Consider the following 49,768-nt stretch of genomic DNA (forward strand, 5'->3'; position numbering starts at 1 on the left):
ACCGCCTACGACCCAGACCACCACAGAGCCCTCCAACAGCTGATCAGACAAGATCAACTTGCGGCGGCTTGACACAGAGCAACTCACGCCTTCACCTCCGGGCTCGCGCCCACGCCGGCGCGTGCCGCGGCGTCCTTGAACGCCATCCACGGCAGCAGCGCGCACTTGACCCGGGCGGGATAGCGGGCGACGCCCGCGAAGGCCACCCCGTCACCGAGTACGTCCTCGTCCGGCGTGACCTGGCCACGTCCGGACATCAACTCGACGAACGCCTCGTGCACCTCGAATGCTTCCCCGGTGCCCCGACCGCGCAGCAACTCGTGCAGGACGCTCGCCGACGCCTGGCTGATCGAGCAGCCCATGCCGTCGTACGAGATGTCGTGCAGCACGTTGCCGTCGGTGGCCACCCGGACGGTGACCTCGTCGCCGCAGGTCGGGTTGACGTGGTGCGCCTCGGCGACCTGGTCGCCCGGGTCGTCGGCGTCACGCAGGCCCCGCCCGTGCGGGTGCTTGTAGTGATCCAGGATGATCTCCTGGTAGAGCTGGTCGAGCTGCACCATCAGTCGAACACCTTCCGTACCTGCTCCAGACCGCCCACCAGGGCGTCGATCTCCCCGGTGGTGGTGTAGAGGTAGAACGACGCCCGGGTCATCGCCGGGACGCCGAACCGGCTGCAGACCGGCTTCGCGCAGTGGTGGCCCACCCGCACCTGCACGCCCAGCGAGTCGAGCACCTGGCCCACGTCGTGCGGGTGTACGTCACCGAGGGCGAACGAGATCGTGCCGCCCCGGCCGACCGGAACGGTCGGGCCGAAGATCCGCAGGTCGGGCACCGAACCGAGGGCGTCCAGCGCGTACGCCGTCAGCTCCTTCTCGTGCCACTGGATCGCCGGCATGCCGATGCCGGTGAGGTAGTCGACCGCCGCGCCGAGCGCGACCGCCTCGGCGATCGGCGGGGTGCCGGCCTCGAATCGGGCCGGCGGCGCGGCGAACGTCGACCGGGCCATGGTCACCGTCTCGATCATCGAACCGCCGCCCATCACCGGCGGCATGGCCGCCAGCAGCTCACCGCGGCCCCAGAGCACGCCGATGCCGGTCGGGCCGAGCATCTTGTGCCCGGTGAACACGATGTAGTCGGCGTCCAGGTCGACCACGTCGATGGGCAGGTGCGGCACCGACTGCGAGCAGTCCAGCAGCAGCAGCGCGCCCACCTCGCGGACCCGCGCGGCGATGCGGGACGTGGCGTTGACGGTGCCGAGGATGTTCGACATGTGCACCAGCGAGACGATCTTCGTCCGTTCGGTGACCAGATCCTCCAGGCCCGACTCGTCCAGCCGACCCTGATCGGTGACCGGGAACCAGCGCAGGGTCGCGCCGGTGCGCTCGCAGAGCAGCTGCCACGGGACGATGTTCGAGTGGTGCTCCATCTCGGAGATCACCACCTCGTCGCCCGGGCCGAGCCGGAACCGGGGGTCGGCGTCCGGACGCAGCGAAGCGTTCGAGAAGGCGTACGCCACGACGTTGATCGCCTCGGTGGAGTTCTTGGTGAACACCACCTCGTCGGTGCTCGGCGCGTTGATGAACGCGGCGATCTTGGCCCGCGCACCCTCGTACGCCTCGGTGGCCTCGGTGCCCAGGGTGTGCACCGAGCGCGACACGTTGGCGTTGTGCCGCGCGTAGTGCTCGTCGAGCACGTCGAGCACATGGCGCGGCTTGTGCGAGGTGTTGGCGCTGTCGAGGTAGACCAGCGGGTGCCCGTTGATCTCCCGATCGAGGATCGGGAAGTCGGCGCGCACCCGGGCCACGTCGAAACGTGGCACGTCGTCGTACTGCGGCATCCCCTCGGGGATCGCGATGCTGGTCATCTCGACAGCGCCTCTCTCGCTCAGGCCTTGGCCGTGCCGGCTCCGGCGGCGTACCGCTCGTAGCCCTCGGCCTCGAGCTTGTCGGCCAACTCCGGGCCGCCCTGCTCGACGATCCGACCGGCGACGAAGACGTGCACGAAATCCGGCTTGATGTAGCGCAGGATCCGCGTGTAGTGGGTGATCAGCAGCACGCCGGTGTCGCCGGTGTCGCGGACCCGGTTGACGCCCTCGCTGACCACCCGCAGCGCGTCCACGTCGAGACCCGAGTCGGTCTCGTCGAGGATCGCGATCTTCGGCTTGAGCAGCTCCAGCTGGACGATCTCGTGCCGCTTCTTCTCACCACCGGAGAAGCCCTCGTTGACGTTGCGCTGGGCGAACGCCGCGTCCATCTGGAGGCGCTCCATCGCGCCACGCAGCTCGCCGCCCCAGGTGCGCAGCTTCGGCGCCTCGCCGTCGATGGCGGTCTTCGCGGTCCGCAGGAAGTTCGCCACCGAGACGCCGGGCACCTCGACCGGGTACTGCATGGCCAGGAAGAGGCCGGCGCGGGCGCGCTCGTCGACGGTCATGGCCAGCACGTCCTCGCCGTCGAGGGTGACCGTGCCGCCGGTGATCTCGTACTTGGGGTGGCCGGCGATAGAGTACGCCAGGGTGGACTTGCCGGAGCCGTTCGGACCCATGATCGCGTGGGTCTCACCGGACTTCACGGTCAGGTCGACACCGGCCAGGATCGGCTTGAGCTCACCCTCGGGCAGCTTGACCGACACCTTCAGGTCGCGGATCTCCAGGGTGCTCATTATCGGGTCACTCCATTACTCGGCGTCAGGCTCAGGTAGATGTCACCGTCGCGGACTTCGACGGGGTAGACGGGTACGGGTTCGGTGGCCGGCAGGCCGGTCGGCGCGCCGGTGCGCAGGTCGAAGCGCGAGCCGTGCAGCCAGCACTCCAGCGTGCAGCCGTCGACCTCACCCTCGGAGAGGGCGACCGCGGCGTGCGAGCACTCGTCGTACGCGGCGTAGAACTGGCCGTCCTCGGCGTGCACCAGGGCGATCGGCGTGCCGTCGACGTCCGCTCTGATGGCGGTGCCCTTCGGCACGTCCTCGGTGGAGCAGATCCGGACCATCAGGCGCCGGCCTTGCTGAGTCGGGCCTCGATCGCGTCGCCCAGGCGCTCGCGCAGCGACTCCACCGGGATCTTGTTGATCACCTCGGCGAAGAACCCGCGGACCACCAGGCGGCGGGCCTCACCCTCCGGGATACCCCGGGCCATCAGGTAGAACAACTGCTCGTCGTCGAAGCGGCCGGTCGCGCTGGCATGGCCGGCGCCGGCGATCTCGCCGGTCTCGATCTCCAGATTGGGTACGGAGTCCGCGCGCGCGCCGTCGGTGAGCAGCAGGTTCCGGTTGATCTCGTACGTGTCGGTGCCGGTCGCCTCGGCCCGGATCAGCACGTCGCCGACCCAGACGGTGTGCGCGTCCGCGCCCTGCAGGGCGCCCCGGTAGCCGACGTAGCTGCGGCAGTCCGGCACGGAGTGGTCGACCAACTGCCGGTGCTCGAGGTGCTGGCCGCCGTCGGCGAAGTAGACCCCGTACAGCTCGGCCTCGCCACCGCGGCCCGTGTACTCCACGCTGGTGAACTGGCGCACCAGGTCACCGCCCAGGCTCACCTGCACGTGCGTCACCCGGGCGTCCCGGCCGAGCTTGATCTTGAGGTGCTGCGCCTGCACCGCGTCCGGTGCCCAGTCGGCCACGGTGACCAGGGTCAGCTTGGCCCCGTCGCCCACCGACACCTCGACGTTGTCGGCCAGCGTCGCCGAGCCGACGTGCTCCAGCACCAGCGTCAGCTCCGCGAAGCGGCCCACCTCGACGAAGGTGTGCCCGAAGGCCAGACCCTCGCCGCCGTCGCCGACCACCCGCACGCTCACCGGGGAGCCCACCAGGACATCACTCGCCACCGAGAGCAGCAGCGCCTGCCCGGCGCCGCCGTACGCGAGCGCGCTGACCCGGTCGACAGGGGTGAGCACGCTGCCCACCCGCGGGTCGTCGGTGCCGATGCGCTCGATGGCCACGCCCTCGGGCAGCTCGCCGTACTCGTGCCGGACCGTGCCGGCGCCGGCCTGCGCGTCGCCAGCTAGGCCGCGCAGCCGCTTGAGCGGGGTGAAACGCCACTCCTCCTCCAGGCCGGTGAGGGCCGGGAAGTCGGCGACGTCGTACGAGCGCAGCGCCTGCGACTTGGTGCTGGGCGGCGCGGAAGCCTGGGTAGTCATGTCTTCCTTGGTCTGTCTGTTCCGTGACGACGAGGTTGGGGCGGGGGTGCGGGCGGGCCGAGGTTCCGGCCCGCCCCGCGGGAGCGGCGGCGTCAGCCGACCGCGCCCTCCATCTGGAGCTCGATCAGGCGGTTCAGCTCCAGGGCGTACTCCATCGGGAGTTCCTTGGCGATCGGCTCGATGAAGCCACGCACGATCATGGCCATCGCCTCGTCCTCGCTCAGGCCCCGGCTCATCAGGTAGAAGAGCTGGTCGTCGCTGATCTTGGAAACGGTCGCCTCGTGCCCCATCGACACGTCGTCCTCGCGGATGTCGACGTACGGGTACGTGTCCGAGCGGGAGATGGTGTCGACCAGCAGCGCGTCGCACTTGACCGTGCTGCGGCTGTGGTGCGAGCCCTCCAGCACCTGCACCAGACCCCGGTACGAGGTACGGCCGCCGCCACGGGCGATCGACTTCGACACGATCGTCGAGGAGGTGTGCGGCGCGGCGTGCACCATCTTGGCGCCCGCGTCCTGGTGCTGGCCCTCGCCGGCCATCGCCACCGAGAGCACCTCGCCCTTGGCGTGCTCGCCGGTCATGTACACCGCCGGGTACTTCATGGTCACCTTCGAGCCGATGTTGCCGTCGACCCACTCCATGGTGGCGCCCTCGTGGCAGACGGCGCGCTTGGTGACCAGGTTGTAGACGTTGTTCGACCAGTTCTGGATGGTCGTGTAGCGGCAGCGCGCGTTCTTCTTGACGATGATCTCCACGACCGCGCTGTGCAGCGAGTCGGAGGAGTAGAGCGGCGCGGTGCAGCCCTCGACGTAGTGCACGTACGCGCCCTCGTCGACGATGATCAGCGTCCGCTCGAACTGGCCCATGTTCTCCGTGTTGATCCGGAAGTAGGCCTGCAGCGGGATCTCCACGTGCACGCCCTTCGGCACGTAGATGAACGAGCCGCCGGACCACACAGAGGTGTTCAGGGCGGCGAACTTGTTGTCACCGACCGGGATCACCGTGCCGAAGTACTCCTTGAAGACATCCTCGTGCTCGCGCAGCGCGGTGTCGGTGTCCAGGAAGAGGACGCCCTGCTCCTCAAGGTCCTCACGGATCTTGTGATAGACGACCTCGGACTCGTACTGCGCCGCCACGCCGGCGACCAGCCGCTGCTTCTCCGCCTCCGGGATGCCCAGCCGGTCGTAGGTGTTCTTGATGTCCTCGGGCAGGTCCTCCCAGCTGGTGGCCTGCTTCTCGGTGGACCGCACGAAGTACTTGATGTTGTCGAAGTCGATGCCGGTGAGGTCCGCGCCCCAGGCCGGCATGGGCTTACGGCCGAACAGCCGCAGACCCTTGAGGCGCAGGTCGAGCATCCAGGCCGGCTCGTTCTTCTTGGCCGAGATGTCCCGCACCACCGCCTCGTTGATGCCGCGCTGGGCGACCGCCCCTGCGGCGTCCGGGTCGGACCAGCCGTACTCGTAGCGACCCAGGGCGGCGAGCTGCTCTTCCTGCGTCAGGGGCTGGACGATCTGCTCGGTCATCTATCTGTCCTCACAGTGGTGACGGGATTACCGGATGGAACACGGCCCGGCTGGGCCGGGATGTGCGTCGTGCACACCCCGTCGCCGTGCGCGATGGTGGCCAGGCGCTGTACGTGGGTACCGACCAGACGGGAGATCACCGCGGTCTCGGCCTCGCACAGCTGGGGAAACTCGGCGGCCACGTGCGCCACCGGGCAGTGGTGCTGACAGAGCTGGCCGCCGGAGGCGATCGTGGTCGCGTTGGCAGCGTAACCCTCAGCGGTGAGCGCTCCGGCGAGTGCCTCAGCACGCGCGAGCGGGTCGTCGCCGGCGTCCTCCATGGCCGCGCGACAGCGCGACTCCAGCGCGGACACCTGCTCGGCGGCGAACGCGTCGACCGCGTCCGCTCCGCCGTTGTGGGCGATCCAGCGCAGTGCGGCGGTGGCCATGTTGTCGTAGTGGTGCGTGCCACAGCGGACCCGAGCGGCCTCGGTCAGGACGAACACCTTGGCCGGACGCCCCCGGCCACGGCTGCCCTGCACCGCCTGCTCGCGGGCGACCACGTCACCGTCGGCGAGCATCGCGTCCAGGTGGCGGCGGATCGCCGCCGGACTCAGGCCGAGCGCCAGACCGAGCTGCGCGGCGGTGGTGGCGCCCCGCTCCAGCAGCAACTGGGTGACGCGGTCCCGGGTGGAGGTCTCCGTCGCGGCGCTACCCAGCGCGGACGACGAGGCTCCGACGAGGGTGGACGCGGACGCGCCGACGGCCTGGTCAGCCGTCGGCTGGTGCCCGGAGAGCGCCGCCGCGTTTTTCACAACGCCAACGTTACGTAATTGCCCGGAGGGTGGCAAACCCGGGCCCCGGTGATCCGAACCACCGAGCCGACGAGTCGGACGAACCTCGATCGCTACGGTGCGTAGGATTTGCGCCGTGAACCGAATCGTCCGTCCGGTCTCCGGCACCCTGCTGCGCCGCCTCGCGCTCGCCTCGATCGTTGCGAACGTGGGCATCGTCGTCACCGGCGGGGCGGTCCGGTTGACCGCGTCGGGCCTCGGCTGCCCCACCTGGCCCCGGTGCACCGACGACTCGTACGTCACCACGCCCGAAATGGGTGCCTACGGGGTGATCGAGTTCAGCAACCGGATGCTGACCTTCGCGGTCGGCCTCATCGCGCTGGCCACCGTGCTGGCAGTGCTGGTCCACCGGCCCCGCCGGCCCGGGCTCCTCGCGCTGGCCGTCGCCGTGTTCTTCGGCATCCCCGCCCAGGCGGTGGTCGGCGGCATCACCGTGCTCACCAACCTCAACCCGTGGGTGGTCGGGCTGCACTTCCTCGCCTCGATGGCGGTGATCGCGGCCGCGTACGCCCTCTGGCGGCGCATTGGCGACCCGGACGGCCCGGCGGCCGCCGTGGTGCCCACTCCCCTGCGCACGCTCGCCCGGGTCACCACCGGCGTCACCGTCGCGGTGCTGGTGATCGGCACCTGGGTCACCGGCAGCGGGCCACACGCCGGCGACCACGGCGCGGCCCGCAACGGCCTGGACCCGGAGTCGATCTCCCAGGTCCACGCCGACGGGGTCTTCCTGCTGATCGGCCTGTCGGTGGCGCTCGTCTCCGCGTTCCGCGCGGTGGGCGCGCGACGGGCCACCCGGGCCGCAATCGTCCTGCTGGCGGTGGAGCTGGGCCAGGGACTCATCGGCTTCGTGCAGTACTTCACCCACGTACCGGCACTCCTGGTCGGCGCGCACATGCTCGGCTCGTGCCTGGTGCTGCTGGCCGCCCTCGCGGTCCAGTGGTCCACCCGCGAACGCCACCCGGCCGCCCCGGCACCCCAGACCACCACCGCGACGGAAGCCGAACCCGTCCCCGCCTGACCCACGCGCCCCGGGCATCGTCCCGCTCTTCCCGGGCATCTTCCCGCGCGCCTCGCCCCGCACTCCCGCACACGCGCGCCCCGCGCCCCGCGCCCTGCACTCCCGCGCCCCGCGCCCCCACTCCCGCGCCCCCACTCCCGCGCGCCGCGCCCCCGCCCACAGCCCGCGCCCCCGCTCCCGCGCCCGCACTCCCGCGCCCCGCGCCCCCCACTCCCGCGCCCCCCACTCCTGCGCGCCGCGCCGCCGCGCCCCCCACTCCCGCGCGCCGCGCCGCCGCGCGCCCGCGCCCGCACGCCGCGCCCCCGCCCACGCGCCTTCCGCAAGATCTGCGCAACTTCGAGGATGTTGCTGCTTCCGGGGCGCGGGAGACAGCAACATCCTCGAAGTTGCGCGGATCTTGACGGGGGACGAAGGACGAGCGGACGAGCAGACGAGCGGACGACGTGCGAGGACGGGCGAGCGCCGCGACGGCCCGGCGCGGCCGCTAGGACGCCCCGCACAGCTCATGGTCACGCTCGAACCTGGATGTAGTGGCATCGACCTGTCCGCGATGCCACTACATCCTGGAGATCCTGGATGTAGTGCGATCTTGCGAGCGTCGCCAGCGTTGCGGCAGGGCTGGCAGCGCCGAGGCGAGCCGCTAGCGTCGGGGCCGCCCGCCGGCGCCAACGCAGCGCCGACGTAGCGCCGCCGGCGTCGAGGCAGCACCGAGACAGCGCCGCCGGCGTCGAGGCAGCATCACCACCCACCGGCACTCCCACCCGACATTCGCACCTTCAGGGAGTTGTCGCCGCACCGCGCCACGGCGCAGCAGCCCCACCCCGGATCTTGGCGGGACACGCGGGATGCATCCCCTCCCTGACGGGGTCAGGCCGGGCGGGCCAGGTGGGTGGCGATCGCGGTGGCGAGGCGGTCGGGGGCGCCGTCGGCGTACCCGAGGAAGAGCGACGGCTCGGTGAGTTCCAGTTCGACGAGGACCGGGGCGCCGTCCGGGCCGGGAATCAGGTCGACGCGGGCGTAGAGCAGTTGGCGCGTACCGCCGGGCACCGCGGCGAGGGTCCGGTCCGCGACCGCGAGCTGCTCGATTCCGGCGGTGCGGGCGGTGATCTCCTCGGCCTTGTACAGCTCATCCGGACCGAGGTCGGGGCCGGTCAACATCGGGCCCTTGCGGATGGCGTGGCTGAACGCGAGACCGTCCGGGCCAGCAAGGAAGAGCAGCGCGGTCTCGCCCTCGGTGTCGACGGCGCTCAGGTACGGCTGGACCATGGTCGTCCGGCCGGCGGCCGAGAGGCGGCGTACGTGTGCCTCGGCCAGATCGCGGTGCTCCGGATCGGCCAGGTCGTAGCGGCCGGTGTCCTGGCTGCCCGCGCTGACCGCCGGTTTGATCACGTACTCGCCAATGTCGGCGGGCGGCGACCAGGCCTGGCCCGGCTCGACCCAGGAGGTCGACACCGTGGGTACGTCGGCGGCGCTCAACTCGCCGAGGTATCGCTTGTCGGTGTTCCACCGCACCACGTCGGCGGGGTTGACCAGGGTGGGCACGGTCGCGGCCCAGGCGACGAACTCGTCGCGGCGCAGCGCGTAGTCCCAGGGCGAGCGGAGCACGACCAGGTCGTACGCGGACCAGTCGACGCCCGGGTCGTCCCAGACGGCCGCCTCGGCGGCGATCCCCCGCGCGGTGAGCGGGTCGAGGACGAGGCGGTCGTCGGGGTCGAGGTCGACCAGGCGGGAGCAGGTGACGAGAGCGACCCGGGGTTCCCCCCGGGTCGACTGGTAGTGGTTGGTCAATTCAGCTATCTATCTCAGCGGGCCATCGTGCGCCGGGCCATCGACCGCCAGAGGTCGTTGCTCGGCCGCATCTGGTCCATCAGTTCACGCTCCCAGGCGTTCTCGACGGTGACTCCCGCCGTGGCGCACGCCTCCCGGGCCGTGACGGTATCCTCGGCGAACTGGTCGCCCCACTCACCGTCGGCGCCCACGAGGACGATCCGTGCGCCGCGCTTACCGACGTACTCGATGACGGCCTTCGCGCCGCCGTGCCCGGCGGCGAAGGCCTTGAGACCCGTGACCAGGCCCTGCGGGGCCTGCTCGCCAGAGGTCTGCTCGGCCGTCAGCGTCGTATCGGAACCATCTGCCATGACGCGAAGCCTAAGCAGAGTTCCACTCGCGCGGGCGAGAACCATGAAGCTTTTGTGATGCCAATTACCTACAGGTTTAAGAGAAGCCACGGGCTTCCTGTCCGCTTAAATCCGGACTTTCCCGCTGCAAACGTCACGGCAAACCCGGTCGCAGCTCGCCGAGGTTGAGCCGATCCAACTCATGCCGAAAGTTACTCTGATGTGACATTAACCCGGGACAACTCATCCATGATGATGAATGTGCGCCGGATTGCCGCCGGAAACCACGACGCGTCGACCGCGAGCCGCAGGGTCAGATCAGCGCGTCGAGCGCGACGGCCACGAAGACGATCGTCAGGTACGTCGTGGACCAGTGGAACAGCCGCATCGGCTTGACCGCCTCGCCACGGGTCGCACGGCGGCAGAGCCGGTGCGCCTCGACCAGGAAGATGGCGCCCACCGCGAGGGTCGGCACGCCGTAGATCGCGCTCAGGCCCAGCGGCCAGACCGCGAGGGAGGTCAGCACGGTGAGCCAGGCGAAGATCAGGATCTCGGCGTTCACCCGGCGGGTCGAGGCCACCACGGGCAGCATCGGGATGCCGGCGCGGGCGTAGTCGTCCTTGTACTTCATGGCGAGCGGGTAGAAGTGCGGCATCTGCCAGAAGAAGACCACCGCGAACAGGCCCCAGGCCGCCGGGGCGAGCCCGCCGGTCACCGCCGCCCACCCGATCAGCACCGGAGCGGCCCCGCAGGCGCCACCCCAGAACGTGTTCGTCGGGGTGGAGCGCTTGAGCCAGAGCGTGTAGACGACATCGTAGTAGACGATCGCGGCGAGCGTCAGACCGGCGGCGAGCAGGTTGGTGAACGCCGCCATCAGCACGATCGAGACCGCCGCCAGCACCAGACCGAACACCAGGGCGCTGCGCGGCGACACCGTGTGCGCCGGCAGCGGGCGGCGCTTGGTCCGCCGCATGAGCTGGTCGATGTCCCGGTCGATGTAGCAGTTGAGGACGCTGGCCGCCCCCGCGGCGAGCGAGCCACCGATGAGCACCACGGCCATCAGCCACAGCGGCGGCAGTCCCCCGTCGGCGAGCATCATCGCCGGGATGGTGGTGACCAGCAGCAGCTCGACGATGCGCGGCTTGGTCAGCGCCACGTACGCCGCCAGGATCGCGCGCACGTCCCGCCGCGCCACCGGACCCTCGGCCGCCCGCGCCGGCGACTGCCCGGCGGGGTTGCTCGCGGGGCGCTCGGTGATCATGCTCACGGATTGCCACCTTCCGGCATCGGGACGGGGAGATCGGGTCGGCGGGGCCGCTCGGGGACCGCACACCGACCCACACACTACGCGTTGTCGTTTTGGCTGCCCGGCCGACCCGACAACGGTGCGGGCCGTCACACGACCGGGTTGAACGACTTGGCCCGCAGTCACGTACCGCACACCATGCGAGATCCCCGAGCGGACGTTTAGTCACGCTCGATAGGGTCACCGATGAGGGTTCCGCCCATCTGCCAAGGAGCACAACCATCGTGGCTGCCAACCGACCCGAGCACTCCGAACTCAACTGGTCCGACCTCGATCGCCGGGCCGTCGACACCGTCCGCGTGCTGGCCATGGATGCCGTGGAGAAATCCGGCAACGGCCACCCGGGCACCGCGATGAGCCTCGCGCCCGCGGCCTTCCTTCTCTTCAACCGGGTCATGCGGCACAACCCGGCCGACCCGAACTGGCCCGGCCGGGACCGGTTCGTCCTCTCCGCGGGCCACTCGAGCCTGACGCTGTACATCCAGCTCTTCCTGTCCGGCTACCCGCTGAGCCTGGACGACCTGAAGTCGCTGCGGCAGTGGGGCTCGATGACCCCGGGCCACCCGGAGCACGGGCACACGCCGGGCGTCGAGACCACCACCGGTCCGCTCGGGCAGGGCCTGGGCAACGCGGTCGGCATGGCCATGGCGGCCCGTCGCGAGCGCGGCCTGTTCGACCCGGAGGCCGAGCCGGGCGCGTCGGTCTTCGACCACAACATCTGGTGCATCGTCTCCGACGGCGACATCGAGGAGGGCATCAGCCACGAGGCCAGCGCCCTCGCCGGGCACCAGCAGCTGGGCAGCCTCACGGTGATCTACGACGACAACGAGATCTCGATCGAGGACGACACCCGCATCGCCAAGAGCGAGGACGTCGCGGCCCGCTACGAGGCGTACGGCTGGCACGTGCAGACCGTCGACTGGCGCAGCGGCGACGCCGACCAGGGCGACTACCACGAGAACGTCGAGGCGCTGTACGACGCGCTGCTGGCCGCCAGGGCGGAGACCACCCGCCCCTCCTTCATCGCGCTGCGCACCATCATCGGCTGGCCCGCGCCCAACAAGCAGAACACCGGCAAGATCCACGGCTCGGCGCTCGGCGCCGACGAGGTGAAGGCCACCAAGCGGATCCTCGACTTCGACCCGGAGCAGACCTTCCAGGTCGACGAGGAGGTGCTGGGGCACGCCCGCGCGGTGATGGGTCGTGGCTCCGACGCCGAGCAGGAGTGGACCGCCTCGTTCGACGCCTGGAAGAAGGCCAACCCGGAGCGCACGGCGCTCTACGAGCGGCTCGCCGGCCGGGTGCTGCCCGACGGCTGGACCGACGCGCTGCCGGTCTTCCCCGCCGACGCCAAGGGTGTGGCCACCCGGGCGGCGTCCGGCAAGGTGCTGGAGGCGCTCGCGCCGGTGCTGCCGGAGCTGTGGGGCGGCTCGGCCGACCTGGCGGAGAGCAACAACACCACCATGAAGGGCGAGCCGTCGTTCATCCCGGCGGAGCACGTGACCAAGGACTTCCCGGGCGACGAGTACGGCCGCACGCTGCACTTCGGCATCCGTGAGCACGCCATGGGCGCCATCCTCAACGGCATCGCCCTGCACGGCGGCACCCGCCCGTACGGCGGCACGTTCCTGGTGTTCAGCGACTACATGCGCCCGTCGGTGCGGCTGGCGGCGCTGATGAAGCTGCCGGTGACGTACGTCTGGACGCACGACTCGATCGGTCTGGGCGAGGACGGCCCGACCCACCAGCCGGTGGAGCACCTGACCGCGCTGCGCGCCATTCCGGGCCTGGACGTGGTCCGCCCGGCGGACGCCAACGAGACGGCCTGGGCCTGGCGACTGGCGCTGGAGCACACCGACCGGCCGACCGCGATGGCGCTGAGCCGCCAGCCGCTGCCGACCCTGGACCGGGACGTCCTGGGCGACGTGGCCGGTGTGGCCAAGGGTGGCTACGTGCTGGCCGAGGCGTCCAACGGCAAGCCTCAGGTGATCATCATCGGCACCGGGTCCGAGGTGCAGCTCGCCCTGACCGCCCGGGAGCGGCTGGAGGCCGACGGCACCCCGACCCGGGTCGTCTCGATGCCCTGCCAGGAGTGGTTCTACGAGCAGGACGAGGCGTACCGGGAGTCGGTGCTCCCGCGCGGGGTAAAGGCACGGGTGAGCGTGGAGGCGGGCATCGCGATGTCCTGGCGCGGAGTCGTCGGTGACCTGGGTGAGAGCGTCAGCCTGGAGCACTACGGAGCGAGCGCCCCGCACACCGTGCTCTTCGAGCAGTTCGGGTTCACCCCCGACCGGATCGTGGCGGCGGCGCACGCCTCGCTGGCTCGGGTAGGCGACATCACCGGTTTCACAACCGGCAACTGAGGGAGCGTGGACGGCATGACCGACAAGCTGAATGAGCTCACCGCCGCGGGTGTGGCGGTCTGGCTCGATGATCTTTCCCGGGTGCGTTTGAGCTCCGGAGGGCTGGACCAGCTCCGCCGTGAGAAGCACGTCGCCGGGGTCACCACCAACCCGACGATCTTCGCGAAGGCGTTGAGCGACGCCGACGAGTACAACTGGCAGCTGCGCGACCTGGCCATCCGTGGCGTGGACGTGGAAGAGGCCGTCCGGATGCTCACCACGTACGACGTACGGTGGGCGTGTGACGTGATGCGCCCGTCGTACGACGGCAGTGCCGGCGTGGACGGCCGGGTCTCGATCGAGGTGGACCCGCGCAGCGCGCACGACGCGGACAAGACGGTCGCCGAGGCCAAGGCGCTGTGGTGGCTGGTCGACCGGCCCAACCTCTTCATCAAGATCCCGGCCACCCAGGAGGGCCTGTCGGCGATCACCGACACGCTGGCCGAGGGGATCAGCGTCAACGTGACGCTGATCTTCGGTCTGGACCGCTACTCGGCGGTCATGGAGGCCTTCCTGACCGGTCTGGAGCAGGCCAAGGCGAACGGGCACGACCTGTCGAAGATCGGCTCGGTCGCGTCGTTCTTCGTCTCCCGCGTCGACTCCGAGGTCGACAAGAGGCTGGAGAAGCTCGGCTCGGACCAGGCCAAGGCGCTGCGGGGCAAGGCCGCCGTGGCCAACGCGCAGCTGGCGTACGAGCGCTACACCGAGGTCTTCTCCTCGGACCGCTGGAAGGCGCTCGAGGCCGCCGGGGCGCACCCGCAGCGGCCGCTGTGGGCCTCCACCTCGACGAAGAACCCGGACTACCGGGACGTCATCTACGTCGAGGAGCTGATCGCCGCCGGCACGGTCAACACCATGCCGGAGTCGGTCATCCACGCGTACGCCGATCATGGCGAGACCCGCGGTGACACCGTCACCGGGTCCTACGACGCGGCCCGGAAGGTCTTCACGGACCTGGAGTCGGCCGGGGTGGACATGTCCGACGTGATCGCCACCCTCGAGCGCGAGGGCGTGGAGAAGTTCGAGGCGAGCTGGCAGGAGCTGCTCGACGGCGTCAGCAAGTCGCTGGAGGCGGCCGGCGCCGGTAAGGGCGCTCCGAACAAGGCAGCCAAGGGCAACGCCAAGGCCGCCGAGAAGGCCGGTGGCGCGTGAGCGACCGAATCAGCACGCAGCGAAGCGGAGTGGCGGCATGAGTGACCTTCTCGCAGGGCCGGTGGAGGCCGCTGCCGGGCTCGCCGTGTACGGCGCGGACGCGGTCGACAAGTCCGCGCCCGCCTCGACCCGGGAGGCGCTGGTCAAGGCCGGCGTCCCCGGCCGGCTGGCCGCCAAGGAAACGGGCCTGTGGGGTCCGGACGCCGAGGCCGAGGCGAAGATCCGGCTCGGTTGGGTGGACACCCACCGGCGCAGCCGGGAGCTGCTCGCGCAGCTCGCCGAGCTGAAGGCGGAGCTGGCCGACCTGGACCACGTGGTGCTCGCCGGGATGGGCGGCTCGTCGCTCGCCCCCGAGGTGATCACGCGGACCCTGGGCCGGCCGCTGACCGTGCTGGACACCACCGACCCGGGTCAGGTCCGCGCGGCCCTCGGTGACCGGCTGGAACGCACCGTGGTGGTGGTCGCCAGCAAGTCCGGCTCGACGGTGGAGACCGACAGCCACCGCCGCGCCTACTGGCAGGCGTTCCTGGACGCCGGGATGACCGAGGCGGAGGCCGGCCGGCACTTCGTCATCGTCACCGACCCGGGGTCGCCGTTGGAGACGACCGCGACGGAGATGGGCGCGTTCACCGTGCTCGCCGACCCGAACGTGGGCGGCCGGTACTCGGCGCTGACCGCGTTCGGGCTGGTGCCGTCCGCGCTGGCCGGTGTCGAGGTGTCCGAGCTGATCGACCAGGCCGACGCGTTGGCCGAGTCGCTCGCCTCCGACCGCGACAATCCGGCGCTGGCGCTGGGCGCCGCGCTGGGGGCCGCCGCCACGCTGGCCCGTGACAAGGTCGCCCTGGTGTCCGACGGCACCGGCATCGACGGCCTGGGCGACTGGGCCGAGCAGCTCATCGCCGAGTCGACCGGCAAGGCCGGCGTGGGCATCCTGCCGGTGGTCGTGGAGTCCCCGCAGAGCCCCGGCGCGACCGGTTCCGACGTGCTGACCGTCAGCTACGGCGGCGCGCTGGCCGCCGGTGACGTGCCGGGCGGCGGCGCGGACCCGGACGTGGCCGTCAACGGCCCGCTCGGCGCGCAGTTCCTGGCCTGGGAGTACGCCACCGCGGTGGCCGGCGTGGTGCTCGGCATCGACCCGTTCAACCAGCCGAACGTCACCGAGTCCAAGGAGAACACCAACAAGATCCTCGCCTCGGGCCTGCCGGCGGAGACGCCGTCGTTCACCGAGGGCGCGATCGAGGTGTACGCGCCGCAGGGCGCGCCCGGTGACCTGGCCGGCGTGCTGCGGTGGCTGCTCGACGGGCTGGGCGACGACGGCTACCTCGCCGTCATGGCGTACCTCGACCGGTTCGCCGACGCCGACGCGGCCCGGCTGCGGCCGCTGCTGGCCGGCGCGTCCGGCCGACCCGTCACCTTCGGGTGGGGGCCGCGGTTCCTGCACTCCACCGGCCAGTACCACAAGGGCGGCCCCCAGGTGGGCAGCTACCTTCAGGTGACCGGCGCGGTCGCGGAGGATCTGGACGTGCCGGGCAAGCCGTACACCTTCGGCGAGTTGCAGGCGGCACAGGCCGCCGGCGACCGGCAGGCCCTCGCCGGCCGGGAGCGGCCGGTACTGCGGCTGCACCTGACCGACCGGGCAGCCGGCGTCGCCCAACTACTGGACGCGGCCGGTGATCTGCGGGCGTGAGGATGGACGACGTGACTGAAGCGGAGCGAGGAGGCGGTTCGGTGAACCCGCTGCGCGACCCGCAGGACCGCCGGTTGCCCCGGATCCCGGAGCCGTGCGCTCTGGTGATCTTCGGGGTGACCGGTGACCTGGCCCGCAAGAAGCTGCTTCCTGCGGTCTACGACCTGGCGAACCGGGGGCTGCTGCCGCCCGGTTTCGTGGTGCTCGGGTTCGCCCGCCGCGACTGGGGTGACGGCGACTTCGAGACCCTCGCGTGCGAGGCGGCCCGCAAGCACGCCCGTACCCCGTGGCGGGACGAGGTGTGGGCACGGCTGGCCGGCAACATCAAGTTCGTCGGCGGGTCGTTCGACGACGACGCGGCCTTCGACCAGCTCGCCGCGACGCTGGACGACCTGCGGCAGACCCACGGCATCGCTGGCAACGCGGCGTTCTACTTCTCCATCCCGCCCGCCGCGTTCCCCGTCGTGCTCAAGCAACTGGCCCGCACCGGGATGGCCGACAACGAGAAGTCCGGCGGCTGGCGGCGGGTCGTGGTGGAGAAGCCGTTCGGCAACGACCTGCCCTCGGCGAAGGCGCTCAACGACCTGGTCGACGACGTGTTCACCCGGCAGGACGTCTTCCGGATCGACCACTACCTGGGCAAGGAGACGGTCCAGAACATCCTGGCCCTGCGGTTCGCCAACAACCTGTTCGAGCCGCTGTGGAACTCGAAGTACGTCGACTCGGTGCAGATCACCATGGCCGAGGACGTCGGCATCGGCACCCGGGCCGGCTTCTACGACACCGTCGGCACCGCCCGCGACGTCCTGCAGAACCACCTGCTCCAGCTCCTCGCCCTGGTGGCGATGGAGGAGCCGACCAGCTTCGACGCGGACGAGATCCGCGCCGAGAAGCTGAAGGTGCTCAAGGCGATCACCCTGCCGAAGGACGTGGTCCGGGACACCGTCCGCGGCCAGTACCTGCCCGGCTGGGTGGGCGGCGAACGCGCTGTCGGCTACCGGGAGGAGCGGGACGTCCCCGCCGACTCCACGACGGAGACGTACGTGGCGGTACGCCTCGGCATCCAGAACCGCCGCTGGGCCGAGGTGCCGTTCTACATCCGGGCCGGCAAGCGACTCCCCCGGCGGGTCACCGAGGTCGCCATCATGTTCAAGAAGGCGCCACACCTGCCGTTCAACGACGCCGACATGGAGTCGCTGGGCAACAACCAACTGGTCATCCGGGTGCAGCCGGACGAGGGCGTGGTGCTCAAGTTCGGCTCGAAGGTGCCGGGCACCACCATGGAGGTCCGCGACATCGCGATGGACTTCCAGTACGGCGAGGCGTTCACCGAGTCCAGCCCGGAGGCGTACGAGCGCCTCGTCCTGGACGTGCTGATCGGGGACCGCACCCTGTTCCCGGACGCAGCCGAGGTCGAGCAGAGCTGGCAGGTCATCGACCCGCTGGAGCACGCCTGGGTGGGCACCACGCCGGAGCCGTACCGGGCCGGCGAGTGGGGGCCACGGGCGGCCGACGAGATGCTGGCCCGCGAGGGTCGCGCTTGGAGAAGAGCATGATCGGGCTGTGGGACACCACCGGCAACGAGGTGGTCAAGGCGCTGGCCGCCGAGCGGCGTAGCGCCGGTGGTGTGGCCAGTGGCATGGCGCTCACCCTCATCGTGGTGGTGGACGAGAAGCGGGTCCGCGAGGCGGAGGCGGCGGCGACCATCGCCGCCGCCGCCCACCCGTGCCGGCTGGTGGTCGTGGTCCGCTCCGACATCGAGCGGGAACGCAACCGGCTGGACGCGGAGATCGTGGTCGGTGGTCGCCTCGGCCCGTGCGAGGCGGTGGTCACCCGGATGTACGGGCGACTCGCCCTGCACGCCGAGTCGGTGGTGATGCCGCTGCTGGTGCCGGACGTACCGGTGGTGACCTGGTGGCACGGTGAGCCGCCCGCAGAGATCGCCACCGACTTCCTCGGTGTGGTCGCCGACCGGCGGATCACCGACACGGCGCAGGCCGCCGACCCGGTGGAGGCGCTGCGCCAGCGGGCCCGGGACTACGCCCCGGGCGACACCGACCTGGCGTGGACCCGGATCACCCCGTGGCGGACCCTGGTGGCCGGTGCGTTCGACACCACCGAGGCGAAGGTCACCGAGGCGACCGTCGTCGGGCCGCCCAGCGACCCGACGGCGGCGCTGATGGTCGGCTGGCTGTCCAGCCGGCTCGGCATCACCCCGCGCCGGGTGGACACCGACGAGTTCCCCCGGATGCGGGAGGTGCAGTTGACCTGCGCCAACGGCGACAAGCTGACGCTGACCCGCGAGGACAGCCTGGCGGTGTTCCGGCGTACCGGCCAGGACGACCGGACCCTGCCGCTGGTCCGTCGGCCGCTCGGCGACGAGTTGGCCGAGGAACTGCGCCGTCTCGACGCCGACCAGGTGTACGCGGAGACGTTGGGCGCGACCGCCGGCCTGCGCGGTCTGGAACAGCGCCCACCGCAGCGGGTGCACGTCTGGAAGGATCCGGCCACCGCCCAGCGCGCCGAGGCCGGGGTCGCCGCGCACACCGGCACGAGCGGCGAGAGCTGAGCAGCACGACACCCGAGGGCCGGGACGCCACGTCCCGGCCCTCCACCGCCACCTCCGGACGTTCCGTCCGGGCACGACGCTACAGCGACCGCCCAGCGGTCCGGAAACGAAGGCACAACGCATGAGTGAGGCGAGTGTCGCCGTCCACGCCGACGCCGATCTGCTGGCGCAGGCCGTGGCAGCCCGACTGCTGGTGAAGGTCCTCGACGCCCAGGCCGACCGGGGTGAGGCCGCGCTGGTGCTCACCGGTGGTCGTGTCGCCGCGGCCGTCTACCGGGCCGTGGCGCAGTTGCCGGCCCGCGACGCGGTCGACTGGTCCCGGGTCGACGTGTGGTGGGGCGACGAACGGTTCCTGCCCGCCGGCGACCCGGAGCGCAACGAGACCCAGGCCCGGGCCGCCCTGCTGGACTCGGTGCCGCTGGACCCGGCCCGGGTGCACCCCATGCCGGCCTCCGACGGGCCGGCCGGCAACGACCCCGAGGCGGCCGCCGCCGCGTACGCCGAGGAGTTGGCTCACGCCGCCCGGCCGGGGCACGCCACGCTGCCGCACTTCGACGTGCTGATGCTCGGTGTCGGCGAGGACGGGCACGTCGCCTCGGTCTTCCCGGAGCACCCCGTGCACCACGACACGCGGCCGGTCAGCGCGGTGCGGGGCAGCCCGAAGCCGCCGCCGGTGCGGACCACCCTCACCCTGCCGGCGATCAACACCGCCGAGGAGGTCTGGCTCGTGGCCGCCGGTGCCGACAAGGCACGCGCGGTGGGCATCGCGCTGGCCGGCGCAGGGCCGGTGCAGGTGCCGGCCGCCGGGGTGCACGGCGTGGACCGTACCCGCTGGCTGCTGGACCGCGCGGCCGCCGCCGACGTGCCGGCCCGACTGCGCAGCCTACGTTAGCTTGATTTTCGACCTGTGCAGCCTGGTCGAAGGGGCAGACGCTGCGGTGCTGTCGGTCTCTTCCAAGGTGGGCGCAGGTCGGCGGCCGCGATGGCATCAACTTCCATTCCCGCACTGGGGGTGACAACGCCGGCCACCGACTCTGCTCCCACACCGGTCACCGAAAGTGAGCACGGTGAACTGCTGCAGACGCTGGCCGAGGTCCCGGACCCGGGTGACCCGCGCGGGGTGCGGTATCCCCTCGCGGGTCACCCGGGACTCCTCCGTCATCGCCACATTGCGTAACACCGCGATCGGCTATCAACCACTGCACCAACGGTGCGGCCAACATCGCCCGTGCCAATTGACGCGCTAACCGCCGCCAAACGACCTCACCACCGCCGTGACCAACAGCTACCCATCAATGCAATGACCCTGGGCAAGGGCCTGCCAGTTGAAGAGGTGATCATCGGCGGTTGCCCGCGGCCGCTGGCTCTGGCGGCGGCGCACAGTTGTACACCTCGACGGCGAGTTGTCGGAGTTCCTCCCGTTTATCTGACCTCTCCTGAGAAATGGCCGCGATAGCGTCGACCCAATCTTGCTTTCCGGCAACATTGAGGTCGGCAGCATGCCTCTTTACGTAATCCTTAGCGGCGGGTAATCCCGCAGTAGTGAAAATAAGGTCTACGGCCCCTAGGACAGCGGCCACGCCCACGGTCTGATAGCCAGAGTCCTGGACAAGGTTGACCCGTGCCTCGACGCTGACGCTGATGAGGTCGCTGATGAGCAGCTTGTTGCGCTCGACAGGGCCCACCTGCTCCTGATAGTCGAGCACGATCTCGGCTTTGCCCGATTGGCCTAGCTCACCTAGCAACGGCGTGAACTTACGGAACCACAGGTCGTTCTCTACCTGGTCGACGATCCTCTGGAGGTCGTCGCGTGCTCGTTGATTGTCGAGTCCATCGATCGATTGAAGCGCTTGCAGTTTTGCAACTCTGGTAGGGGCGAGTAGCAACCTGCCGACCGCAGGAAGTGTTGAGTCTTCGGCGCGCCTCCCTAGTTGTTGTGCCGTCACAAGGAACGACACCGCGAAGGTTTCCCCCAAAGTCATGGTTCGTCCGTCACTGGCCCGCACCTGCCAAGTCGGGCTCAGGGACATCGACGTTGCCAGGCCGCCGGCGGGCACGGCCGAGTTGGCGACGTGGCTCACGATGGCGAAGCCGTACGTTCCTGACGTCGCCTGGAGCGCCGTTGAGGTTGCCGCCTGAGTAACAATAACTGGTTGTTGTTTCTTTATGGCGAACTGCTGCACCAACCGCCGAACGTCGCGCACATGCTCGGCCAAGGCCGCCCCACCCCGCGTTTTGGCACCCAGGAAGATAACCGGTTCCGTGATTTGACCAGCGGCAGCTCGGATCTGCCGCTGCAACCTGGCAGGAGGCCGGTCGCCCACCCAATAAAGCCCGCGCTGCTCCGCGTCCTCCGTTGTCCCCTCAGGCAGCAGCACGACGGGTTCGGCCAACAAGTTGGCATCACCGGACCACCGGTCGCCCTGACCCAGCATCTCGTCAGCGAGAGCCGGAACCAGCGGTGGCCCTGACCTGGCAAGGTCACCGACCGCCTCCAGGCCCAGCAGTTGATCGGCTACGCCGAAGTCGCCTAGACGCGCCCGTGCGGCCCGGAGCTCGTCGTTCAGTCTCCTCGTACTGTCTGTGACGGTGAGCGCGGCCTTCCCCTTCCCCCTCTTCACGTTCGGCGCTGTCGTGAGTATGGCGGCCTCGGCGCCCACGTAGGCGAGATGATAGGCGTGCAGTGCCTCACCCAATGGATTGGACATCATGGGCGTAGGCACCGGTCCGGGTACCTCGATCGCGGTTGCTTCGAGTTGGAGACCTGCCACGAGTTCTTTCGACAGTTTCAATGTCGGGTCGGCGGCGGCGATGCTCAACGACGCCGGAGCGGCGGAATCTTGCTTGACACTGTGTCCGAGCCACACATAATTGTTTCCTCTGCGCCCATCGCTGCGCGTGTAGACGAGCAAGTCGACGGTCCATTCTGGGTTAACCACGAACGTGTACGCCACGCCCTGTTTACCGCCAGCAAGATGCGCGTGACGGGCAGAATTCAGCACCGAACCCCTGAGGCCCTCGCGCGTGCCGACGCCACCCATAACAACTTTGATCAAGTCCTTACGATCTCGGCGATCGAAATCACCCTCCGTGACAAGACCCCCAAGTTTGACCTCGCCACTGAAATCCCAAGTCAGGTAATCGGCTGGCCTCAGATCGGCACGCCGCTTGGCGACCGCGCGCCTCTTCTCCGCATCCGCAGCCGCACGCTCATCATGGACAAACCCCCACACAGCGCGGGCATGCCCCTGCAGATCGGCGTCCAGCGTGATACCAAGAGCCGCCGCCCAACTGCTCACCGCGCCCTTGAAATCCTTCACCGCACGCCCATCACCGTCCAGGTACCACCGGAAGCTGTATTGGGCAGCCGAGGCAGGGTCGGCAGCGACCAACGCCGCAAGATCGTCACGGTGCCGCAGCACATGCAGCAGATCTGGTGAACGACGGAACATCTCCGCCAGATCGGCCCCAGAGCTCTCACGCAACCGGCTCAAGAGCGTTGGCACATCGTTAAGCCAACGGCCCGCACCCTCGCTTACCCGAGACGAGTCAACAACCGCCCGCCCGGCCACCGCACTTACCCGAGAGGAGTCAACAACCGCCCGCCCGGCCACCGCCCTCGTAGACGATTTCTCCGGCGGCCGCGCGATTAGCGGTGTGGAAGGTATGACCTGCTGGGTCGGCGGCGCGGCAATTCGCGGAACGCGGAACATTGCCGCGAGTTGATCCCCGCGGCGGACCCCGCCAGCGGTGGCGCTGAGCCGGTCGAGCTCGGACTCGTCCTTCAATAATATGGCCCACTCGTCCTGGGTTAGCGTGCTACCTGCGGAGGCGAGTGCGGCGACCAGTTTCGGGTGTCGCTTCAGTGACCGCAGTCCGGCAGGACTCACCCCGGCGGCAAGGGCGCGATCATTGGTCAGCGCCTGCCACAGCGGTGCCGGATCCTCGCCGCGCCTGCCAAACTCGGCCACCAGCGACGGATTGCGCGTCAGCGCGTCCACAAGATCCGGTCGGTCGAGCAATCGCCAAGGAAAGCTGCGAGCCGACAACATCTCCGCAACACCGGGCAGGACGACGAACGCACGCAGCGACGGGAAGCTGACCAGGGCATCGACGACATGAGGATTCTCCTCGACAAGAAGACGAAACATCGGCCGGGTCAACAGTTCCGGCAACCACGGATTCGCCTCCAAGATTGGATACAGCGTCGCAGGCCGCTTACTCACCCACGCGAAGACTCCGTCGTGAGTGAATAATGCGTCGTTCAAGGAAGCAATCCGTCGCTCGATAAGATCGAGAAAATCCTGATTCGTCCACGGCAGACGCCGCAACTCCTCGAACTCGACAGGCGCACATGTCGACGAGGTCAGACCCGCCACAAGCGCCGGCCGATGAGCCAACATATAGAAAGCGACTTCGTCTTCCTGCCACAGGCGGAAGAACGTACGGTTCATCGCTACCGCGAGACGGACTTCCGGCGTCAGTGCGGTCAACTTTCGGACTAGGCTGACCACTTGCAAATTTTCGTGTTCATCAATCAGGGCTTCACGAAGCTTCCGATCAGCAGCTACCGCGCTCGCAAAATCTGAATCAATGAGCACGATCTCGCCCAGAAACGATCCAGATAGAACATTGAAGAGGACCCGGTCATCTTGGCAGACGCGCGTCAGAGCCGGGTTGTTCAAAAAAGCGTTCAGCAAACCATTTTTCGCAGCGATCGCTTCTCGGAATTCCGCCTGACTAACAAAAAGGGCATGGAACTGGTCGCTCTTATCGAGCGCCTCGACGACCGCAGGATTGTCAAGCAGGGAGCGGGTGATGGAATCCTTGCTGGCCAGTGGCTGCAGCAGGGGGCGATCCCGGAGCACCACCGCCGTCCTCGGATTTTTAACCATCAACACCGCCAAGGGAAAGTTCCCTCTTACCGCCTCCTGCAAATCTGCGTCGCTCCGGAAAGCGTTGACGAGACCGGAGAACTCGCTCGACCGTTCGGAGCTGACAGCAGCGGCCTCGAACTGCTCGAGCCCAGCCGAACCTCGCGCGATAATTCCTGCGAGAGCAAATTCGTGGTCCGATGCGGGCACACCATCGCTCGTCATATTCAGGCCGAGCTCATCCAAACCAAGGTCCAAAACCCGATGTCGCCGCTCGGCTTCTCCGCTCAGCACCTGCGTCAAAAATCGAGGATCGGTGAGCGCCGCCTGCGGATCAGCCAACCCGAGGAATGGCACAATGACGTCGCTGGCAAGAACGCCCTCGACCAGCGCCGCGTCGGCACCCGGCGCAGCCAACAATCTTTCCAGGCTCTCCATCAACGAGGGCAGAGAAAACAACCTGCGCCAATGCCGGGCCCCGCCATCGTTCAAGACCGGCAGCGCCACGAGCGCGGCCAGCAACCGCGGAAAGCGAACGATATTTTCGATCACGTTCGGCGCAATATCGGGTGGCCTAAGCGAAGACCGGAAGCTGTGTCCACCGTACACTCGAGCCGCGAAGAAGTCGGACCACCATTCGTTCTCCTCAATCGGCGAGTCATGCTTGGGCGGGGCGAGCTCGATCAATTGGTCAATAGCAACCAAAGCATTCGTTTGATACAAGGTTAAGGCAACCAGGTCGGGACAGTCATAATATTTCTCTCGCGACTCCGGCCTCCATCTTTCCACCAGGTCGAAAATATGAGAATTTCGAGAGATCCCGACATAATTGCCATCCTTGGCGGCCATCTCGGGCCAGGAAGGGAAAGGGGATCTCACAAGGAAGGTCGCCGAACAAGCGAGAACTGAACGGCCAACCAGGGATGGACCACTGCGCATCGATTCCATTATCTTGTCGAACACCCTCTGACTATTCCCTCGAACCTCAGATAGCTGGACTGATGCTGGGCTAACGGGGTTCGCCAGTTCCTCTACAGCGGAGGGGTAGCTGAGCATTACGCGCAGGATCCCGGCGTCCGGAAACGGCGGCATAATCTTATTTTCGGAGACAGCGTTCAGCAACCTACGATACTCGTGCGGCATGAACGCCAGGTCTTTATTAATCAGCTCATGCAGTAGCCCTGCGTTTCGCAGCAACAACGCTAGGGCGTCGCCAGATCCCGCCTTTGTTTGTTTGGCAGCAAGCACCTTGCCAAGATTTGGATTACGCCTGACCGCACGAGCGATTTCGGGAAAACTGGACGCTGCGGGCGGCTCGGCCGTAGACGGGAGAGATGCCTGCCTGAGAGCAACGACAAGATCCGGCACCGTATCGAATGCAGCCGGGTCGACCGACAGGTGCAGCGTAACGGCCTGACGGTTGTTAGTCGCCGCTTGGAGTGCCTGCAAGCCGTCTGACTGGAAGAACTTCCGCATCAATCCGGATGCCTCAACGAGCACGTCGGCGAGCTCGGGTGCGCCGGCCAGCAGCTCCAGCCGCAGCAACCGCTCCGACCGCGGGAGGAAATCCACAGCGTCGATGAGTCGGGCTGCCGCAACTGCCCGGATCGCACCCTGGTTCCGGTCTAGATCGCGCAGAAGCGCCGTGTTTCGTAGGAGTTTCCCCCACCATCGGGCCGGCTTGGACCGCACTGGATGATCGATGAGCGCCGTGGCCAGACCGACGTGCAAACTCGCCTGCCGCACGACCTCCAGACTCTCAGCGTCCGTGCGCAAGAACTCGCTGAGAGTCGGGTTTTTGCCTGCCACGATGCCCCATGGGGTGGCAGCCAGCAAGTGAAATAGCTGCCCATTGTTGCCCAACTCGCCGTATAGAGTTGGAAGCCTGATCAGCTGCCACACGTCCTGGTGAATCGTATTCCTGAGGTAGGGCTCCAGGACTGGATCAGCCATTATCGGGTCGAGCAGCTCCGGATTTTCATCGAGCTTGCGCGTAAGGGCTTGGACCGTTCTCCGCCAATGGAAATGACGGAGTTTGTCAATAACGGTTATATCCCTTTGCAGCATACGTATAAAATGCGGGGTGTGCCGGGCCGCCTCGGCGAGTCCAGGAGTATCGATCAACGCGCGAGTGACCTCCCGATCGACGGGCATGATTGGATTACCGGGCTCCTTACAATTAATGTAGTAGCGGATGTAGGCACCAATAGGCCACGCCTTGCTCCAGCCTCCATCGCGCCTAGCTTGTATCTGCAAGAAATTCCTTACGTGGGACTTAGTGACGGGATCAAGGCTCTCCCAAGTCTCACCAGCCGCAGACTGGACCTGATCGAAGGCAGGCCGGATGACATCATCGGTCGGCTTTGCGTTCGAATTGGCGGCGTCCGCGCCACGCTGCGATCTCATGCCGGTTGATCCTATGGATGGATCGAGCAAGGCCGGAGCGTTCGCGGAAGCTTTGGAAGTGGATCCCGTTCGCAGCAGGCCGTCACGGTTCGCCTGGCCCAAGAGGCCGTCCGACCGGCGCGGCAAGGCAATCGGCGCGTGAAGCGCTTGTGGTAAGCCATACGGAGTGCGGTGATGGACGTGGAATTCCCTGCTTTTCAGCTCGAAAGAGACGAAGGCAACCGGCGACGTATCCTCATCGCCCGACTCTCTGCTCGGCTGGGTTTCGACGAGCATGAACGAGTCGTCAGCCTGCCGTTCGACTATCATCAGATGAGGCTGTTGGCCGGGATAATCGGCACGGATAACGGTGATCGCTCCCGGTTCCAAATCCTGAAGACGATCAATAGTGGCGGTCTGGAACGGCCCGCCGAGGCGAGAGGCGATGTTGTCAATCGGGCGAACGGTGTCGTCACCCCCGGCCCGCAGACCATAGTGGTAGAGCACCGTGTCGACCCGAGCCACGCAGTCGGGCTTATCGGCCCATTCGGGCAGCCGCATCACGGCCGCGGCAAGTTCGTCCGACACCCCGAACGCACCAACAGGGCGCACCACCGGCCACCGTGGAGTCGACGGCCTCACCATTTCCACCGGCGACGATCGATGTTCGAACCGCGCCTCCACCGATACGCTCGCGGGACGGACATGTAGCGCAGTCGCGTTCCGCGGCAACGTTGCGCCCCTTGCTCCTCCCGGAGTGACGCTCAACAAGGCAACACCCTCGGGCGAACGGAGAGCCAGCAGGTCCGTCGCGTCCGCGCCGTTTGAGGTGTCAACGGTCACCAGCAGGCCTTGGGTAGGTGTCAAGTCTGCCGACACCCGCCACAAACCCCTGACCCCATCCTCGAGGCGCTGACTCAGACCGATCGGATCGACCGACACGGTCAGCCCGCCGTAACGGGCGTTTACGATCGGCAGCGGCACCCACAAGCCGGCCTGATCAAGAGCACTGGGAAGCGGCCCCGACGTCACACCGCTACCCACGATCCGTTCTGCATCAAGACCAGGAGCGGCGTGCCCGGCGAGAAGGGGGCTGTCCGGGACAACTAGCACCCAACCAGCATGGCCCGGGGCAGCGGCGAACCCCCGTTCGTCAATTGGCAGAACATCCTCGCCGCCCGCCTCAACCAACGCGCGATTCGGCAAGCGGACCGGTAGACGCAGGGCGTTGGCACGGGCGATTGCCCCGTCCAAGTCAAGACTCTCGACCAGCGACGCCACAGGCACCTCGACCGCCCGCTCAATCACAGAAGACGGCTGCGCCATCACAGTGGCCACCACAAGAGCCACATCGTTCGACCGCACATCCGTATGCACCAGGTGCACACCCGGCATCGACCTCGCGGCAATCACCTCGGGCGGCACCGACACCGAATCCCAACTCAGATACTGCCCAGAAGGCACCCACGTTTGGGCGAGCTCGGGACAATTTGGACTCAAGACGGTCCTCATAAGACTCCCAACATCGAACACCTGACGGCAGGATCTCGAGCGAATCGCCCCTCGTCAGCAATCAGCGCGTGAGAGAAGATTCACTCATTGACGGCACCGGGGGCGACAGGAATCAAGAAGAAGATCATCGGCCAGGGCTGCGTCAGCCTCAGCCGGCGATCAAAGCCCACACCCTTCAAAGGCTGAGAACCAAGCATCAGCCGCTACGGTGGGCCCCTCACCGAGGGGCCCGTTCGGCTATTCGCCGCGTCGGCGGCGCAGCGCCGCGAGGGCCTCGGCCAGCAACGCCTCCCCCTCCTCGGCGGTGCGCCGCTCCTTCACGTACGCCAGGTGACTCTTGTACGGCTCGACGCGGACCCGCCCGGGCGGATTCTCGGCGTCCAGGCCGGCGGGGAGCCCGCAGCGGGGGCAGTCCCACAGCGGCGGCGCCGTGGCGTCGGCCGCGATCCGGATGTCGGTCTGGTGGTCGTTGCGGCACCAGTAGGTGACGGCCTGTCGGGGTGCCGGTTGGTGCCGCTCGTCCGGGCGCATGGGCGCGGACCCGACGCGGGCGCCACGGATGACATTGCCACTGGGCACGGCTGCTCGCTCCTGTCGTCGGAGGGGACCCGCCACTTTCGGGGATGGGCGGCGGGCGACGCGGTGCAGCGAAGAAAAGACTGCGCGCGGTCCGTCGAATGACGAACCGCGCGCAGATTGTACGACTTGGCGGGCCTGCTCAGGTGCCGCTGTTCATCTGGAGACGGAGCCAGAGCCCCAGCCCGACGATCGCCGCGAACCAGACGAGACCCACCAGAACGGTGTAACGATCCAGGTTCTTCTCGGCCACCGAGGAGCCGGCGAGGCTGGAGCTGACGCCACCGCCGAACATGCTGGACAACCCGCCGCCCTTACCGCGGTGCAGCAGGATGAGCAGGGTGAGCAGAACGCTCGTGATGACCAGCAACACGATCAACGTGTATGCGAACCAGATCGGCATGGCTGGGGGCAGTCCTCTCGTAGCGATCCTCGCCCGGACAGGTCGGGCACTCCGGCACCGGCCGGTGGACGGGCGGTGTCCAGGATAGCGAGCGCTCAGCGAGCGATGTGCTCGGGGAACCGGCAGATCTGCGCGAATTCCTCCGCGTCCAGGCTCGCGCCGCCCACCAGGGCGCCGTCCACGTCCGGCTGGGCCATGATCGAGGCGACGTTGGACGCCTTGACCGAGCCGCCGTAGAGCACCCGGACCGCGTCGGCAGTCTCGGCGTCAAAGCGCTCCGCCAACCGCTGGCGGAGCGCGCCGCAGACCTCCTGGGCGTCCTCCCGCGTCGCCGTCTTGCCGGTGCCGATCGCCCAGACCGGCTCGTACGCGATCACGACCTGGCGTACCTGCTCGGGGGTGAGCCCGGCGAGGCTCCCGTCGAGCTGGTCCGAGCAGTGCGCCACGTGGGTGCCCTGCTCGCGCACGTCCAGCCCCTCCCCCACGCAGAGGATGGGGGTCAGGCCGTGCGTGAGCGCTGCCTTCACCTTCGCGTTGACGACCGAGTCGTCCTCGTGGTGGTAGGCCCGCCGCTCGGAGTGCCCGACCACCACGTACGTGCAGCCGAGCTTGGCCAGCAGCGGACCGGAGATGTCACCGGTGTACGCGCCGGAGGCGTGCGGGGAGAGGTCCTGCCCGCCGTAGCCGATCAGCAGCTTGTCGCCGTCCACCGCCGTCTGCACGGTGCGCAGGTCGGTGAACGGCGGCAGCACCACCGTCTCGACCTCGGTGAGCTGCTTCTCGGTGAGGCTCGCGGCCAGCTTCTGCACGAGCAGGTTGGCCTCGAGGTGGTTGAGGTTCATCTTCCAGTTGCCGGCCATCAACGGCCGGCGGGTCGTGCTCGCCATGCTCAGTTCTCCAGGGCCGCGATGCCGGGGAGGGTCTTGCCCTCCAGGTACTCCAGGGAGGCGCCGCCACCGGTGGAGATGTGACCGAAGCTCGACTCGTCCAGCCCCAACGCCCGGACGGCCGCCGCGCTGTCGCCGCCGCCGACGACGCTGAACGCGTCGGCCTTGGTGATCGCCTCGGCGATGCCCCGGGTGCCGGCCGCGAAGGCGGCCATCTCGAACACGCCCATCGGCCCGTTCCAGAAGATCGTCTTCGCCTGGGACAGGGCGGCGCTGAAGCCGGCGACCGTCTCCGGGCCGACGTCCAGGCCGAGTCGGTGGCTCGGGATGCCGTCGACGCGGACCGTGTCGTGCGCGGCGTCCGGCGCGAACGCATCGGCGACCACCACGTCGACCGGGAGCATGATCTTGCCGTTGGCCCGCTCCAGCAGATTGCGGCAGGTCTCGACCATGTCCTTCTCCAGCAGGGAGGTGCCCACCTCCAGGCCCTGGGCCTTGAGGAAGGTGAAGCACATACCGCCACCGATGAGCAGCCGGTCGACCGTCGGCAACAGCGCCTCGATCACGGCCAACTTGTCGGAGACCTTGGACCCGCCGAGCACCACCACGTACGGCCGCTCGGGCTCGCTGGTCAACTTGGAGAGCACCTCGACCTCGCGCAGCACCAGCCGACCCGGAACGTGCGGCAGCCGCGCCGGCACGTCGTAGACGCTGGCGTGCTTGCGGTGCACGGCGCCGAACGCGTCGTCGACGTACGCGTCGCCGAACGCGGCGAGCTGGTCGGCGAAGGCGCCCCGCTCGGCCTCGTCCTTGCTGGTCTCACCGGCGTTGAAGCGCAGGTTCTCCAGCAGGGCGACCTGACCGTCGGCCAGGTCGGCGACGGTCGAGCGGGCGGAGTCACCGACGGTGTCGGTGGCGAAGCGCACCGGCGCGCCCAGCAGCTCACCGAGCCGCCCGGCGACCGGGCTCAGGCTGAACTGCGGGTCCGGAGCGCCCTTCGGGCGGCCCAGGTGCGAGCAGACGACCACCTTCGCGCCGGCCTCGACCAGCGCGCCGAGGGTCGGCAGCACCGCGCGGATGCGGCCGTCGTCAGCGATCCTCACTCCGTCCGGAGTGCCGCCCTGCGGCGCGGAGGCGGAGTTATGATCGTCGATGGCACCGGTCTGCTTGTCGAGCGGGACGTTCAGGTCGGCGCGCACCAGCACGCGCCGACCCGACACCCCCTCGGCGAGCAGGTCGTCGAGGGTCCGGATGCTCACAGCGACGAACCGACCAGCTTGACGAGGTCGACGAGGCGGTTCGAGTAGCCCCACTCGTTGTCGTACCAGCCGACGACCTTGACCTGGTTGCCGATGACCTTGGTCAGCGGCGCGTCGAAGATGCACGACGCCGGGTCGGTGACGATGTCGGAGGAGACGATCGGGTCCTCGTTGTAGACCAGGATGCCCTTGAGCGGGCCCTCCGCGGCGGCCTTCAGCGCGGCGTTGACCTCGTCCACGGTGGTCTCGCGGCCGACCTCGACGGTGAGGTCGGTGGCCGAGCCGGTCGGGATCGGCACCCGCAGCGCGTACCCGTCGAGCTTGCCCTTCAGCTCCGGCAGCACCAGGCCGATGGCCTTCGCGGCGCCGGTGGAGGTCGGGACGATGTTCAGCGCGGCGGCCCGGGCACGACGCAGGTCCTGGTGCGGCGCGTCCTGGAGGTTCTGGTCCTGGGTGTACGCGTGGATCGTCGTCATCAGACCCTTGGTGATGCCGAACGTGTCCTGCAGGACCTTCGCCATCGGGGCCAGGCAGTTCGTCGTGCACGAGGCGTTGGAGATGATGGTGTGCTTCGCCGGGTCGTAGGTGTCGTGGTTGACACCCATGACGACGGTGACGTCCTCGTTCTTCGCCGGAGCGGAGATGATGACCTTCTTGGCGCCGCCGTCGACGTGCGCCTTGGCCTTGGTGCCGTCGGTGAAGAAGCCCGTCGACTCGATGACGACGTCCGCGCCGACCTCGCCCCACGGCAGCGCCGCCGGGTCCTTCTCGGCGAACGCCTTGATGGTCTTGCCACCGACGGTGATCTCGTCGGCGGTGGCCTTGACCTCGTACGGCAGGCGGCCGAGGATGCTGTCGTACTTGAGCAGGTGGGCGAGCGTGCCGTTGTCGGTCAGGTCGTTGACCGCCACGACCTCGATGTCGGCGTCGGACGCCAGCACTGCCCGGAAGAAGTTACGGCCGATTCGGCCAAAGCCGTTGATGCCAACCCGGATGGTCACAGGTCCCATCTCCTTGCGTTCTGGTCCGCCGGCTTGACTCAACGGGCCGGCGGGAATGGTGTGCGCCGACCGTTGGAGCCGGCCGTCGACGGTTCATCTCGGCCACCCCGCCGCGCGGTCTGAGGACCTGACCGCCCCAGGCGGTGGGCACGACGAGAAGTGCCGGTATCGGCCCCCTTGCCGTACTCAGCGACCCTATCCGAGCGCGCGGGACCACGCTGCGCCGGGTCGTGTTCCCGGCGCACCGTACGGCCCCACCGTCCTATCAGACCACGAGCATGTCGGGCGTGACGGCTGCTTCCGTATCCGGGATGCCGAGGTCCCGGGCCCGCTTGTCGGCCAGCGCCAGCAGACGGCGGATCCGCCCGGCGATGGCGTCCTTGGTCAGCGGCGGGTCGGCGAGCGCCCCCAACTCCTCCAGCGACGCCTGCCGGTGCTCGAGGCGCAGCCTCCCGGCGTCGGTGAGGTGGTTGGGCGCCTCCTCGGCCAGGATCTCCAGCGCACGGGTGACCCGGGCGGCGGCGGCCACCGCGGCACGCGCCGAGCGGCGCAGGTTCGCGTCGTCGAAGTTGGCCAGCCGGTTGGCGGTGGCCCGCACCTCGCGGCGTACCCGACGCTCCTCCCACGCCAGCACGCTGGAGTGGGCGCCGATGCGGGTGAGCAGCGCGGCGATCGCGTCGCCGTCCTTGACCACGACCCGGTCCACCCCGCGTACCTCACGGTTCTTCGCGGTGATGCCGATCCGGCGGGCCGCGCCGACCAACGCGAGCGCCGACTCCGGCCCCGGGCAGGTGATCTCCAACGCGCTGGAGCGGCCGGGTTCGGTGAGCGAGCCGTGCGCCATGAACGCGCCCCGCCACGCGGAGACCGCGCAGCAGACGTTCGCCGCCACCACGTGCGGGGGCAGCCCCCGCACCGGCCGGCCGCGCACGTCGAGCAGGCCGGTCTGCCGCGCGAGCGCCTCCCCGTCCTTGACCACCCGGACGATGAAGTGGCTGCCCTTGCGCAGCCCACCGGAGGCCAGCACGTGGATCTCGCTGGGGTAGCCGTAGACCTCGGCGATCTCCCGGCGCAGCCGGCGCGCCACCGCCCCGGTGTCCAACTCCGCCTCCACCACCACGCGTCCAGAGACGATGTGCAGCCCTCCGGCGAAGCGCAGCAGCGCGGCCATCTCCGCCCGCCGACAGCAGGGCTTGGGCACGTCGACCCGACTCAGCTCGTCCTTGACCGCAGCCGTCATCGCCATTGTGCGTCCCCTCACGGACCTGTTCCGGCGTGTCGCCGGTGATTACGTACGTGTCTAACGATCGGCACCCAGGACAGGCACCAGCGCGGCGCCCAGGGCAGCCGGATCATGGCGGGGAGTGCCGTCGGTGACGGCGACGGGGGCGAGGACCAGGCGGGCACCCAGCGATTCTGCCGCACGTTCGACCGGTTCCGGGTCACCCACTGCCTTGGCGTCCGCCAGGACGAGATCCACCTTCAGCTCGGGCAGGTACCAGCGCAGCGCCGCCAGATGGTCGGCGACCGAGAGGCCGAGGGTCTCCTTCTCCGCGGCCAGGTTCAGCGTGACCAGGCGTCGGGCCGAGCTGGACACGATCGCGTCGGCCAGCTGCGGCACCAGCAGGTGCGGCAGCACGCTCGTGTACCAACTGCCCGGCCCGAAGATCAACCAGTCGGCCGCGCCGATCGTGGCCAGGGCCTCGGCGCAGGCTGCCGGAGCGGCCGGGGTCAGGCGCAGCGACTCCACCCGGCCGGTGGTGACCGCCACCTGGTGCTGACCGCGAACGGTCCGCACCTCGTCCGGGGCGTCCGGGTGGACCCCGCGCACCCGCGCCTCGATGTCGACCGGCTGGCGCGACATCGGCAGGACCCGCCCGACCGCGCCGAGCATCGCCCCGGCGTGCTCCAGCGCCGCCACCGGGTCGCCGAGCAGCTCCATGAGGCCGGAGAGCACCAGGTTCCCCACCGCGTGCCCGGCCAGGCCGTCCGCGCGCGCCGCGTCACCCGCCCGCGGGCCCGCGTCTGTCGGGTTTCGGGCAAGCGCGTCCGCGTCCGCGCCGGGCGCGCCCGCCACCGCCGGGGCCGCGGCGGTCCCGCCATCCGGGAGTACGCGGACAGCCTGCGCCGCCGCGAAGCGGTGCTGGAAGAGACCGGCGCTGCGTCGGGTGGCCGGATGGTCGCCGGCCAGCGCGACCAGGGCCTGCCGCAGGTCACCCGGAGGCAGGCCGCCCCGTTCGGCGCGCAGCCGGCCGCTGGACCCGCCGTCGTCGCCGACCGTCACCACGGCGGTGATGTCCAGGTCGAGTTCGGGGGCGCAGTGCCGCAGCGCGCGCAGCGACGCCGACAGGCCGTGCCCGCCGCCGAACGCCACCACCCGGCGCGTCGTCATTCCCGCCCCAGGTCGCGGTGCTGGGCGTTGGCCGCCAGCCCCGCCTGACGCAGCCGGCCGGCCAGCTCCTCGGCGATGGCCACGCTGCGGTGCTTGCCGCCGGTGCAGCCCACGGCCACCGTCAGGTACCGCTTACCCTCCCGCTCGAACCCGGTGGTGGTGGCGTTGACCAGGTCGGCGTACGAGGCGACGAAGGCGTCCGCGCCCTCCTGCCCCAGCACGTACGCGCTGACCGCCTCCTCCCGCCCGGTGTGCTCGCGCAGCTCCGGCACCCAGTACGGGTTGGGCAGGAACCGGGCGTCCAGCACGAAGTCGGCGTCGGGCGGCAGGCCGTACTTGAAGCCGAACGACAGCACGGTGACCCGCAGCCGGCGGGCGTCCTCGCCGCCGAACAGCTCCTCGATGCGCCGCCGGAGCTGGTTGACGTTCAGGTGGCTGGTGTCGATGATCACGTCGGCCTGGTCGCGGGCCTCCTCCAACAGCCCGCGCTCGACGGCGATGCCGTCGGCGAGCCGCCCGTCGCCCTGCAGCGGGTGTGAGCGCCGGACGCTCTCGAACCGGCGGATCAGCACCTCGTCGTCGGCGTCGACGAACACCACCCGGGGCGAGAAGCCGCGCTCCTTCAGCTCCCGGATCGCGCCGGCCAGGTCGGTGGAGAAGGCGCGCGAGCGCACGTCCAGGACCATCGCCGTACGCCGGGCGGCGCCGCCGGCCTTGAACGCCAGCTCGGCCATGTCGAGCATGAGCGCCTGCGGCAGGTTGTCCACCACGTAGTAGCCGACGTTCTCCAGCGCGCGGGCGACGGTGCTGCGACCGCCACCGGACACCCCGGTGACCACCACCAGGGTGGTCTCCGACTCGGCCGTCGGCTGTCCGTCACCGACTGTGTGCGCCTCGCTCACCCGTACCCCCAAGCCGTGGCGCCGCGGCTGCCATCGGCCGCGATTGGTCAATCAGCGACTCTATCCCGCCGGTCGGGGTGGGCACGGGCACGCCCGCCGCCGCGCGCCGCGGGTCAGCCTCCCGACAGTCGCCACTCTTGATGACTATCAGTAACCATCAATACCCTCTTCGTGATAGCCGCAGGTCAACGCCGACATCGGGATGATGCGATGCACGATCTCGCGGACAAGAACACGTACGTCGGTTTCCTGTTCATGCGGATCAGTTCGGAGTACTTTGCCCTGGGCCGGGAGGGCAGCCACGAGGTCTCCGCCGAGCACGCCCGGGACCTGGGCCGCTTCGCCAAGCAGCTCACCCACATGGTGTGCACCGGGGTGAACGGCAAATACGACCAGGTCACGATGGTCGAGGCCGACACCCTGGAGGAGATCAACGCGGCGGCCACCGCGTTCCGGATGGGCAACAAGGCCCGCTACATCGAGATCGTCGACATCGTGGTCGGGACGAAAGCCCCGCCGCGCGGCCTGGCCAACCGGTCCAGCCAGCCCGGCTGACCGCGTCGCCCGTCCGGCGCACCCGTCGCTCGGGTGCGCCGGACGAGTCCCGGCCGATGCCTACAACGCCTTCCTGGACGCACAGGTCAACGAACTCAACCGCACTCAGGCGGACCTGACCGCCTGGCAACCACCGACCACCCGGGGCCGGCAACGCGGATCATGACGACCGTCAGCGGCGGTGCCGAAGCGCCTTGACCCGTTGGTGACCGAGCACGGCGAGGTAATCGTTCGGCTCATCAAGGCACGAGTCGACGTCGGCCACCTCGACGATCTTGAGAAGTCGGGCGGCCAACTCGTCGGGATCCGGCTGCACCTGCTCGCAGAGTTGGACGTGGACCGCCCGTAGGGCACCGCCGATCTCGGCCGGCTCATCCTCGTACGTCTCCCAGGCGTCGTAGAGGTAGGTGGCGAGACTGTCCCAGGCGCGGGCGGCCCGCTCGACCAGCAACAGCGCCTCCTGGGTCGGCGGGCGTTGGGCAAGCACTTCGATCTCCTCGACGATCGCCCGACCGGCCTTCTCCACATCGTGCAGATCCCAACGGCTGCCGCTGGTCGCCTCGTGGGCCAGGCTGTCGATCGTCCGACGGAGGCCGGCCAGCTCCGCAGCGGAGAAAGCCGTGAGTTGGCCAGCCTGCCCGCGCAGCCGGTTTTCCAACACACGATCCGTGGCTGCCCACTCGGCGACCAACAGCGCCAAGCGTCGGGCGGAGATGCTGCCCGCCACTTCGGCCAACTCGGCGACCCTCGGGTTGATCGCCAGAGCCGACGGCGGGGTGGCCGCCGACGACCACGTGAAGCCGCCGTCCAGGGCAGTGGCGGTGAGGGCCACGGCGTGGGCGCACAGCTCCTCAGCGGCCGCGCAGTCACACTCGGCGGTGAAACCGTCCGCCGTGATGCCCACCCAGACTTCGAACGGAGGCTGCCCGGCCTCGCGGAACACGTAGGAGACTCCCCCGCCGACCGGCCTGGGAACCACCGGCTGACCGGATGCTTGAAGCTTGTCCGCCGCTGCACAGACCACGGGTCCGGCCGCGTCCCGGAGTGCGTTGATGTCGATGCGTACCGCCATGGGGCCATCCAACCGGATGGAGGTGATGCCGCCGGCAGCAGGGAGGCCGACACCTTGCCGCAGGCGTCAGCCGAGCGAGCCGCGCCGCAGACCGGTCACAAACGACGACCAAACGCCCCGGTCGAAGATGAGCGCCGGCCCGCCCGGATCCTTGGAATCCCGCACGGCCAACGCGCCAGCAAGTGGGGCCACCTCGACACAGTTGGAGCCGCCTGCGCTGCTCCGGCTGCTCTTGCGCCACTTCCCTGCGGGCACGTCCGGAGCGGTCATCGGTCAGACCCCTTGAGCGCTAGTCAGTATCCACCAGCCACCTGGGCCAGGAAGCCAGCCGACTCGTCAGGGTCGAGTGCCTTGGCCATGAGGTGATCGAACATGAGTCTATATCGGGCGACGTGTCTCTCCTCCTCAAGGAGCAGGGTGCTGGAGTCGTTGTCGAGATAGACGACGGTGGGGTCCAAGGTCGGCTCGGCGTAGTCGAGCAGGGTAAAAGGGCCGCCCATGCCTGCGTGCGCGCCGGCAGCGAAGGGCAGGATCTGGATCTCGACGGTGGGCAGCTCACAAGCCTCGATCAGGCGAGCGAGCTGCGCTCGCATCGCGGCGGGGCCGCCCACGATGCGGCGGACGGCCGCCTCATCGAGCACAATCCACAATCTCGGCGGCATATCTCGCGAGAGCAGAACCTTGCGGCCGAGTCGTGCTGCCACCCGACGGTCGATTTCGTCCTGGTCGGCGGTGCTGCGCCCCGCCTTGACGATCGCGCGGACGTACTCCTCCGTCTGCAACAGCCCGGGAACGTACAGACTCTCGAATGCGCTGATCGACGTGGCCTCCGCCTCGAAGCCGACGTAGTCGTCCGGCAACACGTCGCCGTAGGCGCTCCACCAGCCCTTCTGGCGAGACTGCCGAAGCAAACCGGTCAGCGACTCCCGCTCCTCTTCGGAGGCGTCGTAGAGGTCGAGCAGCGGAGGCATGTCCTTCGGCATCACCCTGGAGTGCCCGAGTTCGAAGCGGATGACCTTGGTCCGATGCCAGCCCAGGATCTTGGCTACCTCCTCGGCGGTGTGTCCGGTGCGGTCCCGCAGGCGGCGCAACTCGCGCCGCAGACGGCGGGCCCTGATCGTCGGACTTGGCACCTGCGACATCGCCAACATCACCTCCACTGCGAGTAATCGATTCTTGCCTGGGAGCGACCACAGATTAAGCACTTTAAGGAAGAAAACACGACGTTGCATTTCGTTCCCTCGTGGTCCAGTCTCTAGGCAATTGCCCGCTACGGAGAGGCAGCGGCTGGTGACTGACAACCGATCGTCGCGGTGGGAGCGGGAGCCGCGGCAGCACAACGGCTTCCAGGATGACCTGAGCGCCGTACTCGACGGGGCCGACGTGTCCGAGCGGGTCCGGGCGGCCATCGCGCACGCGCTGGCGGAACCGGACGCTCTGTCCGCGTACGCCAACTCCTTGGTCAGCCGCTACACGACGGAGCGCGAGCGGCGATCGGGCCGCAACGGGCCGCCGGCCGGTGCGTACCGAATGCCCCGGCGCTGGACTCTGCACCTGACCTACCTGGCGACCAACCTGACGGAGGCCCGCGACCAGGCCGTCGTCTACCCGGAGGGGTTGACGATCCTGCGGCCCGAGATGCCGGCGGGGGCCGCGCTGCTGTCCCCGGCCGACGCCTGGAACCACGTCGAGCCCGTCTTCTGCGGCCGGGTCGGTCCCGACAAAGAGGTCTGCATGGACGTCACCGGGCACCCTGGCTTCCACAGCGCGGCCGGCATCGGCGGGCTCTGCTGGGGGTGACGGGGATGGCGAGACGGGGCAGTAACGGCCCCACCGCACCCTCGGTTGTCGCCGTGCCGGTACTCGCGGCCACCTGCCGCCGTTCCCCGAGCCGTCGGCCACCAACCATCGAGCCGATGCTGGTCGGCAGGACCATCGACCATGCCGACCTCTTGGCCGGCCTGCGACCGGTCTGCAGACGCTGATGTCGGAGCCGGCTCGTAGACTCCGCGGATGGCTTCCCCCACCGACCTGCGTACCGACGGCGCGCTGGACGTGCTGCGCCGGGTGTTCGGCTACGACGCCTTCCGCGGCTTCCAGCAGGACGTTATCGACCAAGTCGTCGCCGGTGGTGACGCGCTGGTGCTGATGCCCACCGGCGGCGGCAAGTCGCTGTGCTACCAGATCCCGGCCCTGGTCCGTGAGGGTGTCGCGGTCGTCGTGTCGCCGCTGATCGCGCTCATGCAGGACCAGGTGGACGCGCTCACCGCGGTCGGCGTACGCGCCGGCTTCCTCAACTCGACCCAGACCCTGGACGCCCGCCGTCGGGTCGAGGCGGCCTTCGTCGCCGGCGAACTGGACCTGCTCTACCTGGCGCCGGAGGCGCTCGGCGTCCGGTCCACCCTCGCCCTGCTGGACCGGGGGCGCATCTCGCTGTTCGCGATCGACGAGGCACACTGCGTCTCCCAGTGGGGGCACGACTTCCGGCCCGACTACCTGGCCCTGTCGATGCTGCACGAGCGGTGGCCGCAGGTGCCGCGCATCGCGCTCACCGCGACCGCGACGAGCGCCACCCGCCGCGAGATCGCCAGCAGGCTGGGGCTCGACGACGCGCGGCACTTCGTGGCCAGCTTCGACCGGCCCAACATCCAGTACCGGATCGTGCCCAAGCGGGAGCCCCGTAAGCAGCTGCTGGCGCTGCTGCGCGACGAGCATCCCGGCGACGCGGGCATCGTCTACTGCCTGTCCCGCGCCTCGGTCGACAAGACCGCCGAGTTCCTGACCGCCAACGGGATCGCCGCACTGCCCTACCACGCCGGCCTCGACGCGGTCACCCGCGCCACCAACCAGCAACGGTTCCTGCGCGAGGACGGGCTGGTCATGGTGGCCACCATCGCCTTCGGCATGGGCATCGACAAGCCCGACGTACGCTTCGTGGCCCACCTCGACCTGCCCAAGTCCGTCGAGGGCTACTACCAGGAGACCGGCCGCGCCGGTCGCGACGGGCTGCCGTCCACCGCCTGGCTGGCGTACGGCCTGCAGGACGTGGTCCAGCAGCGCAAGATGATCGAGACGTCCGATGGTGACCTGGCGCACCGCCGCAACCTCGCCGCGCACCTGGACGCGATGCTCGCGCTCTGCGAGACGGTGCGGTGCCGCCGGGTCCAGCTCCTCGAATACTTCGGCGAGACCTCCACGCCGGCGTGCGGCAACTGCGACACCTGCCTCAACCCGCCGGAGTCCTGGGACGGCACGGTCGCCGCCCAGAAGCTGCTCTCCACCGTCTTCCGCCTCGACCGCGAACGCAACCAGCGGTTCGGCGCCGGGCACTGCGTCGACATCCTGCTCGGCAAGCAGACCGACAAGATCAGCCAGTACGGCCACGAGTCGCTGACCGTCTTCGGCATCGGCACCGAGTTGAGCGAGGCCGAGTGGCGGGGCGTGGTCCGCCAACTCCTCGCCGAGGGGCTGCTCGCCGTCGAGGGCGACTACGGCACCCTCGCGCTGACCGAGGCGAGCGCCGACGTACTCGGCCGCCGCCGTACCGTCACCATGCGCCGCGAACCGGAGAAGCCGGCGTCGAGCCGCTCGTCGAAGCCGCGTGGCTCGTCCACCGTCGTGGCCGAGCTGACCCCGGCCGCCGCGTCCGTCTTCGAGCGGCTGCGAAGCTGGCGGGCGGCCACCGCCAAGGAACAGGGCGTCCCCGCGTACGTCATCTTCCACGACGCCACACTCCGACAGATCGCGGGTGACAAGCCCACCTCGCTGGCCGAGCTGTCCCGGGTCAACGGCGTCGGCGAGAACAAGCTCGCCAAGTACGGCGAGCAGATCCTGGCCGTACTTGCCGAATGAACCCCGGGCATGCCGAAAGGGCCGGACCCCACGATAGGGGTCCAGCCCTTTTCGGTTGATTCTTAGCTGGTGGCGTAGCCGCGAGTGGCGATCCAGTCGGCCAGGTGCTCGATGGTGATCTGGTACGAGGCGCTCTCCGGGTTGGCGGAGTCGGCGATCGTGACGACGTTGCCGTTGTCGCGGTAGCCGGTCACGCTGATGTAGTGCCCGCCCTCGTAGGAGTGGGTGTTGCCGTCGGTGTCGGTGCTGGTGCCGGCGATGTTGGCGACCACGGCCCGACCCTCGTCAACGGTCTTGACCACGTCGGCGCGCAGCGTGTCGGTCTGCTTGGCGTCGGCGTCCGGGCTGCTGATCTCCACCGACCGGTAGGCGTCAGCCTTGCCGGTCTCCTTGTTCAGCACCGGGGTGATGTCGTTGATCGAGTTGGTGCCGGCCTCGGTGGTGCCCATCTCCTTGGCCATGGCGTCCACGTCGATGTTCTTGCCCTGCACGCTCAGCGCGTTACGGGTAGCGGCGGGGCCGCAGTAGTAGAAGTTCGGCTGCGCCTCGTACCGCACACCAAGCTCCCGCTCACCGTGACCCTTGCGGTCGGACACCGTCTGGGTGGTGGGCTTGGCGTCGGCCATGGCGTAGGCGGCGGTAACCGGTCCGGCGATCGCGCCACCGGTGAACGCGAGGCCAGCGGCGGTCAGGGCGGTCTTACGAATCAGATCGGTACGCATGATGGCGTGCTCCTCTGCATGTCGGGGGAAACGCGACGACACGAAGTTCGGGGCATGTGCCGAAGCGGAACGTTCACGGGGGACCGGCCCGGCGACCCAGCGGGGCCTGCTCGGGGGGTGTCCCGAAGGGTGGTGCAACGGTCCGGGGCGGCGGATCATTCCGCCCGATCACTCCGGACCGGGCACGGCCTGCGGTGGTGCTCGGCCGTGCGGGGGATGTAACGACGCCGGCCCGGCGGGTGTTCCCGGCGGTGGCTACCGGCCTGGGCCGGTGCTGTTCGGCGGTGCGAGGTGTGTAACGGCGCGGACCCGGCGGGTGTTCCCGGGGCTGGCTACCGCCTGAGCTGCTGCTCGGCGGTGCGAGGTGTGTAACGGCGCGGACCCGGCGGGTGTTCCCGGGACTGGCTACCCGCCTGAGCTGCTGCTCGGCGGTGCGCGGTGTGTAACGAGCCCGGCCCGGCCGGTCTTCCCGGCGGCGGCGTCGCGCACGGCGAGCGGGGGTCGCGCGGCCGTGATCCGAGGGGTCGCGGCGCCATGGCAGGTATAACGACCTGGCGCGGCCCGCGATTCCGCCCCCACGATGACACCGAACACCGCACACCACGCCCCTGAACAGGACAGACCTCGCATCCGCCACCGCCCGGCGCGCCTTGGCGTCCATGGGCTGGTCCATGATCTGCGCAACTTCGGGGATGTTGCTGCCTCAGCCCGTCGTGAGGCAGCAACATCCCCGAAAGTGCTGCCTACCGATCGGGGCGAGCGCCTCGCCGAGGATCCGAGGCGGCGCATCCGGGCAACATCGTGCTCGAACCAGGAAAGCACCAGGAAGGAGGGCCCTCGCCGCGCGGCCGAGGCCACTACAACCAGGAGACAACCAGGAGACAGCCAGGAGACAGCCAGGAGACAACCAGGATCGAGCGCGATCATGGGGGGTGCGACGGCGGCGCGTTCCGCATTCAGGTGGGCTCAGACAGTTCCTCGCGGGCGACACCGCCGGCGTACGTGCAGAGCAGCGCCCAGGGCCGAACAGTGCCGCTGCGCCCCGGTGACACCGCCATGCCGCCCTGGCGGGGCGGGCCCGAATCATCGCCCATATCGGGGCATCTCGCCCAGATGGCGCAGTAGGAGCATGCGCACCAGGCGGCAGGAGGTTCTGATCCCACACGACTTCGGCGATATTGCGCTATCCCAGCCGGTTGATGGCCCGATATCGCCGAAGTTGAGTCGATCATGGCGAGGGCAAGCCCTCAACCGCTAGCCCAGCGGCAGAAGTCGTCTCCGCATCGGGTGGGCTCTCCGCGCCGTTGTCGGCCGGCACCCCCGGGTCGAGGGTGGCCAGGATCGCCTCGGCGGTACGTCGGCCGACCCCGGGCACCTCGGTGATCTCTTCGACGGTGGCCGTGGAGAGCCGCTTGAGTGAGCCGAAGTGCCGCAGCAGCGCCTTGCGGCGTACCTCGCCCAAGCCGGAGACGTTGTCCAGCGCCGACTCGGTCATCCGCTTGGAGCGGCGCTGGCGGTGGAACGTGATGGCGAAGCGGTGCGCCTCGTCACGGACTCGTTGCAGCAGGTAGAGGCCTTCAGAGGTGCGCGGCAGGATGACCGGGAACTCGTCGTCGGGGAGCCAGACCTCCTCCAGCCGTTTCGCGAGGCCGCAGAGCGCGACGTCGTCGATGCCCAGGTCGGCGAGGGCCTGCGCGGCGGCGGCGACCTGCGGGGCGCCGCCGTCGACGACCACCAGCTGGGGTTGGTACGCGAATTTGCGCGGCCGGCCGGTGGTCGGGTCGATCAGGACACCGACCTGCGGCTCGGCGGCGTCTGCCGGGGCGGCCGGGTCGTCGGCCGACTCGACGCCCACCTCGCCCGTCTCGGCCCGCGCGTCGAGGTAGCGGGCGAAGCGGCGGCGCAGCACCTCGGACATGGCGGACAGGTCGTCGGTGGCGCCCCGGACGATGAACCGTCGGTATTCGCTCTTGCGGGGCAACCCGTCCTCGAAGACCACCATGCTGGCGACCACGTCGGTGCCCTGGATCTGGGAGATGTCGAAGCACTCGATGCGCAGCGGCGAGGTGCGCATGCCCAGCGCCTCGCTGATCTCGTCCAGCGCCTTGCCTCGGGTGGTCAGGTCACCGGAGCGCTTGAGCTTGTGCCGGGCCAGCGCATCCTTGGCATTGCGCTCGACCGTCTCCAGCAGGGTGCGCTTGTCGCCGCGCTGGGGCACGCGCAGCGACACCCGGCTGCCCCGGTGGCTGGTGAGCCAGTCGGCCAGCGCGTCGGCGTCCGCCGGCAGCTCGGGCACCAGCAGCTCACGGGGTACGTCCGCTTCGCCGTGCTCGCCGCCGTACACCTGGGTGCAGAAGTGGTGCACCAGGTCGCCGGTGGTCAGGTCCTCGGTCTTCTCCACCACCCAACCGCGCTGGCCGCGGATCCGCCCGTCGCGGACGTGGAACACCTGGACGGCCGCTTCGAGCGGGTCGTCGGCGAACGCGACCACGTCGGCGTCGGTGCCGTCGCCGAGCACGACGGTCTGTTTCTCCATGGCCCGGCGCAGGGCTGCCACGTCGTCGCGCAGGCGGGCGGCCCGTTCGAACTCCAGGGCCGCGCTCGCCTCGGTCATCTCGCGTTCGATCTTGCGGACCATGGTGTCGGTACGGCCGGCCATGAAGTCGCAGAACCCGTCGACGATGGCACGGTGCTCGTCGGCGGAGACGGTGCCGACGCACGGTGCCGAGCACTTGCCGATGTAGCCCAGCAGGCAGGGCCGGCCGACCTGGCCGGCCCGCTTGAACACCCCGGCCGAGCAGGTGCGCGCGGGGAACACCCGCAGCAGCAGGTCGAGGGTCTCGCGGATGGCCCAGGCATGCGAGTACGGACCGAAGTAGCGCACACCCTTGCGTTTCGCGCCGCGCATCACCTGGAGCCGCGGGTATTCCTCGTCGAGGGTGACGGCCAGGTACGGATACGACTTGTCGTCGCGGTAGCGGACGTTGAACCGAGGGTCGTACTGCTTGATCCAGGTGAACTCCTGCTGGAGCGCCTCGACCTCGGTGCCGACGGTGATCCAGTCCACCGACTCGGCGGTGGTGACCATCTGGCGGGTGCGCTCGTGCAGGTTCCAGACGTCGCCGAAGTAGGAGTTGAGCCGGCTGCGCAGGTTCTTCGCCTTGCCGACGTAGATCACTCGGCCGGTGCCGTCGCGGAAGCGGTAGACCCCCGGTGACTCCGGGATGGTGCCGGGTGCGGGACGGTAGGTCGACGGGTCAGCCACACCAACAAGCCTAGTCCGCACCCCCGACACGCCACGTCGACCGCTAGATCGACTCGGTGTAGGGGAAGTCGGGGCATCGTCGCGCGCGGTACCCCGACTTCGTGGAACCCGAGTTGATCAACGGCCGGGCGGGCGCGCGGCCGGCCCACCCGGCCAGCGTGTCCAGCCGTCAGGCCAAGGAGATCTGATCGCCGGTGACCTTGATGTCCTTCGGCGGCAGCGGCTTGGTGGCCGGGCCGGCCTTGACCGAGCCGTCCTCGATCGAGAACTTGCTGCTGTGGCAGGTGCAGTTGATGGTGCCGCCGTCGACGTTCGAGACCGGGCAGTTCTGGTGCGTACAGATGGGGCTGAAGCCCTTGAACTGGCCGGCCGTGGGTTGGGTGATCACCACGCCCTCGGCGGCGAGGATCTTGCCGCCACCGACCGGGATGTCGGCGGTGGTGGCCAGCGACTGGGCGTTCTGCCGGTCGCCGCCGCCGGCGTCGCCGGTGCTGGGCACCGCCGGGCCACCACTGGTGGGTGAGCCGCTGCCACTGCCGTCGTCGCTGCCGCAGGCAGCCAGGACGACGGCCGCGCCGACCGCCCCGACGCCGGTGAGCAGGGTACGACGGGTCTGCGTACCCGGACCGGTCAGCGCCTGATCGTCGCTCATGCCTCGCCTCTCTCTCGCCCACTGCGCCGGTCCGAAAGCCCGGCCACACTTCCTTCCACGCGCAACTGTGCCGGATAGTTCACACCGGCATCCGTGCGACCCCGGCAAAAGGGGCGGGGCGGGTCGTCATCCGACCCGCCCCGAGAGAGTTGCCCAGGGTCTGTCTCGGGAGGACTGGCCGGCCTGCGGCGGCCGCGCCCTCAGGAACCAGACCCCAGCGGTCAGCGGGCGCCGGCCGGCACCTTGCGGGTCGCCCGTGTCTTGGTCGCGCCGTTGGCCTTGGCGGCCCGGGTGGTGGCCGCCGCCGCGCCCTTGGCCTCGCCGTCGAGCTTGAGCACCTGGCGCAGGAACTGGCCGGTGTGGCTCTCGACCACCTCGGCGACCTCCTCCGGGGTGCCGGTGGCGAGGACCGTGCCGCCCCGGTGACCACCCTCCGGACCCATGTCGATCAGCCAGTCGGCGGTCTTGATCACGTCGAGGTTGTGCTCGATGGTGATCACCGTGTTGCCCTTGTCGACCAGGCCCTCGAGCACCATCAGCAGCTTGCGGATGTCCTCGAAGTGCAGACCGGTGGTCGGCTCGTCGAGCACGTAGACCGTCCGCCCGGTGGAGCGCTTCTGCAGCTCGGACGCGAGCTTGACCCGCTGCGCCTCACCGCCGGACAGCGTCGGCGCGGGCTGCCCGAGGCGGACGTAGCCCAGGCCGACGTCGACGAGCGTCTTGAGGTGCCGGTGGATCGCCGGGATGGCGGAGAAGAACTCGGCGGCCTCCTCGATCGGCATCTCCAGCACGTCCGAGACGGTCTTGCCCTTGTAGTGCACCTCCAGCGTCTCCCGGTTGTACCGGGCGCCCTTGCAGACCTCGCAGGGGACGTACACGTCGGGCAGGAAGTTCATCTCGATCTTGATGGTGCCGTCGCCGGAGCACGCCTCGCAGCGGCCACCCTTGACGTTGAACGAGAACCGGCCCGGACCGTACCCCCGGACCTTGGCCTCGGTGGTCTCGGCGAAGAGCTTGCGGACGTGGTCCCAGACACCGGTGTAGGTGGCCGGGTTGGAGCGCGGCGTACGGCCGATCGGCGACTGGTCCACGCCGACGACCTTGTCCACGTGCTCCAGCCCGGAGACCCGGGTGTGCCGGCCGGGCACCAGCCGGGCGCCGTTGATCTGGTTGGCCAGCACGGCGTACAGGATGTCGTTGACCAGGGTCGACTTGCCCGAGCCGCTGACGCCGGTGACCGCGATGAGCTGGCCCAGCGGGAACGACACCGTCAGGTTGCGCAGGTTGTGCTCGCGCGCGCCGTGCACCACCAACTCCCGGCCCGGGTCCTGCGCACGGCGGCCCGTCGGCGTCGGGATCGACCGCCGCCCGGACAGGTACGCCCCGGTGATCGACTCCTTGTTCTCGAGCAACGCCGGCACCGAGCCGCTGTGCACGATCTTGCCGCCGTGCTCGCCAGCCCCGGGCCCGATGTCGACGATCCAGTCGGCGACCCGGATGGTGTCCTCGTCGTGCTCCACCACGATCAGCGTGTTACCCAGCCCGCGTAGCCGGATCAGGGTCTCGATCAGCCGGTGGTTGTCGCGCTGGTGCAGCCCGATCGAAGGCTCGTCGAGCACGTAGAGCACGCCGACCAGGCCCGAGCCGATCTGGGTGGCCAGCCGGATGCGCTGCGCCTCACCACCGGAGAGCGTGCCGGCGGGCCGGTCCAGCGAGAGGTAGTCCAGGCCGACGTCGAGCAGGAACCGCAGCCGGGCGTTGATCTCCTTGAGGACGCGCTCGGCGATCATCTTCTGCCGGTCGGTCAGCTCGATGCCGGCGAGCAGGTCGGCGCACTCCCCCACGGACAGGTTGCAGACCTCGGCGATGCTCTTGCCGGCGAGGGTGACGGCCAGCACCTCGGGCTTGAGCCGGGCACCCCCGCACGCGGCGCACGGCACGTCCCGCATGTAGCCCTCGTACTTGTCGCGGGACCACTCGGACTCGGTGTCGGAGTGCCGGCGCTCGATCCACTGCACCACGCCCTCGAAGCCGGTGTAGTAGGAGCGCTCGCGGCCGTACTTGTTGCGGTAGCGCACGTGCACCTGGTCGTCGGAGCCGTGCAGGATCGTCTTCTGCGCCCGCGCCGGCAGCGCCCGCCACGGGGTGTCGACGTCGAAGTGCTGGGACTCGCCGAGCGCCTCCAGCAGGCGCAGGAAGTATTCCAGGTTGTGCCCGGTCGACCAGGGCTGGATCGCGCCCTCGCGCAGGCTGCGCTCCGGGTCGGGAACCAGCAGCTCCGGGTCGACCTCCTTCTTGGTGCCCAGGCCCGTGCACTCCGGGCACGCGCCGTACGGGGCGTTGAAGGAGAAGACCCGGGGCTCAAGGTCCTCGATGGCGAGCGGGTGGTCGTTGGGGCAGGCCAGGTGCTCGGAGTAACGGCGCTCCCGATCCGGGTCGTCCTCCGGCAGGTCGACAAAGTCGAGCAGCACCAGGCCGCTCGACAGGCCCAGCGCGGCCTCGACCGAGTCGGTCAGCCGCTGCTTGGCGCTCGGCTTGACGGTGAGCCGGTCGATCACCACCTCGATGGTGTGCTTCTCCTGCTTCTTGAGCTTGGGCGGCTCGGTCAGCGGGTGCACCACGCCGTCGACCCGGGCCCGGGCGTAGCCCTTGGCCTGCAGCTCGGCGAAGAGGTCGACGTACTCGCCCTTGCGGCCCCGGATGACCGGCGCGAGCACCATGAACTTGGTGCCCTCGGCCATGGCGAGCACCCGGTCGACGATCTGCTGGGGGCTCTGCCGGGAGATCCGCTCGCCGCAGACCGGGCAGTGCGGCTCGCCGATGCGGGCGAAGAGCAGACGCAGGTAGTCGTAGACCTCGGTGATCGTGCCGACGGTGGAGCGCGGGTTGCGCGAGGTGGACTTCTGGTCGATCGAGACGGCCGGGCTCAACCCCTCGATGAAGTCGACGTCGGGCTTGTCCATCTGCCCGAGGAACTGCCGGGCGTACGACGACAGTGACTCCACGTACCGCCGCTGCCCCTCGGCGAAGATCGTGTCGAAGGCCAGGCTCGACTTGCCCGACCCGGACAGCCCGGTGAACACGATGAGAGCGTCCCGGGGCAGGTCGAGACTGACGTCACGCAGGTTGTGCTCGCGCGCGCCACGGATGATGAGTCGGTCGGCCACGGTACGTGTACTCCCGGGTGAAGGTGAAGCGGAGGGTCTGTCCCGCTCTGGGCTGGTTCCGAGCGGTCGTACGGGCGCGGAAAACACGCCTCGGCAACTCTAGCCCCGAGGTACGACAGTTTCCCCCGCCCGCACATTCCCCCAGCTCAGGCCGGTCGGCCGCGCCGCGACCGAGCCGTCGGCCCCGGTCGCGGGCGGCCCGGACACGCACCCAGGCACGGCCCGCCGACAGCCCGGTCAGAAGCCCCCGGGCGATGGCGGGTGGGCCGCCCTGCGCCGCGCCGAGCGCCAGCCGCCCCGCCGCTCGGAGGCGAGCCGCGCCTCGCGCCGCCGGCTCTCGTGTGCCACCTCGCCGTGCAGCCGCCGCCAACTCTCCCACCGGCGGGCGGACAGCTCACCCGTGCGCAGCGCGTCACGGACCGCGCAGGCCGGCTCGCGGTCGTGCCGGCAATCGGCGTACCGGCAACCCTCGGCCAGCCCGGCGACGTCGGCGAACGCCCGGTCCAACCCCGCCACGCCGTCGAGCAGACCGACCGCCCGTACGCCAGGCGTGTCGATCACCGCGCCGCCGCCGGGGATCGGCACCAGGGCCCGCCAGGTGGTGGTGTGCCGGCCCTTGCCGTCGACGCGGCGGATCGCCTGTGTCGGCATCATCACCGCGCCGGCGAGCGCGTTGACCAGGCTCGACTTGCCCGCGCCGGACGGCCCGAGCAGCCCCAACGTGCGACCCGGGGCGACTTCGGCGCGCAGCGGGGCCAGCCCGGTGCCGCGCTCGGCGCTGACCGCCAGCACCGGCACACCGGGGGCGACCGCGGCGAGTTGGCGGGCCAGCGCGGCCGGATCGGCCGCGAGGTCGGACTTCGTCAGCACCACCAGCGGCCGGGCCCCGGACTCGTGGACCAGGGAGAGCAGCCGCTCGATGCGGCCGACGTCCGGCTCCGGGTGCACCGGCTCCACCACGGCGGCCGTGTCGAGGTTGGCGGCCAGCACCTGACCGCTGGCGTCCTTGCCGGCGGTACGGCGGATCAGCGCGGCTCGCCGGGGCAGCACGGCCGCCACGGTGATCCGGCGGTCCGGCCAGTGCGTGAGCAGCACCCAGTCCCCCGCGCAGGGCAGCGCGGAGGGGTCCTGGGCAGCGGCGGCCAGCACGGACGGGCCGAGGCTGGCGCGGACCGGACCGTCGGCGGTGAGCACCGTGCAGACTCCCCGGTCCACCCGGGCCACCCGGCCCGGGTGGCGCTCGCCACGTCGGGCGGCGTACGACGCCCGGTCGGCGTCCCAGCCGAGGGCGGTCAGATCGATAGTCATGGCATCCTCGTCGGTGTCGAGCTGGTGATGGCGGAACATGCGTGCCACGTCCGGCATGAACACCACCTCCCTCCGACGTCCGAGTGCCGCATGTGACGCCGACGGTAGGGCGCGGGGCGACGCGCCGAAAGCGATTTCCGCGACGACGGCGTGCCGCGCGCCCGCTAGGGTCGACGCGTGAGTTGCCCTGTGTCAAGCCGCCGCAAGTTGATCTTGTCTGATCAGCTGTTGGAGGGCTCTGTGGTGGTCTG

Annotated in this window: 38 protein-coding genes; 10 read left to right on the top strand and 28 right to left on the bottom strand. The window is 69.4% G+C overall.

The window, feature by feature from the left end:
- Positions 1 to 83: 83 nt before the first annotated feature.
- The 7 genes from sufU to ACLQ24_RS12985 form a co-directional block, all read right to left on the bottom strand.
- Positions 84 to 557, bottom strand: a complete 474-nt coding sequence (gene sufU / locus ACLQ24_RS12955; protein WP_425891551.1) for a Fe-S cluster assembly sulfur transfer protein SufU — start codon at positions 555 to 557, stop codon at positions 84 to 86.
- A gap of 2 nt (positions 558 to 559) precedes the next feature.
- Entirely contained in the window at positions 560 to 1,864 is a 1,305-nt protein-coding gene (locus ACLQ24_RS12960) for a cysteine desulfurase (RefSeq protein ID WP_425891499.1), read from the bottom strand.
- Between the two features lie 20 nt (positions 1,865 to 1,884).
- The gene (sufC, locus tag ACLQ24_RS12965; RefSeq protein ID WP_425891501.1) at positions 1,885 to 2,658 is read right to left on the bottom strand and encodes a Fe-S cluster assembly ATPase SufC; all 774 of its coding nucleotides are present in this window, start codon (positions 2,656 to 2,658) and stop codon (positions 1,885 to 1,887) included.
- A complete protein-coding gene (locus tag ACLQ24_RS12970) occupies positions 2,658 to 2,984 on the bottom strand; it encodes a non-heme iron oxygenase ferredoxin subunit (RefSeq protein WP_425891502.1) in 327 nt (108 codons plus the stop codon). The genes sufC and ACLQ24_RS12970 overlap by 1 nt, the downstream gene beginning before the upstream one ends.
- Entirely contained in the window at positions 2,984 to 4,126 is a 1,143-nt protein-coding gene (gene sufD, locus ACLQ24_RS12975; RefSeq protein WP_425891504.1) for a Fe-S cluster assembly protein SufD, read from the bottom strand. Before sufD ends, ACLQ24_RS12970 begins: the two co-directional genes overlap by 1 nt.
- A gap of 92 nt (positions 4,127 to 4,218) precedes the next feature.
- The gene (gene sufB, locus ACLQ24_RS12980) at positions 4,219 to 5,649 is read right to left on the bottom strand and encodes a Fe-S cluster assembly protein SufB (RefSeq protein ID WP_074312771.1); all 1,431 of its coding nucleotides are present in this window, start codon (positions 5,647 to 5,649) and stop codon (positions 4,219 to 4,221) included.
- Positions 5,646 to 6,347: a helix-turn-helix transcriptional regulator gene (locus ACLQ24_RS12985; protein ID WP_425891553.1), complete on the bottom strand. Its 702-nt coding sequence runs from the start codon at positions 6,345 to 6,347 to the stop codon at positions 5,646 to 5,648. Before ACLQ24_RS12985 ends, sufB begins: the two co-directional genes overlap by 4 nt.
- A gap of 193 nt (positions 6,348 to 6,540) precedes the next feature.
- Here ACLQ24_RS12985 and ACLQ24_RS12990 point away from each other — a divergent pair, with 193 nt between their 5' ends.
- A complete protein-coding gene (locus ACLQ24_RS12990; RefSeq protein ID WP_425891506.1) occupies positions 6,541 to 7,500 on the top strand; it encodes a COX15/CtaA family protein in 960 nt (319 codons plus the stop codon).
- A gap of 867 nt (positions 7,501 to 8,367) precedes the next feature.
- Here ACLQ24_RS12990 and ACLQ24_RS12995 read toward each other — a convergent pair.
- From ACLQ24_RS12995 to ACLQ24_RS13005, 3 genes are all read right to left on the bottom strand, one after another.
- Positions 8,368 to 9,288: an ATP-grasp domain-containing protein gene (locus tag ACLQ24_RS12995; protein WP_425891507.1), complete on the bottom strand. Its 921-nt coding sequence runs from the start codon at positions 9,286 to 9,288 to the stop codon at positions 8,368 to 8,370.
- A gap of 14 nt (positions 9,289 to 9,302) precedes the next feature.
- Positions 9,303 to 9,638 carry a hypothetical protein gene (locus tag ACLQ24_RS13000; RefSeq protein WP_425891509.1) on the bottom strand — a complete coding sequence of 112 codons (336 nt, stop codon included), beginning with the start codon at positions 9,636 to 9,638 and terminating at the stop codon, positions 9,303 to 9,305.
- Between the two features lie 292 nt (positions 9,639 to 9,930).
- Positions 9,931 to 10,884, bottom strand: a complete 954-nt coding sequence (locus tag ACLQ24_RS13005; RefSeq protein ID WP_425891510.1) for a heme o synthase — start codon at positions 10,882 to 10,884, stop codon at positions 9,931 to 9,933.
- A 263-nt stretch (positions 10,885 to 11,147) separates the two neighbouring features.
- Here ACLQ24_RS13005 and tkt point away from each other — a divergent pair, with 263 nt between their 5' ends.
- From tkt to pgl, 6 genes are all read left to right on the top strand, one after another.
- Positions 11,148 to 13,286, top strand: a complete 2,139-nt coding sequence (tkt, locus tag ACLQ24_RS13010; RefSeq protein WP_425891512.1) for a transketolase — start codon at positions 11,148 to 11,150, stop codon at positions 13,284 to 13,286.
- Positions 13,287 to 13,301: 15 nt separating this feature from the next.
- Positions 13,302 to 14,477, top strand: a complete 1,176-nt coding sequence (gene tal, locus ACLQ24_RS13015) for a transaldolase (protein WP_425891513.1) — start codon at positions 13,302 to 13,304, stop codon at positions 14,475 to 14,477.
- A gap of 37 nt (positions 14,478 to 14,514) precedes the next feature.
- Entirely contained in the window at positions 14,515 to 16,164 is a 1,650-nt protein-coding gene (locus ACLQ24_RS13020; RefSeq protein WP_425891515.1) for a glucose-6-phosphate isomerase, read from the top strand.
- 2 nt (positions 16,165 to 16,166) lie between these two features.
- On the top strand, positions 16,167 to 17,720 hold the full coding sequence (gene zwf / locus ACLQ24_RS13025) for a glucose-6-phosphate dehydrogenase (protein ID WP_425891517.1): 1,554 nt from the start codon (positions 16,167 to 16,169) through the stop codon (positions 17,718 to 17,720).
- Complete coding sequence (locus tag ACLQ24_RS13030) at positions 17,717 to 18,733, top strand: glucose-6-phosphate dehydrogenase assembly protein OpcA (RefSeq protein WP_425891519.1); 1,017 nt, start codon at positions 17,717 to 17,719, stop codon at positions 18,731 to 18,733. Before zwf ends, ACLQ24_RS13030 begins: the two co-directional genes overlap by 4 nt.
- 121 nt (positions 18,734 to 18,854) lie before the next feature.
- Complete coding sequence (pgl, locus tag ACLQ24_RS13035; protein WP_425891521.1) at positions 18,855 to 19,625, top strand: 6-phosphogluconolactonase; 771 nt, start codon at positions 18,855 to 18,857, stop codon at positions 19,623 to 19,625.
- Positions 19,626 to 20,070: 445 nt separating this feature from the next.
- Here pgl and ACLQ24_RS13040 read toward each other — a convergent pair whose 3' ends face one another.
- The 9 genes from ACLQ24_RS13040 to rapZ form a co-directional block, all read right to left on the bottom strand.
- On the bottom strand, positions 20,071 to 27,423 hold the full coding sequence (locus tag ACLQ24_RS13040; protein ID WP_425891522.1) for a hypothetical protein: 7,353 nt from the start codon (positions 27,421 to 27,423) through the stop codon (positions 20,071 to 20,073).
- A gap of 318 nt (positions 27,424 to 27,741) precedes the next feature.
- Positions 27,742 to 28,083 (bottom strand): RNA polymerase-binding protein RbpA, encoded by a 342-nt coding sequence (locus ACLQ24_RS13045; RefSeq protein WP_425891523.1) that lies wholly within the window; start codon positions 28,081 to 28,083, stop codon positions 27,742 to 27,744.
- 139 nt (positions 28,084 to 28,222) lie between these two features.
- Positions 28,223 to 28,483, bottom strand: a complete 261-nt coding sequence (secG, locus tag ACLQ24_RS13050) for a preprotein translocase subunit SecG (protein WP_425891525.1) — start codon at positions 28,481 to 28,483, stop codon at positions 28,223 to 28,225.
- Between the two features lie 95 nt (positions 28,484 to 28,578).
- A complete protein-coding gene (tpiA, locus tag ACLQ24_RS13055; RefSeq protein ID WP_425891527.1) occupies positions 28,579 to 29,370 on the bottom strand; it encodes a triose-phosphate isomerase in 792 nt (263 codons plus the stop codon).
- Between the two features lie 2 nt (positions 29,371 to 29,372).
- A complete protein-coding gene (locus ACLQ24_RS13060; protein WP_425891529.1) occupies positions 29,373 to 30,629 on the bottom strand; it encodes a phosphoglycerate kinase in 1,257 nt (418 codons plus the stop codon).
- Entirely contained in the window at positions 30,626 to 31,630 is a 1,005-nt protein-coding gene (gene gap / locus ACLQ24_RS13065; RefSeq protein WP_425891530.1) for a type I glyceraldehyde-3-phosphate dehydrogenase, read from the bottom strand. The genes ACLQ24_RS13060 and gap overlap by 4 nt, the downstream gene beginning before the upstream one ends.
- Positions 31,631 to 31,895: 265 nt before the next feature.
- Complete coding sequence (whiA, locus tag ACLQ24_RS13070) at positions 31,896 to 32,876, bottom strand: DNA-binding protein WhiA (protein WP_030491583.1); 981 nt, start codon at positions 32,874 to 32,876, stop codon at positions 31,896 to 31,898.
- A 54-nt stretch (positions 32,877 to 32,930) separates the two neighbouring features.
- A complete protein-coding gene (locus ACLQ24_RS13075; protein ID WP_425891532.1) occupies positions 32,931 to 34,022 on the bottom strand; it encodes a gluconeogenesis factor YvcK family protein in 1,092 nt (363 codons plus the stop codon).
- Entirely contained in the window at positions 34,019 to 34,924 is a 906-nt protein-coding gene (gene rapZ, locus ACLQ24_RS13080) for an RNase adapter RapZ (protein ID WP_393225028.1), read from the bottom strand. Before rapZ ends, ACLQ24_RS13075 begins: the two co-directional genes overlap by 4 nt.
- Positions 34,925 to 35,134: 210 nt before the next feature.
- Here rapZ and ACLQ24_RS13085 point away from each other — a divergent pair, with 210 nt between their 5' ends.
- Entirely contained in the window at positions 35,135 to 35,479 is a 345-nt protein-coding gene (locus tag ACLQ24_RS13085; protein WP_425891533.1) for a hypothetical protein, read from the top strand.
- Positions 35,480 to 35,651: 172 nt separating this feature from the next.
- Here ACLQ24_RS13085 and ACLQ24_RS13090 read toward each other — a convergent pair whose 3' ends face one another.
- The 3 genes from ACLQ24_RS13090 to ACLQ24_RS13100 all read right to left on the bottom strand — a co-directional run bounded on the left by ACLQ24_RS13090 (position 35,652) and on the right by ACLQ24_RS13100 (position 37,693).
- Positions 35,652 to 36,551, bottom strand: a complete 900-nt coding sequence (locus ACLQ24_RS13090) for a hypothetical protein (RefSeq protein WP_425891535.1) — start codon at positions 36,549 to 36,551, stop codon at positions 35,652 to 35,654.
- Positions 36,552 to 36,617: 66 nt separating this feature from the next.
- Positions 36,618 to 36,821 (bottom strand): DUF397 domain-containing protein, encoded by a 204-nt coding sequence (locus ACLQ24_RS13095; RefSeq protein WP_425891536.1) that lies wholly within the window; start codon positions 36,819 to 36,821, stop codon positions 36,618 to 36,620.
- A gap of 23 nt (positions 36,822 to 36,844) precedes the next feature.
- Entirely contained in the window at positions 36,845 to 37,693 is an 849-nt protein-coding gene (locus ACLQ24_RS13100; protein WP_425891555.1) for a DUF5753 domain-containing protein, read from the bottom strand.
- A 148-nt stretch (positions 37,694 to 37,841) separates the two neighbouring features.
- Between ACLQ24_RS13100 and ACLQ24_RS13105 the strand changes: the two genes are divergently transcribed.
- Entirely contained in the window at positions 37,842 to 38,351 is a 510-nt protein-coding gene (locus ACLQ24_RS13105; protein WP_425891538.1) for a hypothetical protein, read from the top strand.
- A gap of 213 nt (positions 38,352 to 38,564) precedes the next feature.
- Positions 38,565 to 40,403 carry a DNA helicase RecQ gene (gene recQ / locus ACLQ24_RS13110; protein WP_425891540.1) on the top strand — a complete coding sequence of 613 codons (1,839 nt, stop codon included), beginning with the start codon at positions 38,565 to 38,567 and terminating at the stop codon, positions 40,401 to 40,403.
- A 62-nt stretch (positions 40,404 to 40,465) separates the two neighbouring features.
- Here the strand turns inward: recQ and ACLQ24_RS13115 are convergent, their stop codons facing one another.
- From ACLQ24_RS13115 to rsgA, 6 genes are all read right to left on the bottom strand, one after another.
- Positions 40,466 to 41,125: a C39 family peptidase gene (locus tag ACLQ24_RS13115; protein WP_425891542.1), complete on the bottom strand. Its 660-nt coding sequence runs from the start codon at positions 41,123 to 41,125 to the stop codon at positions 40,466 to 40,468.
- A gap of 956 nt (positions 41,126 to 42,081) precedes the next feature.
- The gene (locus ACLQ24_RS13120) at positions 42,082 to 42,219 is read right to left on the bottom strand and encodes a hypothetical protein (protein ID WP_425891543.1); all 138 of its coding nucleotides are present in this window, start codon (positions 42,217 to 42,219) and stop codon (positions 42,082 to 42,084) included.
- A 134-nt stretch (positions 42,220 to 42,353) separates the two neighbouring features.
- Entirely contained in the window at positions 42,354 to 44,390 is a 2,037-nt protein-coding gene (uvrC, locus tag ACLQ24_RS13125) for an excinuclease ABC subunit UvrC (protein ID WP_425891545.1), read from the bottom strand.
- A 169-nt stretch (positions 44,391 to 44,559) separates the two neighbouring features.
- Complete coding sequence (locus ACLQ24_RS13130; RefSeq protein WP_425891547.1) at positions 44,560 to 45,042, bottom strand: Rieske (2Fe-2S) protein; 483 nt, start codon at positions 45,040 to 45,042, stop codon at positions 44,560 to 44,562.
- A gap of 221 nt (positions 45,043 to 45,263) precedes the next feature.
- A complete protein-coding gene (gene uvrA, locus ACLQ24_RS13135) occupies positions 45,264 to 48,209 on the bottom strand; it encodes an excinuclease ABC subunit UvrA (RefSeq protein WP_425891549.1) in 2,946 nt (981 codons plus the stop codon).
- Positions 48,210 to 48,446: 237 nt separating this feature from the next.
- The gene (gene rsgA / locus ACLQ24_RS13140) at positions 48,447 to 49,517 is read right to left on the bottom strand and encodes a ribosome small subunit-dependent GTPase A (RefSeq protein WP_425891557.1); all 1,071 of its coding nucleotides are present in this window, start codon (positions 49,515 to 49,517) and stop codon (positions 48,447 to 48,449) included.
- Positions 49,518 to 49,768 lie beyond the last annotated feature (251 nt).

Origin of the sequence: Micromonospora sp. DT4, from assembly GCF_049841675.1 — a bacterium.
Taxonomy (GTDB): Bacteria; Actinomycetota; Actinomycetes; order Mycobacteriales; family Micromonosporaceae; genus Micromonospora.

Excerpts from the sequence above, each read along its gene's own strand:
- ACLQ24_RS12960 (WP_425891499.1), bottom strand. The coding sequence starts at position 1,864 with ATGACCAGCATCGCGATCCCCGAGGGGATGCCGCAGTACGACGACGTG.
- sufC (WP_425891501.1), bottom strand. The coding sequence starts at position 2,658 with ATGAGCACCCTGGAGATCCGCGACCTGAAGGTGTCGGTCAAGCTGCCC.
- ACLQ24_RS12970 (WP_425891502.1), bottom strand. The coding sequence starts at position 2,984 with ATGGTCCGGATCTGCTCCACCGAGGACGTGCCGAAGGGCACCGCCATC.
- sufD (WP_425891504.1), bottom strand. The coding sequence starts at position 4,126 with ATGACTACCCAGGCTTCCGCGCCGCCCAGCACCAAGTCGCAGGCGCTG.
- sufB (WP_074312771.1), bottom strand. The coding sequence starts at position 5,649 with ATGACCGAGCAGATCGTCCAGCCCCTGACGCAGGAAGAGCAGCTCGCC.
- ACLQ24_RS13000 (WP_425891509.1), bottom strand. The coding sequence starts at position 9,638 with ATGGCAGATGGTTCCGATACGACGCTGACGGCCGAGCAGACCTCTGGC.
- tal (WP_425891513.1), top strand. The coding sequence starts at position 13,302 with ATGACCGACAAGCTGAATGAGCTCACCGCCGCGGGTGTGGCGGTCTGG.
- ACLQ24_RS13020 (WP_425891515.1), top strand. The coding sequence starts at position 14,515 with ATGAGTGACCTTCTCGCAGGGCCGGTGGAGGCCGCTGCCGGGCTCGCC.
- zwf (WP_425891517.1), top strand. The coding sequence starts at position 16,167 with ATGGACGACGTGACTGAAGCGGAGCGAGGAGGCGGTTCGGTGAACCCG.
- ACLQ24_RS13030 (WP_425891519.1), top strand. The coding sequence starts at position 17,717 with ATGATCGGGCTGTGGGACACCACCGGCAACGAGGTGGTCAAGGCGCTG.
- pgl (WP_425891521.1), top strand. The coding sequence starts at position 18,855 with ATGAGTGAGGCGAGTGTCGCCGTCCACGCCGACGCCGATCTGCTGGCG.
- secG (WP_425891525.1), bottom strand. The coding sequence starts at position 28,483 with ATGCCGATCTGGTTCGCATACACGTTGATCGTGTTGCTGGTCATCACG.
- tpiA (WP_425891527.1), bottom strand. The coding sequence starts at position 29,370 with ATGGCGAGCACGACCCGCCGGCCGTTGATGGCCGGCAACTGGAAGATG.
- whiA (WP_030491583.1), bottom strand. The coding sequence starts at position 32,876 with ATGGCGATGACGGCTGCGGTCAAGGACGAGCTGAGTCGGGTCGACGTG.
- ACLQ24_RS13075 (WP_425891532.1), bottom strand. The coding sequence starts at position 34,022 with ATGACGACGCGCCGGGTGGTGGCGTTCGGCGGCGGGCACGGCCTGTCG.
- ACLQ24_RS13085 (WP_425891533.1), top strand. The coding sequence starts at position 35,135 with ATGCACGATCTCGCGGACAAGAACACGTACGTCGGTTTCCTGTTCATG.
- ACLQ24_RS13090 (WP_425891535.1), bottom strand. The coding sequence starts at position 36,551 with ATGGCGGTACGCATCGACATCAACGCACTCCGGGACGCGGCCGGACCC.
- ACLQ24_RS13095 (WP_425891536.1), bottom strand. The coding sequence starts at position 36,821 with ATGACCGCTCCGGACGTGCCCGCAGGGAAGTGGCGCAAGAGCAGCCGG.
- ACLQ24_RS13100 (WP_425891555.1), bottom strand. The coding sequence starts at position 37,693 with ATGTCGCAGGTGCCAAGTCCGACGATCAGGGCCCGCCGTCTGCGGCGC.
- recQ (WP_425891540.1), top strand. The coding sequence starts at position 38,565 with ATGGCTTCCCCCACCGACCTGCGTACCGACGGCGCGCTGGACGTGCTG.
- ACLQ24_RS13115 (WP_425891542.1), bottom strand. The coding sequence starts at position 41,125 with ATGCGTACCGATCTGATTCGTAAGACCGCCCTGACCGCCGCTGGCCTC.
- ACLQ24_RS13120 (WP_425891543.1), bottom strand. The coding sequence starts at position 42,219 with ATGGGCGATGATTCGGGCCCGCCCCGCCAGGGCGGCATGGCGGTGTCA.
- ACLQ24_RS13130 (WP_425891547.1), bottom strand. The coding sequence starts at position 45,042 with ATGAGCGACGATCAGGCGCTGACCGGTCCGGGTACGCAGACCCGTCGT.
- rsgA (WP_425891557.1), bottom strand. The coding sequence starts at position 49,517 with ATGACTATCGATCTGACCGCCCTCGGCTGGGACGCCGACCGGGCGTCG.